A 57671-nucleotide genomic window follows, 5' to 3' on the forward strand; every position below is an offset into this window, starting at 1 on the left:
AAAAGCAACTTCATATTCCGTCTTGGACAACTGCATCGTGAGTACAACTGCAGCCAAAATCAGGAACAGGAAGGTGGATATAAATAATACTTTTTGCTTTTTGCTAAAACTATTCCAATACTGGGATGCCTTATCCCTGTACTGGGCGATTCTCTCATTCACTCTGTCACCCCATCCGAAACTTTGCTTAGTCTGTCCTTACTCAACCCTAGCCGTTTCATAGGTTGACGATCAGGAGCAGCATCGCAGCTGCTTTGTTGTAATGATCAGCGCTATTATCGAAGCGCAAGTAGGTTATTTTATAACTGCGTTCGCATAACTTCCTGGTATGCTTCGACCACTTTGTTTCGGACTTGAGTTGTGAGTTGTAGGCTTAACAAGGCCTGTTCTGAAGCAATCATCACCTGATCCACATTTGCTTTGCCGACCAAAAATTGATTCGACATTTCATGCGATTGAGCCTCCTGTGCTGCAACGGACCCTAATGCATTCTGTAAGTATGTACCGAAGCTCTGAATGGTTTCGGCTGGTGTAGAAGGCTTACTTTCGGTTGCACTCTTCATCTGTAGCGGTTGTATCCCCTGTGTGCTAAACATGTTGTTCTGAATCATTAATGTCCCTCCCCTTCATCCCTGGTTTGTAATTTTCTTATTTTCATTTCAAAGCAGATTATCTTCCAATCTCCAAAGCTTTGGAGATCATCGCTTTGGTTGAATTCAGTGCTGTTACGTTTGCTTCATAGGAACGCGAGGCAGAAATCATGTCGACCATTTCTTTCGCAATATCCACATTAGGCATAAATACATATCCTTCTGCATTGGCATCCGGATGAGAAGGGTCATACACAGGTTTCAAAGGTGACTGATCCTCGCGAATCTCCGTTACTCTTACGCCATCTCCTGAACCGCTACCTCTCATCTGATTTTGCAGCATCGTACCAAATGACGTTTTATTCGGCTCAAGCACAACCATTTTACGTTTGTAAGGGACCGCTTCACCATTGGATACGCTCGCGCGCGTCGTCTCTGCGTTGGCAATGTTGGAAGATATAACGTCCATCCGCAACCGTTGGGCTGTCAGAGCTGAGCTACTGATACTAAAACTATTACTAATGTTCAATTTAGGTTATCTCCCTTCCACACCAACACGCATAATTTTAATTTGTTCGTTCACTTGCTGAATATAAGCGTTATAACGCAACTGATTCTCCGCCAGAAGACTCATTTCTCTGTCTATATCGACATTGTTTTCGTTGTTATTCATGGAGGTTGACTGGTCCATATTAACTACTGGCGTTGGTACGGAAGAGGAAGGACCTATGACAAAATGCCTTGCATCAGTTACTTTCCCCTTAAGAACAGGCATATCTCCATTCATTTGCCCTTGCAACATTTCTTCAAAAGAAACGTTCGAGCGCTTGAAATACGGGGTATCGGCGTTCGCGATGTTGTCAGCAATTGTTCGTTGTCTGATATTGGACGCATCGAGTGCACCTTGCAATCTTTTAAAGCTGATATCGTTTAAAAGATTCACAATCCCCCTCCTCTCTTTAGAAGTTATGGAAAAAGATTGTATCTTTTTCCTTGAAAATTCTTATGTTTTTTTCGACAAAAACATTCGTCTTTACACGGTTTTCTAGGACTTAAGTAGAATTAACTCTGATGTTGTCGTATAACATAAGTTTCTTCGAGTTTGGGATTTATTACAATAAGAAAAAAGCCCTATCTTTTCTGAAAGACGGGGCTTTTTGTGTATTTTCTGCAAATTATGAATTTTTTCGTAAATGTTCGGGCCCAAAACAAAAGTATGTTAATACTCTCCCTTATTGTTCTTAAACATTCTTAAAATAAAAAAAAAATTTCGAGTCTCAACATGAGCTTATAACGCCCGTAATTATGTATATTTCCGAATACTTCATAGTTGATAATGTTAGAATTTTTTGCCGTTATACTAAGGGTTTATGGACAATATGATAGGTATACATACAAAGCTGTATATTAATCAATTGACAAGTTATCTTTCAAGAATGAAGAAAAATCGTCCTTCCCACACAACACTTTCTTAACAATTAAGTGGGGTCTATATATTTTAATTTTAAGAAAACAATTAGTGACTTCACACTTTTCTATAATTCATCATTTTGCGCATTTACGCAACATTTACCAATCCATCGACTAAACCGATGCCCAGACTTGGAATAAGGAAAATTCTTTTAATGGGAATCATTGGGTATGAAAAGGAAAAATAACTACCACTCCGATAGGTTTTAACTCCGTATACATGCGGCACAAGTCCTAGGTTTTGTCGATCCGTATAACAACCCCACATCTTTTATCGGTTGTAACATCAAAATCCTTTAGATAGAAACAAAAATAAACGATATGCTTCAAGAAAGAGAACCCTTGTGATTCACTAAAGGATTGCTACCCTTTGTCGATCTCGCAAATGTTCTCTACTCTCGTGCATACCGTTCATTTATAACATCATTTTAACAACTACATTGCTAACTCCATGTTACAGGATATACTGACTCAAATCACGATCAAGCGCAATATCATTTAATTTCTCCCGGACATACTCCGGAGTGATAACCATACGTTCCAGTGTAAGCTCAGGTGCCTCAAAGGATAAATCCTCCAAAAGCTTTTCAAGAATCGTATGCAATCGACGTGCACCTATATTTTCTGTATTTTGATTGACGGATTCAGCCAATTTGGCAATCTCGCGAATAGCCTCATCCGAGAACTCAATCTCAATATTCTCTGTCCGCAACAGATCAACGTACTGCTTGGTCAGTGCATTTTGAGGTTCAGTCAGAATGGATACAAACTCCTCCAGTGTTAGACTGCTTAGTTCCACACGAATTGGGAAGCGTCCCTGAAGCTCGGGAATCAGATCAGAGGGTTTGGCGACGTGGAATGCACCAGCTGCCATAAACAGAATATAATCCGTTTTGACAGGGCCATATTTAGTCATCACCGTAGAACCTTCCACAATAGGGAGAATGTCCCGTTGAACCCCCTCCCGAGATACATCGGGTCCACTACCGCGTCCTTGACTGGCAACCTTGTCGATTTCATCTATGAAAATGATACCTGTCTGCTCCGCCCGGCGAATGGACTCCTGGGTAACATCATCCATGTCGATCAATTTGCCTGCTTCTTCCTGGATCAACACTTTACGCGCTTCTTTAATAGCGAGCTTGCGCTTTTTCGTACGACGAGGTAAGAGGCTACCAAACATCTCCTGCATGTTCATGCCCATCTGATCATTGCCTTGTCCAGCAAACATGTCCATCATGTTAGGCGCAGTGTCCTCCACATCAATCTCAATAATGTCATCCTCCAACTTGCCAGATAACAGATCAAACTTGATCTTACGGCGGCGTTCGGCAACCCCAGTATCCGGTTCTGGCTCATCCTGTTCCTGAACGTTGTTGCCATTATTACCAAAGATCATCTCAAAGGGATTACGCTGATTCTTGGACTTAGACTGTGAAGGAGCCAAAATATGTACAATTCGCTCATTGGCAGCTTCTTCAGCTTTGTCCTTCACTTTTTCAGTCCGCTCCAGCTTCACCATCCGCAGTGATGTCTCAATCAGATCTCGCACCATCGATTCAACGTCACGGCCAACGTAACCTACTTCAGTGAACTTGGTAGCTTCCACTTTCACAAATGGCGCACCTACCAGTTTAGCGAGGCGACGGGCGATCTCCGTTTTACCCACACCGGTAGGTCCAATCATCAAGATATTTTTAGGCACAATGTCGTCCTGAGTGTGCTCAGGCAAAAGGCTACGCCGATAACGATTACGAAGGGCTACGGCTACCGATTTTTTAGCTTTCTTTTGACCTACAATATACTTGTCAAGCTCTGCAACAATCTGTCTCGGTGTTAACGCTTGAGTATTCATATTGCTTCCCTCCTACCAGTATGTTGAATTTATTTTTCCTAACAAGGACAAAGAATCCCCTAGACGTCCTGGAGCAGATTACAGAATCATGCTCCACTACGGGAGATTTCTTTGGCTTATAACTCTTCTACAATAATATTACTGTTGGTATATACACATAGCTCCGAGGCAATCTGAAGCGATTCACGCGCAATATCTTTCGCTTCCAGGTTTACTGCATGACGTTTCAACGCACGCGCAGCAGATAAGGCAAAGTTTCCACCTGATCCGATAGCAATAACGTCATCATCTGGTTCAATAATTTCGCCGCCACCTGAGATGAGCAACATGCCTGTTTTGTCCATCACAATCAACAATGCCTCAAGCTTGCGCAAGATCCGATCCTGACGCCAATCCTTGGCAAGCTCTACAGCAGCACGCTGTAGGTTACCATGGTGCTCCTCCAGCTTGCCCTCGAATTTCTCAAACAGGGTGATCGCATCCGCCACAGAACCAGCAAAACCAGCAACAACCTGTCCGCGGTACAATCTTCTTACCTTCTTGGCTGTATTCTTCATCACGACGCTCTGGCCCATGGTCACCTGACCATCTCCAGCAATTGCAGCCTTACCATTATGACGAACAGCACAGATCGTTGTAGCATGAAATGACATATCCATGATATCAGCATCCTCCCACGAATAATTTATACGCGTTCCGGAACAGTTAGACCTTCTGCCGCAGCAAAACTAGTAATGCCATCCAGTGCACGCTGTGCAAGAGCTTCATTTTTTTCCTTTTTGTTACGGATTTTCGTTTCAAGCTTCGGCAACAAACCAAAGTTTGCGTTCATTGGTTGGAAGTGCTTGAAGTCAGCAGTTGTAATATATTGAGCCATACTGCCAAGTGTTGTTTCTACCGGCAATACCACCAGTTCCTGCCCAAGTGCTGCTTTGGCTGCGTTCATGCCGGCAATCAGCCCTGATGCAGCAGATTCCACATATCCTTCTACACCCGTCATCTGACCTGCAAAGAACAGGTTTGGACGCTCTTTAAACTGATACGTTGGAAGAAGCAGTTTAGGCGAGTTAATAAATGTATTACGGTGCATTACGCCATAACGAACGAATTCTGCATTTTCAAGTCCAGGAATAAGGGAAAAGACACGTTTCTGTTCTCCCCATTTCAGATGCGTCTGGAAGCCCACCAAGTTATACAGGGTCCCAGCTGCATTGTCCTGTCTAAGCTGAACAACCGCATGTGGCAACTCTCCTGTATGAGGGTTAACCAGACCTACCGGTTTCATTGGACCAAACAGAGCCGTCTGTTTTCCGCGTTTCATCATCACTTCGATTGGCATACAGCCTTCAAAGTAGATTTCTTTCTCAAACTCTTTTAATTGAGCGACTTCAGCAGTAATGAGAGCTTCATAGAAGACATCAAACTCTTCTTCTGTCATCGGACAGTTCAGATATGCCGCTTCACCCTTATCATAACGGGAAGCCAGATACACTTTATTCATATCAATTGAATCTTTTTCGATGATCGGTGCAGCTGCATCATAGAAGTAGAAATACTCTTCCCCCATTAGTGCCTTGATTTGCTCAGACAATGCAGGTGAGGTCAGCGGCCCCGTTGCAACAACAACGATGCCATCTTCCGGCAGAGAAGTTAATTCCTCATTCACCACTTCGATGAGCGGATGCTGGTGCAACGTGGATGTAATCTCACCTGAAAATCCATCCCGGTCCACAGCAAGCGCCCCACCTGCGGGAACTGCATGTTTGTCTGCTGCTGACAATACGAGAGAATTGAGCATTCTCATTTCTTCTTTTAACACACCCACTGCATTGGTCAATCCATTCGCACGCAGCGAGTTGCTACATACCAGTTCTGCAAATTTATCCGTATGATGGGCTGGCGTTTTCACAACAGGTCTCATCTCGTATAATTTTACGCGTACGCCGCGACTTGCAATCTGCCAGGCAGCTTCTGTCCCTGCCAGCCCGGCACCAATAACGGTTACTTGTTGTTCATTAGTCAAAATCATTTACCCCCATAAAACAATTTCATAATTCACTAAAATTGATTCGCATATATACTAATCCGCTGATTCGTCATCCGGTTCATCCACCGGCTCCTGATGATCACATGAAGTACACTGCAATCGTGCTCCCTTTTTGTTTCGCTTTTCAATCATTAGCGATCCGCAACTTGGACATGGCTTGGCTGAAGGTCTGTCCCATGAGACAAAATCACATTCAGGATATTTGTCACAACCGTAGAAAATACGTCCTTTTTTGCTACGACGCTCAACAACATGACCTTCCTTACACTTCGGACAAGTCACGCCGATATCCTTGATAATCGGTTTGGTATTCCGGCAATCAGGGAAGCCAGAGCACGCAAGAAACTTGCCAAAACGTCCGAGTTTATAAACCAGCGGTTTGCCGCACTTCTCACAGATCTCATCCGATACTTCGTCTTCAATCTCGATTTCTTTCATTTCTTCTTCCGCAAACTCAAGGCGTTTCTCAAAAGATTCATAGAATTCTGCGAGTACTTTGACCCAATCCTCGGAACCTTCCTCCACATGGTCAAGATCACCTTCCATGTTTGCGGTAAACTCTACATTCAGGATTTCCGGGAAAAACTCTTCCATCTGTTCGATGACCAGTTCACCAAGCTCCGTTGGCATGAATTTCTTTTCTTCTATCGCAACATATCCGCGCTTCTGAATGGTCTCCAGTGTTGGCGCATATGTACTCGGACGCCCTATACCCAATTCCTCAAGCGTCTTAACCAACCTTGCCTCTGTATATCGGGGTGGCGGTTGTGTAAAATGCTGTTTTGGCTCAATCTCCTGCTTCTCAAGCACATCTCCACTTTTCAACGGAGGCAGCAGACGATCTTCATCGGTTGTACCATCGTCGTTTCCTTCAACATATACCTTCATGAAACCTTGGAACCGTACCTTCGAACCTGCTGCACGGAAAATGGTGTCCCCCGCAGCAATATCTACAGAGAGTGTATCCAGGATAGCCGAAGACATCTGGCTCGCTACAAAACGTTCCCATACCAGTTTATACAACCGGAACTGATCGCGACTCATGAATGACTTGATTGAGTCAGGGTCACGCAAAATTGAAGTTGGACGAATCGCTTCATGCGCATCCTGAGCATTAGCTGCTTTTTTGGAATAGTTTCGTGGAGTCTCAGGTGCAAATGGCTCACCATACTTACCAACGATATATTCTTTGGCTTCTTCTTGTGCAGATGCCGCAATTCGTGTGGAGTCCGTACGCATATACGTGATGAGACCTACTGTGCCTTCTTTTCCAAGGTCTACACCTTCATATAGTTGTTGGGCGACCGACATCGTCTTGGAAGCTCTGAAATTCAATTTACGCGCCGCTTCCTGTTGCAGAGAACTCGTCGTAAACGGGGCGGAGGGGTTACGGCTCCGTTCTTTCTCTTTAACTTCCTTGATCGTAAAGTCTGCACCTTCGATCTGTTTCAGGATCGCTTGCACTTCCGCTTCACTGCCCAGCTCTGTTTTGGCCCCGTTCAGTTTATGAAACTTGGCTTCAAACGGATTGCCGTCTGCTGTCAGTTTGGCGGTAATGCTCCAGTATTCTTCTGGCTCAAAATCATCAATTTCATTTTCACGATCTAAAATGATTTTAACAGCCACGGACTGAACCCGGCCTGCAGACAAACCTTTTTTCACTTTCTTCCATAATAACGGACTAATTTTATATCCAACGAGCCGATCCAGAATACGTCTTGCCTGCTGCGCGTTAACCAAATCCATATTGATTTTCCGCGGTGTTTTGAACGCATCTTTGACCGCCTGTTTTGTAATTTCATTAAATACTACCCGGCAATCTGCCGTATCGTCCAGTTCAAGGGCATGGGCCAAATGCCATGCGATAGCCTCACCTTCGCGATCCGGGTCAGCTGCGAGATACACTTTTTTCACTTTCTTCCGTGCATCCTTCAGTTCTTTCAAGATTGAACCTTTGCCGCGGATCGTAATATATTTCGGATTAAAATCATTCTCTACCTCAACGCCGATCTGACTCTTTGGCAAATCGCGAACATGCCCCATCGAAGCTTTTACGATGAACTTGCTGCCTAAATATTTGCCTATCGTCTTCGCCTTTGAGGGCGACTCCACGATTACGAGTGCATCCGCCATAGGTTCATCCTCCTCTCATTCATGAAACTGTCATGAAACTGTTTCTGTAAGCTTATGCATAGTTAATAACTTCTGCTAATTATATATTTCCACGCACCACGTAGGTTGTAGCTTCGTCATACCCTCGCGTATTTAGTGCCTGGTATTTGGCTAATCTGCTTTTTTATGATTAAAGATAACAGAACTGAATGCAAATGTCCAAAATCCCAACCAAGCAGCTCAACCAGTTGATCCAATGATTGTTCTCCCTGTTCCAACAGATAAATTACGCGTTGTTCATCTGGAGAGAGCTTAACTTCAGCGAATATCCCTCGCCCGGAAGGCTCGGTTGTTTCGGTCGAACGTCCTCTATTGTAAGGAAGTTGTTCTGCATTTGGCAAGCCCAATCGATACTCTTCCAATACATCTGCTGCACAAGTGACCAATTTGGCCCCTTGACGGATAAGATTGTGTGCTCCCCGACTTTTCGGCGATGTAATAGGTCCAGGGACTGCAAATACATCCCTGCCTGCTTCAAGCGCAGCATCTGCTGTAATGAGTGAACCACTGCGAATGTCAGCCTCAACAACCAATGTTCCCAGTGTCAGACCGGCAATGATTCGATTCCGTTCCGGAAATAATCCCTGGCGCGCTCTTGTACCTGGTGGATATTCCGACAACAGCAGCCCCGTCTCCGCGATTCGTTCAGCGAGGCTTGTATTTTCGGGTGGGTATATATTATCAATCCCTGTTCCGAATACTGCAATGGTTTTTCCTTTAGCACGTAGTACTGCCTCATGACATACGCTATCAATACCACGGGCAAGCCCGCTTACAATCGTCAGTCCTGCATTGCATAGTTGCTCTGCCAGCTTTTCTCCAACTTTGCGCCCATACACGGTTGGCATACGAGTTCCCACCATGGCAATAGACGAATTGTGTAGCAAACTAACATCCCCTCGAGCATACATTACCCAGGGAGGCTGAACGGTTTCCTTCATTAATATGGGATAATTCTGATCCAGATAAGTAATAACCTCTATTCCCTGATTGTAAACGTGTTCTCTTTTACTCTCAATCCAGTCGATATTAAATTGGCTAGTCAAACGTGCAGCCTGATCTTTGCGCAAGCCTGCTGCGACCCAGTCGCTTTCCCCATAATTCAATAGATCGGTTAATGCATGTTGTCCCAGAATCAGTTTCGAGATTGTTTTTTTACCAATACCCTCCATCTCATGCAACCCAAACAAGATCCATCTTTCTTCCATACCATAAACCTCCCAAAGCGGGAAGAGATCTTCCCTCATATTGTGTGTTAAGTGACCACGGAATGCAAGCGTTTACGCAGATGAGGGACAATTCCTCCTCCTTTTCCCGTAAAAAAACGCAAAAAAGCAACCCTTCGCCCTGTTCAAGGACAAAAGGTTGCTTACCTTTTCCGTAACCATAATAGTCGGTCTACCAGAAATAGATCATTTCCGAGCCGTTTCTTCTATATATAACGAAAAAAAAATTAATGTGTCGTGCACAAATTCAAAATACCGCGTTCCTCAAGTACACTCACCAAAGTCGAACCCATCTCAGCAGGAGTTGGTGCTACTTTGATTCCACATGATTCCAGCTTCGCAATTTTCTCTTTGGCTGTACCTTTACCGCCAGAGATAATAGCGCCAGCATGGCCCATCCGTTTGCCTGGAGGCGCTGTTACGCCACCGATAAAGCCAACAACCGGTTTGGTCATGTTTTCACGTACCCAATCTGCAGCATCCTCTTCAGCTGTACCACCAATCTCACCAATCATGATGACCGCATGAGTCTGTGGATCTTCATTGAACCGTTTGAGGATATCAATGAACTCGGAGCCTTTTACAGGGTCTCCCCCGATTCCTACAGCAGAAGATTGTCCAATGCCACGTGTCGTCAGTTGATGAACGGCTTCATAGGTAAGTGTTCCACTACGGGAAACAACGCCTACGTGTCCTGCCATATGGATATAACCAGGCATGATACCGATTTTACATTCGCCTGGTGTAATGACACCTGGACAGTTTGGTCCGATCAGGACGGTATTTTTACCTTCCATGAAGCGGTCAACCTTGATCATGTCAAGAACCGGAATACCTTCTGTAATACAGATTACGAGGTCCAGCTCAGCATCAACAGCTTCCATAATGGAATCTGCTGCAAATGCAGGAGGAACGTAAATGACGCTCGCTGTTGCGCCTGTAGCTTCCTTCGCTTCCTGCACAGTGTTGAACACCGGCAGACTAGCTACTGTACCATCTTCCAACGTGATATCCACATTAGTTCCGCCTTTACCCGGTGTAACTCCGCCTACCATCTGGGTTCCGTAGTCCAATGCGCCCTTCGTGTGGAACATTCCCGTTGAACCCGTAATGCCTTGCGTAATGACTTTTGTATTTTTATCGATCAAAATACTCACGTTGCTTCACATCCTTACGGTTATTTTTCAATTCCCGGACAGCTCCGGTACTAAGGAATGAACTTATTTTACGAGGGCAACAATTTTCTGTGCACCATCGGCCATGGAATCAGCAGGAACGATATTCAGGCCAGATTCACCCAGAATACGTTTGCCAAGCTCCACGTTAGTTCCTTCAAGACGAACAACCAGCGGTTTGGTCAGGCCAAGCTGCTTCGCGGCTTCAACAACACCATTGGCAATAACATCACAGCGCATGATGCCACCGAAAATGTTAACAAAGATCCCAGCTACTTTGGCATCGGATAAGATGATCTTAAATGCTTCAGTCACCTTCTCCGTTGTCGCACCGCCCCCAACGTCAAGGAAGTTGGCCGGGTCTCCACCGTAGTATTTGATAATGTCCATCGTTGCCATCGCAAGTCCCGCACCATTGACCATACAGCCGATGTTGCCATCAAGTGCTATGTAGCTGAGGTCGTATTTGGAAGCTTCGATTTCTTTTTCATCCTCTTCATCCAGGTCACGCAGTTCCAAAATGTCTTTGTGACGGAACAGGGCGTTGGAGTCAAAGTTCAATTTTGCATCTAGCGCGATAACGTTTCCATCTCCGGTAACAACGAGAGGATTGATCTCGGCAATAGAGCAATCTTTTTCGACAAATGCAGTGTACAGCGCGAGCATGAACTTAACGGCTTTGTTCACCAGTTCATTCGGAATCTGAATGCTGTAAGCCAGTTTACGCGCCTGGAACACTTGCAATCCAATAGCAGGGTCAATAATTTCTTTGAAAATTTTCTCAGGTGTAGCTTCAGCTACTTCTTCAATCTCAGTACCGCCCTCTTCGGAAGCCATCATAACTACACGGCCTGTGGCACGGTCCACAACAACACCCACATAATACTCTTTGCGGATATCGCATCCTTCTTCAATCAGAAGACGTTTCACTTCTTTGCCTTCTGGTCCAGTCTGGTGTGTTACCAATACTTTGCCCAGAATTTCGGAAGCATAGGCACGAACCTCATCCGTACTCTTCGCCACTTTTACGCCGCCGGCTTTACCCCGGCCACCTGCGTGAATTTGCGCTTTAACAACAGTCACCGGACTGCCCAGTGCCTCTGCGGCCGCAACCGCTTCATCGACTGTATAAGCAACCTTTCCGTTTGGAACGGTAACTCCATACTGTTTCAGTACTTCTTTTCCTTGATATTCATGGATATTCATTCTCGAATCCTCCTATCAACATGACTGCAACAAGGCGGGTTGGTAGACTAACAAAAGACAAATGTTGACTATTTTCACTTAAACCCAATTCATTGTAACACGTTTTTAAAACGCTTTCCTTAAAAAATTAATGGTTAATAGACAGTATTTTGATATGAGTATGATCCCATATTGTGAATGCTTGGGTATATATGGAAAAAACCTCAGCTAAAAGCTAAGGTTTCCTTGATGTAAAACTACATTTTATTTTTTGGCTGCGTTAGTGTTGGTTTGGTGAACTTTCTCCAGCAACCCTTTGAACTGACCCAGCAAAGCTTCAAACTCTGTACTGTTCAAACACGCATCTCCCTGAATGGATTCAGGGATGGACAATGCCTTGTTCCGCAGCTCACGGCCGGAGTCGGTTAATGTAATTAATACTTTTCGTTCATCCTGAGCAGAGCGTTCGCGATTAATAAGTCCTGCTGACTGCAACCGTTTGAGAAGTGGTGTCAACGTTCCCGAATCGAGATAGAGTGCCTCCCCGATCTCCTTAACCGTACATTCTTCACGTTCCCACAATACCATCAGAACCAGATACTGTGAATACGTTACGCCGAGCACCTCCAGATAAGGCTGGTACATCTTCGTAATCTCACGTGAACAAGCATATATGGCAAAGCATAATTGGTTATCCAGCTTCAAACTGTCAGTCTGCATATGTCTTTCTCACCTGCCTATTGTGCATTCTATTCCTTATAAAAAAGGAACTATAAATCTATCTTATCACAAATTAGAAAAAAAACAGAATAATTGAGCACAAATGATTTTACCATTCAATTTAATTATGATAAATTAGATTGTGTAAAACATAATATTTTCACCAAAGCTATTTAATGATTTCCTTCCAGAAATAAAATTCAGGGATCAGGAAAGATGACTACAGCAATGATAATGACAGGTTGACTCCATGATTCCTTTTATATAAAATGCTTAATAGAAGCTGAGGAAGCACCTTAATTCGTAGACTGGCCCGTATTATGCGGAGTCAAGAATCGAGTGAGGTGTTTCTTTGTTATGTACGGAAAATTACACAGTGCGTGTTTGTACGGAATCGATGGCGTTCTGATCGAGGTGGAAACCGATTTATCCAATGGTCTGCCACAGACATCAATCATCGGTTTACCGGATTCAGCCATTCGTGAGGCCGTTGAACGTGTCCGTGCAGCGATTAAAAACTGCGGATATCAGTATCCTTTACAGCGGATCACAATCAATCTGGCCCCCGCTGATCTGCGAAAGGAAGGATCTTCGTTTGATCTAGCCATTGCTATTGGTTTACTTATGACAAGCGGCCAGCTTGTACTGCCTCCCCAGGAACGGACACTAGTGGTTGGCGAACTGGCGTTGGACGGTTCGATCAGGTCCGTGCCGGGCATTTTATCCATGGTGGATCTGGCCAAACGACAAGGCTTTACGTCCGTGCTCCTGCCTTTGGATAACGTGGAGGAAGCGTCACTGATTCGAGGTATCCAAGTGTTTGGCATTCGTCATTTACAAGATATTGCTCCGAAAAACCCAGATCAACCCGCTAGTTCAACGGGAATACCAAATAATTCGAATGCAGGACCAGTCGTGTTGAAAAATTATGCACACCTCGCTGCTCCTATAACTGATAAGACTCATAAGATGGCGGATAGGAAGCCGAGACAAACACCATTATTTGCAGACGACTATAGCGATGTTCTGGGGCAGCATCATGTAAAACGCGCGCTTATGATTGCTGCAGCCGGCATGCATAATATACTGCTCGTTGGACCGCCAGGCACGGGCAAAACGATGTTAATCAAACGTCTGCCCTCCATCCTTCCTCCTTTGTCAGAAGATGAAGCGTTGGAAGTCACCAAAGTATTAAGTGCCGCAGGCAAATTGAAAGAAGCGCCTCAAGGCCTGATTGCAGACAGACCTTTTCGCTCCCCTCACCACACAATATCCACCTCTGGTCTGATTGGAGGCGGTGGTATCCCAAAACCTGGTGAAGTGAGCCTTGCCCACCGTGGCATATTGTTTCTGGATGAATTACCTGAATTCCAGCGTCAAGTGCTGGAGGTATTAAGGCAGCCGTTAGAGGATCGCACAGTGACAATTAGTCGGGCACGGGCTGCATTCACCTTTCCGGCCCAGTTCATGCTTGCATGTTCCATGAATCCCTGTCCCTGCGGATATTTGTCCGCTCATTCGGAGGAGCAACGCTGCATATGTAGTCCAGCCCGTGTTGCCGCATACCGAGCTAAGATTTCAGGACCACTGCTGGACCGCATTGATCTTCAGGTTGAGGTTCCTCCACCAGGCGAGTGGCGCAAGTCTGCTGCTTCCCCTTCCTCTGAAGAAATGCAGGCAAAAGTGATCCACGCTCATCAAATTCAGGCTACACGTTATGCCAAAAGTTCGGTTCGTTGGAATAGCCAGCTTTCGGGCACACTTTTGCGACGAACGATCCATCTACCCCAAGAGGCAGAGCAACTTTTAGAGCAAACCTTGCAAACGTTGAACCTGAGCATGCGTGCACATGATCGGATTATCAAGATGGCACAGACAATTGCCGATCTGGACCATGAAGGTGAAATTGTGACAGCTCATGTGGCTGAAGCCATCCAGTATCGTCAATTGGATCTTAATTTATTTTGAGAAACTTATGGAGGAAGAACGGGGTGGCCTACCAAAAGGCAGTGAAATGGATACCAACCTGTAGACCTCAGAGGAAGATCGAGAAGGATTTCTTATGCAGATTCTACAATGCGGATACACCAACATGACAAAAAACGTACAAGCCCTTCTCTTCTGTGAAGAAAGGTACTTGTACGTAGATTTCCCTGTAAACGTAAGGGGATCGTATATAGCTAAGGTCTACAACAATTTATTATTCAAAAAGAGTGAGTTTGTCCTTAGCTGGTGTGCGTTCTTTGGCAGAAGGAATAACATCAGGATATCCCATATAAATCATGCCTACAATTTTCTCTCCCGCCTCTATTCCAAGCGGTTTGCGGAATTTGGGAGCGTACAAGAATGGCTTGGTCACCCAGAACGTTCCAATGTCTTCACTCCAGGCTGCAAGCATAAAGTTCTGAACCAATGCACTGACCGCAGCAAAGTCTTCGTCCCAGATATTCTGTCTTGGATCTTCTTCCAGCACGACAAGCATAACGGATGGAACTTGCATAATATTGGGTGAGAATTTGTTGTCTTCTCCCATTTCTGCATCAATAGCCTCCGCCAGTTTCTTCCGTCCATTTCCGGTAAACAACAAAAATCTCCAAGGTTCACGCAGTTTATGGTTAGGAGCCCAGACTGCGGTGTCCAGCAATTCTATAATCTGCTGTGTAGGAACAGCTTCTTTTTTAAATTTTTTCACCGTACGACGGTTTTGAATCGCATTTCTGACTTCATTTATTGTTTTCGTAGCTTTACTCATCGGCCGTACCTCCTGTTTATAATTATGATCTGTACCCGTAAAGATGGCTTACGGTCTGGAACAATTCGTTTATGACAAATCAAAAGATTAAAACGCCAGATTACATTCTTGATTATACACCCTTCTGTTCACGAGATTCAAAGGAAAGACGTCGACTACTAGGGCTACAGGCATTAAAAACGGTAAAGACGGCTCCGAATCCTGATCTACCGAGGGCGATCATCATGTCGGAGCCGTCTAATTAGATTAACATATTATACCAATTAAACTATCATATCAATGATGAATCAATATGAACCTGCGCCTTCAAATGTGCCATTAATAAAATCCATTTTGTTGTACTTCTCCTGGTTACCTGCAACATCTGTGCTGTAGTACTCTACCACCTTGACATCGGGAGCATAAAACTTGACGGGTCCTTCATACGTATTCCATGCTCCCCCATTGATTCGATATTGCGTTGTTTTTACGCCCGAACCTTTGACTTCATCCGTTGCCTGAAGTCTGAATGTAAATCCTTTGATGTATACCTTCCCGTTCACAGTATCTGTAATAGGAACTAATCTGTACTTGGTTACTGGAGGTGTAATATCTGCATCTTTCTTAAGTACGATATTAAACGTATTATGGTCTCCTTGTACGAGGGCAACGTTCTGAGTCGATTTTAAGTACCCTGCTGCTTCCCCCGTTATTGTTCTGGTGCCTGTTGGCACGCGCTTTATGAAATAATTTCCTTGAGCATCCGTTGTTGTTGTTGCCGAGCCTCCGGCATTAACTTTAGCTCCACTTACTGGATTGCCCGCCTCATCTACGACTTTCCCCCGCACATGTGCAGCTTCTGTCAAAACAACATCTACGATTAAGGTTTTTCCAGCCTGAACATTCAAACGATCCTGTTCATAAAGCATATAATCCGCAGAATCTACCCAGATCGCAATGTTTGGATTGTAGTCAAAATCAAGCCCAGTAACGGCATACCGACCTTGCTGATCTGTTTTAACCGGGCGATCCAAGGCTCCTGTTACTTTGACCAGGGCATCTGGAATCGGATTGCCTGTTTGATCGGTTACAGACCCTACAATCGTAGAAGGTTCATATAGCTCGAAATTAACCAGAATCTGTTCCCCTTCTGACAAATAGTAGGTATTACGGTGCCTGTCTGTCACATAGCCCTCTGCTTCAATTATAAAACTAATTTCCGTATAATCCTGGACAGACTCAAGTATAGAATAACTTCCAGTACCATCTGTCTTTACGCTTTTTTCAGTTTCTTCCCCTTGATATCTAAGGGAATACTTGATGGTTGCATCCTGGATAGGAAACCCTTCAAGATCAGTAACTTTACCTGATATTTTTGCCTGTGTAGACGGATCGGCTGCATAAGAAACTCCGGAATACATGATTCCAAACAAAATGAAACATAAAGATAGTGTACTTAGTCGAATTACCCATTTGATACTTGTCTGCATCTTCTCACTACACCTCACCATTTATTTTTATGGATCAAACCATTCCTCTTTAGCCTCTTTAATTAACTGACCATAAGTTCAAGCTTCCAGAATTCTCCGTCCCAAACATATTGCCAAATCCCCTGGCCACCGTTCATGGTCTCGCTGATATCCAGCACTTCCATCCGAGGGCACTCCCATACTTGTTTTACTGTGTTGTTCGAAGCATTATGAAGCTCTTTCATACATCCCACCAACCTCTCTTTAAATTTTTCAACGTTCTTATTTTATTACAAATGATACGATTTGTATCCAAAAATTCTGAAATACAATGATTTTATTATCAATGCTCTATCCTCTGTTTTGTGATTTCATAGTTAAATCAAAAAAAGCCGCAGTCCCTGTATGAAGAGGAACTACGGCTTTAGTATATTAACTAATTTTAAAACTAAAACGAATGCAAAGATAAGACATAATTAAACTTGTACTTCGAAATAACTGACCGACTCACATTAAAAAGATACATTACGTATCACTTAATACAGCAATAACTTTGAGTGTAATTCTTAAAAAGCATTAACAATATGATTCACAGAGACAGTTTTTCCTGATTGATCAAGCATTACGGCAATTACATCAAAACGGATCTGAAGTTCCGTCTCTCCCGTCATTTGCAAATACACGGATGCGGTTGAACGCACCTGCTGCATTTAACGCATATCAACCGATTCCTGAGGTGTACCGTACTGAGCGGCTCCACTTCTGCTTCTTACTTCCACAAAGACAATCAGGCCCTCGCAGGAAGCAATGATGTCAATCTCACCGCTACGGCAACGCCAGTTCTGTCTAATGATCCGATAATCGTGCTCTCGCAACCATTGACAGGCAGCTTCTTCACCTAATCGGCCCTTCTGCTGTCGTGTAAGCTTCAGTCCCGGACCCTTGCCTGATCTATGTTCTACCATGACTCATCTTCCTTACGCCCCGAAGCCAGTCGATCTGCACGATAGACATACGTTAGAACCTCTGCGACCAGTTGATACAGTTCTGCTGGAATCTGTTCATCCAGATCCAACTTGGAGAGCACCTCCACAAGTGCTGCATCCTCCTGAACAGCCACGCCATTTTCTCTGGCTTTATCCAAAATGGCTTCTGCCACTTTGCCACGCCCCTTGGCTACAACAACAGGTGCTTCACTCTCTCCAGGGACATATTTTAGGGCAACTGCCTTTTTGGAGAGCAGATCGGGTTGTGACGACTCGTCTTTCATACCTTCAAGTCCACCCCTTTGTATCGTTCAGGACTATAGTCCGAGGCCCGCGTTTTTCGTTCCGCGCCCGGTTCCTGCCCCACAGGCCATGGTTCCGCCTTGAAGGTCAGCAGTTGATAGCCCAGCTTGTCCAATGCCTGATGGATTACCTCTCGTCCGCTCTCCAGAAGCGCTCCCATTCCTTCGCGATCATTTAATACACGCAGACTGACAATGTTATTAACCACATGGACATCTACCAGAGTAGGCCCAAGACTTTTCATATCCAGATCAAACCATAGACGGCAGTTGGACGCATCCAGCTCACCACGAGGTCCACGACGTGATTGAATCTGAACAGACGCCGTTTCTTCCCCATCTGGTCCAGTGATCGGAATAAACCAGTGCATCTGTGCAAAAGTAGCACTGCGATCTGTCGTCAGCAATAACTGCTGACCTGTCAGATATTGCACGGCCTGTCCGGCGGCATCCTTAAGCGCCGCCGGTGCACCTTCGCTGCTGGCAAGCTGCAGCAGCAAGCCCTTCAGCGAGTCCGCATTCGCCGGACTCGCCGCATCCCCCACGCGCGGCTGCGCTGCCGCGCCGTGAACGGCCTGCTGCTCGTGCTCCGCACCGAGCAGCTTCAGCACGCGCCCCACCCACGGGTCCCCCTCGTGGGTGACAGGCGCGGGCACTGCCGCAGCTCCCGCAGGTGCCGCGGCACTACCGCCAGCCGGCGGCGCATCAGCGCCGGCTGGCAACGGCTGTGGCACGCCTCCGGCAGCCGCAGCCGCCTGGCCGCCCTGCGATGAAGGGGCGGCCTGTGCGGCCGCACCAGGCTGTGTCGGTGCGGCAGTGGACGCGCTGCGCAGGGCGTCCAGCAGCGCCAGCAGCTTGGGCGCCAACTGCGCTGCCGTAGGCGCTGCTGACGCCGCCTGGCCTGCTGCGGACGGAGTCCCCGCAGCAGCAGGCGTTTCAGCGCGGCCGTCAGTTCGCCCGGCCGCGCCTGCTTCAGGCTGGCCTGCACTTGCACGGCCAGCCACAGATTCAGCTGCCGCCCCTGGTGTTCCCGGGCGGCTCCCGGCTTGCCCCGCATCAGCCCCGCGCGGGCCCTCGCCGGGTATTCCGGTTCCAGACGGAATACCCGCACCTCCTTTGCCAGCTGTTTCAACATTGCTGGAAACTGCTTTGGCCCCGGCTTCAGCATTTCCTGTACCTCCACCGGTCTGCATGTTTCCTTTCACCGCAGTACCTGCATCCTCTGCCCCACCATCCGTCGTGGAGATCCCTCCTGCCAACGCCGCTTGTCCTTGCTGCGTCGACAAAGCTGGTGCTCCAGTTCCGGTTCCAGTCACCTGACGACCATTGCCTGATGCAGCCAATCCTTCTTCCGCCTGTGCTCCATTTAGTACGACAGGCACACCAGCCATAACAGATGGCTTCAACGTTGCAGATTGTTCTCCAGTCAGTACCGGTTTACCTGTTGTTTGTGTCAACATCGTTTCCAACTGATCAGCCAACCCGCTTAACAACTGGTGCAGAGGGGGGCCAAACACCGTCTGGTGTAATCCTTTTACTGTTTCCGCCGTAACCGGAAGACCACGCTGAAAAGCAATCCCTGTCGCCTGCACCCATTCTTCCACAGGGACCTGTGCAGGTTTGGCAGTCATCATATTCTGGACCATAGCCACATTATCCTTTGTGAGCGGCACTCCGCTACGCTGCATGGCAAGTAACAGTTCCCGGTTCCCTTTTGTATCCGGCAGTCCTACATCCTTGAGCAGGTTGTTCAGCGAAGCTTGTGGCAGCTCAGCAAGTGTTCCCGACATAGGTTTCATTACCGTTATGCCATTTTCACCTGGAGGCTGCACTTGAAGCAACGTGGTCTCACCCGGACGGAGTGGAGTCTCCAACTTGGCGCGCACCTGCACACCTTGAATCTGCAGAACTGCTTCTCCCCCATCATCGGATACACTAACGACGGAGCCACGAACCACCTGACCTTCCTTTAATTCAAGCGGTTTGGCATTGCCGGGCTTACTATCTCCCATTAACCCCTTTATCATGGAACCGATATTCAAATCTCTCCCCCTCCTTTCTTCAAACCTGTGTTAAAACAACGATTGCTGCTCTCCAAGCAGGTTGCCCAGAAAACTGCGTCGATGCATCGGGGTTGCCCCCAATGCCATAATTTGCTCCCGATGAACTTTTGTTGCATATCCTTTATGTATCGACAAACCATATTCCGGATATAATGTATCCCATTCTTCCTTACATAGTCGATCTCGCGTTACCTTGGCAATAATAGATGCCGCTGCGATCGATTGACTATTAGCGTCACCTTTAATGATGGACAGTTGAGGTACATTCACATCCACCTTCTCGGCATCCACCAGCATATAATCAGGAGTTTCTCCCAATGCTTCAACAGCTCGTTTCATCGCAAGTCTCGCAGCCTGCTTGATGTTAAGCCTATCAATTGTCTCTGCATCCGCGTACCCGATACCTACCGCCAGCGCTTTTTCCATAATGACGTCATATAATGCATCACGTTTTTTCTCCGTTAATTTCTTGGAGTCATTCACACCTTCCAGGATGAGATCCTTCGGTAAAATAACCGCCGCTGCGACAACATCCCCAAACAAACAGCCCCGTCCTACCTCATCAATACCAGCAATACGTTCAAATCCACTGTCCCAATACTCCCGCTCGTAGAGCAACAGGTCTCGAGGTTCACTGGCTTCTTTTTTCTTCTTTGGTCCAATCGGGGTATCCAGTAGATTCAACCCAATCTCTTCATTATTTTCAACCATAACGCTCATCTCCTCTACCCACGCTTTTTCAGCATGCGTATCACTTACAACTTTTTTATAATATAGACGTAGATCCTCTGTCTTTTGTTCTGTACAACCTGTCTCTCTCAGTAAAACTTTTCCTTGAGATTTACAATATAAAGATACTGATGTCTTCATTTATCGGTATTTGATGGTTTAAATTGAATATATCAGACCTCGACTAATCTAAATTGCACCACCATTTATCATAGCACGATTCTGACGCACCTGATATATAGACCAGCCAATTCCATAAAGCGTACTGTTCTTCAATCCTCTTCCATTTTATCGTTTTCGACGTATGTTCCAGCTCTACTTCCGCGTTTGTATACACAAAAAAACGACCGCTCCCGGTAATCCGGTAACGGCCGCTTCTTTCGGCACTTGTATATATGAAATGAACAGATAAAGATAATGATCTTCATCGTGTAGAGTCCATTTTTTTAATAGGGAGCTTCCATAGAAAAACGTCCCATTTTACCCGCGCGCAGTTCACGCAGAAATGCTCGTGATGCCTTTTCCAGATCAATGCGTCCACCGCTTACAACACAACCACGGATACGGCCGACTTGTTCCATAATCGCAATAACACTGTCTGAATCATCTGCATCCTTGGAGAACTCCTGAAGTCCGTATCTCTCTTCCAAAGCGTCCCAGTAATAACGCATCAGGTAACTGATTCCAAAAAAGGCGATATCCTCTGCATTCAGAATTTCCTCTTTGATCGCACCAGTTACGGCAAGACGATAACCTACATTTTGATCTTCGAACTTAGGCCACAGAATACCTGGAGTATCCAATAACTCCATTTCTTTGCCTACCTTGATCCACTGTTGCCCCTTCGTCACACCAGGACGATCTCCTGTTAACGCAATACTCCGTCCAGCCAGTCGATTAATCAGTGTTGATTTACCTACATTGGGAATCCCTACGATCAACCCGCGAACCGCACGAGGATTAATCCCTTTAGCAATTTGACGGTCAATTTTTTCTTTAAGAAGAAGCTTGGCCTGCACGGGAATATCTTTAACATTGGTTCCCGTCGAAGCATCCACAGGAAAAGCGGTAATTCCTTCTTTTTTGAAATATTCAATCCATTCTTGCGTCACTTTAGCATCTGCCAAATCTGATTTGTTCAACAAAATCATCCGGGGTTTATCCAGCAATATTTCGTCAATCATCGGATTACGGCTGGAGACAGGCAGACGGGCATCCAATAGTTCGATGACCACGTCGATGAGCTTTAACTTATCCTGAATCTGGCGTCTGGCTCGAGTCATATGACCTGGAAACCATTGTATCGTCAACTTGTCTTCACCTCATTATTTACTTCAATTTCAGTGGTTGATCCACTTAATCTCACCGATCGGCCAGAAAATCACATCTGCACGACCAATAATATCTTTTAACGAAACATAACCGATCATACGGCTGTCTGTACTATTTGGACGGTTGTCTCCCATGACAAACACATGACCTGCAGGCACTTTGCCATCAGGGAACTGTTCATTCGGGAAATCCTTCACGTTATAGGTTCCACCATTTGCTTCAGCTGCATCAATGGCTCCTTGAATATACGTTTCATCAACCTTTTTACCGTTAACCATCACGGTATCGTCCTGAACCTCAACTGTATCACCTTCTACAGCAATAACACGTTTAATGAAATCTCGACCTTCGGATGGTACGTGGAAGACGATAACTTCACCGCGCTTCGGTTCTCTGATATCATATAAGATCTCGTTGACAATCACACGTTCACCCGTTTCAAAGTTCGGCTGCATGGACGGACCGTCCACAACAAACGGCTTGAAGAGCAACCACCGAATCAGAATGACGAGAACTAATGCGATAACAATGGCTTTAAGCCATTCAACAATTTCATTTTTGGCTTTTTTGGATCGACTGTTTTTCTCTTCGGCAGGATTGCCCCGGTCATGTTGAACTTCTTGTTCCATTCAAGATCTTCCTCTCTTCATAGTACATGTTTATAGCAGTACACACATCCAGCATTCTGTATCGTTCCAATAACTCAATGGATGGATACAAAACATTCACATCAGTTATGTAATCTTTCACCAAGCATTACAGTACATTTAATCCACAATTCAAATGCCTTCAAGAGGTTGTTCAAAAAGTCGGTACTGAAACCGGTCTTTTGAACACGCACTTCAATAACTGATTTTACAAGCCTCCCGGACTATTCACCGCATGTGTTGCCATACCATTTTACTCGGAAGTGTACCTCCGGTTCAACTTTTCCCGGACAAAAACGAAAAGGGCTTGTCTCCAAGCCCTTCCCGGTATCCGTTATATTAACGAATTTCTTTAATTCTCGCTGCTTTACCGCGTAGTTCACGAAGATAATAAAGCTTCGCACGACGAACTTTACCACGGCGAGCCACTTCGATTCTATCGATTTTAGGGGAATGAAGCGGGAAAGCTCTTTCCACACCTACACCGTAAGAAATTTTACGAACTGTAAAAGTCTCACTGATTCCACCACCACGGCGTTTAATCACAACACCTTCGAACAATTGGATACGCTCACGAGTTCCCTCGATTACCTTAACGTGCACTTTCAAAGTGTCACCAGGACGAAAACTCGGAATATCCTTACGAAGTTGTTCTTGTGTAATCGCTTGAACGATATTCATCTATGACTCCCTCCTTCCGTACAGGCGTTCATACTTCTTCCAGAGATCACCTTGTCTCCTTCATTATCCATAGAGGACCGCCGTATTCCACATAACAGACTTATTGTATCACGCAGCATATCAAAACACAAGAGAAATTAAACAAATGCCTATTGATCAATCAGCAATGCTGATACTCATCCATCTCATGTTGACTTCATTCTAAAATACATTCTCTCATATGGACCGTGAATCAACGCTCTCATCTGCGAGTCAACCTGATACAGGAAAAAATACTGTAACTTCCATTGTAGAAATATCGTCTATGATATAACTTATTGACCACTTTAAAAGGAGAATCCCAAGACTCATGAAATATTGGAAAAAGATCACACTTGCCCTACTCGCCATGCTCACATGCTTCATTACACTATATTCATATGCCGTAACTCATCCAACGAATGCACTGTCACACAAAGCCTGCACTTCCTGGGACATAGTCAAACGCAAAGCATTCGAGCTGTCACACACTGACTTCTCTAACCAATCTGCGCTGGATCGTTCTACCTTCCAGATTGAACAAGGTACCGCTACAGAAGTTCCTGTGCTGATGTATCATTACATAGAGCCCAAATTGAATAATCACGAGACAGATAATAAATCCATCATTAATCTGGAGGATTTTGAGCAAAATATGAAATACCTGCATGATGAAGGCTACCGGACAATTTCACTGGATCAGCTTGAACAATATGTTAATGGAAAGTTATCCTTACCACAGAAGTCCATTGTAATTACCTTTGATGACGGATACCAGAACAATTATACTCTAGCTTACCCTGTGCTTCAGAAATATAATTTTCATGCCTCGCTGTTTGTCATAGGCAGTAAAATTCAGGATCAGCCTTCGGTATTTGAGCCCGCCATCAACAGTTTCATCTCCAAGCCAGAGATGCAGGCGGCAACTGACGTATTTGAATTTAACAGCCATACCTATAACCTGCATCATAAGGGATTTATGCGCTGTGGGAACAGCGTACCTGTCGGTCTGGACACCAGTCTTCTGGATGATGATATCCAGCATATGAAGGAAACCGGAATAGACACACCTTATTTAGCCTATCCTTTTGGTTATACCAGCACACAGATGATCTACAAGTTACAGCAACATGGATATCGCATGGCTTTTACCGTAAAGTCTGGATTTGTGCATCCAGGAGATCATCCCATGAAGCTGCCTCGCTTGACGGTCACGACAGGTACTGATTTGGCGACCTTGCTTCAACCCGAATCCAGTCCGCAGAACGAATTACCTGCATCGGAGAATGATAAGTAAAACCTAGATTTTAACTTCACCGCCCGGATACAGAGTCGAGCTATACAGCCTTTTTAGCTGTGGCTTGGCTCTTTTTGCATCGGTAAGTGATAATGTCATCGGAGAGCTGGAATACATCACTGCTTTCTCTGCGTCATAGATGATGATCTGTTCTTTCCCCGTCTGAACCAGGTCTGCATGTACCGCATATCCCTCTTTCGGGAATTCAGTAACCGTTTTCATATCTCCATCTACCAAAGAAGGCAACACATCTCCACCTCTGCGATACGCCAAAATATAATCGAGTCCACCTTCATCCCAGTTACATACAGGCTCTATAATGGTTAACCAGCCACGAGTCGTGCGGTTTTCTTTCCATATTTCTTTCCCAGCGCTATCCAGCATGAACATTCCATCCTTACCATGCTCATCCCCCCGGACAATCCGGTCCAGACCTGCAATCTGTAAACCTTCCATTCCAGTACAAAAATGGCCTAACGCAATATGCTGTGATTCAATCGAGTCTTCATAACGCCACTTCTCATTACCGTAGCGGTCCATCATGACCGTAACACTGCCACCGATAACAACCTCAACTTCCCCATCACCGTCAACGTCTCCAAACCATATACAGTCAGCATGATCATCGAGATTATGACAAGTCCATAATAACGTCCCATCATGATCCAGCATGTCATATCCGGCCATCACTTCATCTTTCCCATCTCCATCGATGTCATATACCCATGGAAAATGTCCCGGATTCCCTTCATGCTTCCATAACAAATTAAAATCATGATCGAGTGCCCATAACGTCTTATAGCGGTCTTTCAGTATAATGTCCATTCTCTGCTGGTTACCCGTCAGGTTGGCGAGAATAATGCAGTCATGTGCTTCATCCCCTGGCAGACCACGTGTTTCTTTGATCTCTCCGGTCCGGCCATCCAACACGAGAAATTGTTTGTCCATGACACACAACACTTCATTATTTCCATCTCCATCCCAATCTGCGATCTGAGCGGGATAGTCTGAACCCGGACCACCTGCATCGGGATCAGGAGTTCCAACCTGCCATAGTAATGTTCCTTCCAGATCAAACGCAGTCAAACAACATACCTGATGCGGGACATACCGATCGTCTATACCCCCATCTGCCTGTACCAGCAACATTTCAAGTCTGCCATCCCCATTCAAATCTCCCAAAAGCATTTTGCAGCGTTCTCCAGCTTCGCTAATATCTACTCTGGCGATTTCATAAGGCTGATTGCTCATCATCTTCCTCCTCAGCTTATCGTTGTTATTCAAATCCAGCTGAGTTCACCATAAAGAAAACCCCTTATTTTTACAACCATATTTTGTGGTCATGCAAAAATGTTCAAAGCTGCAAAAAAGTGTCTGCCTTCAAAACACACAATTTAAACGCATGATTTACTGCCACTCTAAGAACTCAAGACGATTACCAAAAGGATCATTTATATAGAAACGTCTTACACCTTCATCTATCCTTGCTTCGTCATCGACAATATGAATTTGGTTATGAATGAGATGATCACGTAACTGATCCAAATGTTGTACATGAAATGCCGGATGAGCTTTTGTGGCGGGAATAAAATCTTTTTGTACCCCTATATGCACTTGGTGTCAGCCACACTCGAACCATACACCACCCCGTTTTCTCAGAATTTCAGGTTTGGGAATCTCCGTCCAGCCCAGTACTTTATTGAAAAAATGACGCGCCTCCGCTTCACAACCTTCTGGTGCTGCGAGCTGAATATGATCAAGACCAATAATATTGTACATTCATACACCGCCTTTTGTTTCACTTAATGAAACTAAGTTTCATTAATTATATTTTCATTTTATAGAATATACCAATAAAAATCCAGTATTCTTTTCAATGTACACAAAAAAAGCCAACCTGTGGGTATCAAGGTTGGCCTTTTGCAACTCTGGAAATTTAATATTTACGTGTTTATACGATTATACTTACTCTGTGCCATTTTCACGGTTTGAGCGTATCTTTTTCAGCCAAACTCGCTCTTTATCCGTCAAATCAGCCATTTCCAACATCTCCGGTCTGCGCTCCAGCGTACGAAGCAACGACTGTTCTCTGCGCCATGCCTCAATGTTCAGGTGATGTCCCGACAACAGCATATCCGGTACTTTCATGCCCCTAAACTCGGGTGGACGTGTGTAGTGTGGATATTCGAGGAGTCCAGTACTGAATGAATCCGTCACAGCACTTGTCTCATTGCCAAGCACACCGGGTATAAGACGTACGATGCTGTCGATCGCAACCATAGCAGGTAACTCCCCACCCGTGAGTACGTAATCACCTATAGATAGTTCATCCGTCACGAGAAATTCGCGGATGCGCTCATCGTAACCTTCATAATGTCCGCATATAAAAATCAGATGATCTTCTTGAACAAGTTCTTCTGCTTTTTTCTGTGTAAACGTCTCACCTTGCGGACACATTAGAATGATACGTGGAGGTTTCATCGATGCCGCAGCTTCTCCGCGTTGCTCCAGAACATCTTCTACAGCAGCAAAGATCGGATCTGGTTTTAGCACCATACCTCCGCCTCCGCCGTATGGAGCATCATCTACTGTATTATGTTTATTGGTCGCATAATTACGGAAGTTGGTTGCACCGAGGGACACCAGCCCCTTCGTTTGGGCTTTACCCAGAATGCTTGCTCCGAACACACCGTCAAACATCTCCGGGAATAGCGTTAATACATCCACTTTCATGTTACAGCAGCCCTTCCATCAGGTGAATCTTCACTTGCTTCTGTTCGATGTCCACATCAAGTACTACATCATCAATAACGGGAATCAGCACTTCCTTACCTGCTGGCGTTTTGACAACCCATACATCATTGGCACCCGGAGTCAAAATTTCAGAGATGGTTCCGAGCGTTTCACCCTCTTCGGTGATGACCGAACACCCAACGATTTGATGGAAGTAGTATTCACCTTCGTCCAGCTCAGCCAGGTTCTCTTTTAACACTTTGGCCATGCCACCTTTAAACTTTTCTACTTCATTAATATTGCCGTACTCTTTCAGACGAAGAATATACATATTTTTATGCAAACGTGAAGATTCCACGTTAACCATGACTGGATGATTATCTGGTGTAAAGAAAAACAACTCTGCATTTTTCGCGAAACGCACTTCCGGGAAATCGGTTAAAGGCATGATTCTCACCTCACCACGAATTCCATGCGTATTAACGATTTTACCTACATTCATAAACTCTGCCATATTTCCTCCTACGAAATTAAATCAAACTAAACAGCTACTTCGACTCTCGTACGGTCGTTCCGGCGACGGTTCGTTCTTTCGATCGCTGTTACCCCCTCATTTTTCGAACTTACTTTAAAAGGTGAAAATGAGGTGATAAAGGCGAACGCTAACGCTTCTCCAGAATCGATCCCGTCCCCTGCACTGCTCCGAAGTCACTCATACCCAAAAATATTTTAATTCAATATCTAATCCAACCTATTAAGTTCAGCATGCACGAAAAGGGGCTAGGACATGCATCCTAACCCCCTTTCGTATATCTTTAAGATATGATATCAACGGTAACCCGTTTATCCATCTTAACTGCTGCTGATGTGACGACCGTACGAAGTGATTTCGCGATTCGTCCCTGTTTACCAATTACCTTCCCGACATCGTCAGGATGAACGGTTAACTCATAAACGACAAGCCGGTCTTTCTCAACCGTCCGAACCGCCACATCTTCCGGATGATCGACTAAAGCCTTAGCAATTATGCTTACTAATTCTTCCATAGATGACCCTCCGAATCAGCACTTTATTTAGATAATTTAGACTCGTGGAACTTCTTCATCACGCCCGCTTTGCTAAGCAAGTTGCGGACAGTGTCAGATGCTTGTGCACCGTTTTGAAGCCATGCCAATGCTTTATCTTCATCGATCTTAACAACAGCCGGTTGTTCAACCGGGTTGTAGTAACCGATCTCCTCGATAAAACGACCGTCACGTGGGGAACGGGAATCCGATACCACTACGCGGTAGAAAGGAGCTTTGTGAGCACCCATACGTTTCAGACGAATACGAACTGCCATTTGAAAATTCACCTCCTTCAATGAAATCTGTATATGATCCAGCTTCGCTTAAATCAACGGAAAGGAAACTTCATTCCTTTACCCATACCTTTAAGCTGCTTCATCGCTTTATTTTTGCCGCCTTTAGGTCCCATCATATCCGAGAACTGTTTCATCATGCGGCGCATCTCATCAAATTGCTTGATCAGACGATTTACTTCAGCCAGAGATGTTCCGCTTCCGGTAGCAATACGCTTCCGACGGCTATGGTTGATCATGTCCGGGTTGCGTTTCTCCTCGGTCGTCATTGAGTAAACGATCGCTTCGATCCGGCCCATCTGTTTATCATCAACCTTCAGATCCTTGGCTTGTTTCATCTTGCCCATGCCGGGAATCATATCCATGATCTGGTCGATTGGTCCCAGCTTTTTCACCTGATCCATCTGCTCCAGGAAATCTTCAAACGTGAATTCTGCATTACGCATCTTCCGTTCCATTTCCTTGGCTTTATCGGTATCAATGTTTAATTGTGCTTTCTCAATCAGAGATAACATATCACCCATACCGAGGATCCGTGAAGCCATACGTTCCGGGTGGAACGGCTCCAAAGCGTCAAGTTTCTCTCCAAGGGAAGCAAACTTGATTGGACAACCCGTAACGGCTTTGACGGAAAGCGCAGCACCACCACGAGTATCTCCATCCAGCTTTGTCAGGACAACCCCGGTCAGATTAAGCTGCTGGTTAAAGTGTTCTGCTACGTTAACCGCATCCTGACCTGTCATGCTGTCTACGACAAGCAGTACTTCATCTGGATTCACTACGCTGTGAATCTGGCGAAGTTCTTCCATCAATTCTTCATCAACATGCAGACGTCCAGCTGTATCGATAATAACATAGTCCATTACCGTTATCTTTGGCATGTTGAAGACCTTGACGTGCGATCTCAACAGGGCTTGTCTGATCTCCCAGTGTGAAGACCGGCGCTTTGATCTGCTCGCCAAGTACTTGCAATTGTTTGATCGCTGCCGGACGATAAATATCTCCTGCAACAAGCAATGGTCTGCTGTTTTGCTTTTGCAGCATTTTAGCCAGTTTACCCGATGTGGTTGTCTTACCAGCACCCTGCAAACCAACCATCATCAGCACCGTAGGCGGTTTGTTCGCTTTAGCCAGTTTCGCTTGGCTTCCACCCATCAAATCCGTTAGTTCCTTGTTAACGATGTCGATGATGACCATTCCTGGCGTGAAGCTCTCCATCACTTCTTTGCCAACAGCCTTCTCTTTCACCTTGGCGATGAATTCCTTGACCACTTTGAAGTTTACATCCGCTTCGAGCAATGCCAGACGTACCTCGCGCATAGCCTCGGCTACATCTTCATCAGACACCTTGCCTTTGCCGCGCAGCTTGCTGAACACATTCTGTAATCGGGTCGTTAATCCTTCAAATGCCATGATCCCACCTCCTTAAGCTTTAATACTGTTTTCAAGACCGATACGTTCCGCTCAGCCAATTTTCATTCACTAAGCTGAGCAACGATATCGTGTATTTGTTTGTTGTTATCAATGGAGACGCCTGCGCGTTCCAATGCATTTTGCAAATCTTCAAGATTGCGATTACGCCGTTCATGCTTTTCCAGCAAGCCCAGCTTGCTTTCGTAATTTTCCAGCACTTGTTCGGCACGCTTGATATGCTCGTATACCGCCTGGCGGCTGATCTCAAACTCGGCTGCAATTTCACCAAGTGAGAAATCGTCATGAAAGTAATACTTTAGAAAAGTCTGCTGTTTCTCGGTAAGTAACAATTCATAAAAAGCAAACAGCAAGTTAATCCGGTTTGTCTTCTCAAGCCGATTTTCTTGACTCACATCGGGGCACTCCCTTCGTCAAGGAAAAACACTTTACACTCTTGCAACGTTCCTAATAATACCTAAAACAAATCAGGTTGTCAAGCAAAAATACTTGTCACAATAAAAACAGCACTGATGATATGTTATTTCGATGTTTAACGGGTGGTTTATACCCTTTTTACAACAAGCAAATCCTGTCTGTATCTTTGTGACCCACCTCTATGTAGAAGAAAAAACGAATGCGTCTCAGTCCGTGGAGATGCATCCGTTTATGGTGTTCTAACGAAGTGGTGTCAGGTACAGCAGTACCATAAAGAAATGAAGAATACTGCCTGCTAACACAAAGAGATGCCAAATCGCATGGTGGTACGGAAATCCACGCCATACATAAAAGAGCGTACCCAGTGTATACATCAGGCCTCCAGCAACCAGCAGCACAATGCCGCCTGTAGGAATGGCAGCCATAAGTGGTTGCCAGGCAATAACGATGAGCCAGCCCATCGCAATATAGAAAATCGTGGACATGAATAGAAACTTTTTCGTAAAAAACGCCTTAAAGATCACGCCGAATAATGCGATACCCCAGATTATACCAAACAGGGTCCATCCAAGTGTACCGCGAACAGCAATAAATAAAAGCGGAGTGTACGATCCCGCGATAAACAAATAAATGGAAGAATGGTCGAAAATCTCAAATAAATCTTTCACCTTTCCATCTTTCCATGCATGAACGAGTGTAGAGCTTGTATAGAGCAGCAGCATGGTTATCCCGTAGATCGTGAAACTGACCACATGCCAAGCCGTGCCTTTCATACTCGAAAATACAATCAATATCACCAGTGCAGCTACACTGAGTGCAGCGCCGATTCCATGTGTCACCGCATTGGCGACTTCTTCACGGCGAGAATAGGTATACGTATTGGCCATTTTCAACCGTCCTTTCTAACCCTTTAACATTGCCTTCTTTATACCTCCATTATACACGTATTGCCAGTGACATTACACGTGACACTTATCACGTATATCACTGGCAATACGGTTAACATTATTAATTCAACCTATTATTAATGATTCTAGGAATTAGCTTCCTCTTCTTCAGCACTTTCCGCTGGCTGTTCCTGAATCAATCCGGCGAACAAAGCATGCACAAATTGCTCCGAATCAAACGGCTGCAGATCATCAATTTTCTCACCCAGTCCTACGAGCTTCACAGGCAAGTCCAGCTCCTGACGGATCGCAACAACGATCCCCCCTTTGGCTGTTCCATCCAGTTTCGTCAGTACGAGACCAGTTACACCGCTTTTCTCACCGAAAAGTTTAGCCTGATTTAAGGCATTTTGACCTGTTGTTGCATCCAGTACCATCAGTACTTCATGCGGAGCATCCGGAATTTCACGCTGAATGACACGATAGATCTTGTTAAGCTCGTCCATCAGGTTCGATTTGTTTTGCAGACGACCTGCTGTATCACACAGGAGAACATCCGCACCCCGTTGTTTCGCTGCCTGCACCGCATCATACATAACCGCTGCTGGATCAGAACCAGATTGCTGTTTGATCACATCGACACCGGCACGTTGTCCCCATACTTCCAGCTGTTCAATGGCTCCGGCACGGAACGTATCTCCAGCTGCCATGATGACTTTTTTACCTTGCTGTTTAAATCGATGCGCCAGCTTGCCAATCGTTGTTGTTTTACCAACACCGTTAACACCAACGAACAAAATAACGGTAATGCCATCCGGGTTCATTTTCAATTCGTTATTCTGTTCACCGCGAAGAAGATCCGTCAGTTTCTCGGACAATACAGGCTGCAACTCAGCCGCGTCCTCAATTTTGCGTTTTTTCACCTCAACGCGCAGGTCTTCGATCAGATTCATGACTGTATTCACGCCAACGTCTGCTCCGATCAAAATCTCTTCCAGTTCTTCATAGAACTCTTCATCGATTTTTTTGCGGCGGATTACGAGATCCGACACTTTTTCCACTAACCCTTTACGTGTCTTTTCCAATCCATCCTTGAACTGTTTGGTGACCGACTCCGTTTTGCTTGCAATGCTGTCTCTCAGCTTTTTAAAAAAACTCATAAAGCCCCTCCATCGTGTCCATAATCTAAGCGCTTTTGCAAAAATGCTCAATCTGAATGATTTTCAATGATTACAATGAGTTCATTTGTCTCTCAGGTTTGGATCAGAATTAGGCAATTACTGCTTCCTCATCTTCCAGTTTAACCGAAACAAGCTTGGATACTCCGCCCTCTTCCATCGTAACACCGTACAGCACATCAGCCTCTTCCATCGTACCTTTACGATGGGTAACAACGATAAACTGTGTCTGTTCGGAGAATTCACGCAAGTACTGGGCAAAACGTACCACGTTAGCTTCGTCCAGTGCTGCCTCTACTTCATCCAGCACACAGAATGGTACAGGTTTGACATGCAGAATAGCAAATAACAAAGCCATCGCGGTCAAAGCCCGCTCCCCACCAGATAACAGTTGCAGGTTTTGCAGTTTTTTGCCTGGTGGCTGAGCCACGATATCTATTCCCGTTTCAAGCAAGCGCTCCGGGTCCATTAGAACAAGGTCAGCACGTCCTCCGCCAAACAGCTTGGTAAACACGGTACCGAACTCACGGCGGATGGCATCAAACGTGATCTTGAATCGCTTCGCCATCTCGTCTTCCATTTCCCGAATAACCTGATACAACGTTGTTTTAGCTTCCACCAGGTCATTCTTCTGTTCACTCAGGAACTCGTATCGCTCATTGACTCGCTGGAACTCCTCAATCGCTCCCAGGTTAACATCACCCAGAGCGGATATACTGCGCTTCAGCTTCTGTACCTCTGCCTGTGTATGCTCCACATCTTCCGGCACAGGATAACGCTCTTTGGCCAGTTCATAGCCCAGTTCGTATTCATCCGTCAGCTTTCGCAGTATATTTTCCAGCTCAACATCCAGCCGGTTCACAGAAATTTCCGTCTGTCGCATCTGCTCTTCCACAGCTTTTAACTGTGTGCGCTGTTCCTTCGTTTCGCTCTCGGCAAGCTCAAGCTTTTTCGACAACTCACTTCGTGCAGCACGTTTGAAGTCCAGCTCCTGGGAAGCTTCCGCTTTTTTCAGCTTGTACTGGTTCAGATCTTCAATCTGCTTGACACTCTCGGTCTGTGTTTTCTTGAGATCTGCTTCCATCGAAGCCAGCAACGTGCGATTCTGACGAAGATCTTTCACCAGCGACTCCACCTCTCGCTCCAGACGTCGCAATTGTTCTCCATTGGAGAATCGCTCCTGATCGAGCTTGCCTTCGCGCACTTTCAATTCGGTGAGTTGGCTCTGCAATTCTTCCTTCGCGGATTCATTGGCTTTCCGAGCAAACTCAGCTGCATGAATGGCACGATGAGTCGCTTTTTCTTCCTCTTCAAGCTGCTCCAACTTCTTCACAGCGACGATGCGAGCCGTATCCAGCTCTTTGATCTCTTCAGTAAAGCCGCTCTTCTCCTGCCCGGCAACGGCAACCTGTTCAAGCACATGGCGAAGCTCATGCTCTACCTGTTTCATTTCCATCGAAGCCTGCTGTTCTGCATTTCGGGTATCGTCACCGGACTGACGAAGTTCATCCAGTTTGTCCTGACACTGCTCCAGTTGAACTTTTACATCATCCACACTGCGATGCAGTTTCACGATCTGATTTTCGGTATCCAAAATATCCTGGTCTAGCTGGTCCAGCTGCCGTTTCCGGCTGAGGAGACTCACATTTTTCTTGTGCTGGCTACCACCCGTCATGGAACCACCCGCATTGACCACGTCACCTTCAAGGGTCACGACCCGGAAACGATACTGGCAGCGAGCCGCAATTTTATTGGCAACCTCCAGCGTTTCGGCAATAATAACATTACCGAGCAAGCTGCCAATGATCGAAGCATATTTGGATTCGAATTGTACGAGATCAGCACCGATCCCCACAAAGCCCTCCATACCTTCGATCATGGAACGTTCAGCCGCTCCAATGGCACGAGGACGAATGACATCCAGAGGCAGGAACGTTGCACGCCCCAACTGGCGTTGCTTCAGGAAAGCGATTGCCTGTCTGGAAACTGATTCATTTTCCATGACCACATGTTGCAAGGATGCCCCCATTGCTGTCTCTACTGCAAGTTCGATCTTTTCTGGAACTTTGACGAGTTCAGCTACAGCGCCATGAACACCGTTAAGTGTGCCTTTGCGTGAAGCCTTGAGAACCTCCTTGACACCGAGCATGAATCCGTCAAAATCATCCTGCATCTCTTTCATCGTATCGCGGCGGGAAACTTGAGCTTCACGCTTCTGTTCCCATTTACGAACAGTACCCCGACTTTCTTCGAGCAGCTTCTGCAGCGACTGGAGTCGTTCACTTTCCGTAATGTAACCACCACGTAGATCACTGATTTCTTTGCCCAAACGAACAACTTTTTTCTCAATGTCCGCTTTCCGACTTTCCAGTGTCTCTTTCTGATCTTCCCATTTGCCTGATTCTTCAGCCGCGCGATTCATTCTGCGCTCCAGCGTTTCTTTCTGCTGATCCACATAACGAATTTCATTTCGTGTCTGAGCCATCTGATTCATCAGTTCCAGCAAGTTGCCTTTGAGGCTTTCCTCTTGCTGCTGACTAATGCCACCTGTGACACCGATGAGTTTGGCTTCTTCCTGAGACAGCTGATTTCTCACATCACTCAGTTCATGCTCAAGTTTGCCAAACTTCTCACGCAGTGCAAGCAACTCGGTTTCCCGTTCGCGATGTCTCTCTTCACTGGCGGCAAGCGTTACTTTGAGCTGCTCCTGATTCGTTTGCAGATGGTGTGAGCGCTCCTTGAGCAACTCCCCAAGCCCTTCGCTTTTCTCCGTCGCTTCACTAAATTGCAATAAAGCGGCTTGCAGTTGCTCTGTCTCTGTTTCCAGGATACGCAGTGCATTCCGATCATTTTCCAGCTTGGCATCATGCGTAGAGACAATTGCTGCGAGTCCAACCTCTTCCTGTTTTAACGATTGCAGTCGCTCATTCGCTTTACTCCAGGAAGCGTGAATCTGTTCGATCTGGTACACATACATGGAAATTTCCTGCGATTTGAGCTGAGAACGAAGTTCCTTATAGTGGATCGCTTTCTCTGATTGTTCCTTTAGCGGTCCAATCTGATCTTCCAGTTCAGTCACCAGATCATGAATCCGCAGCAAATTCTGCTCTGTCTCATCCAGTTTGCGCGTCGCATCCCGCTTGCGGGATTTATATTTAACGATACCTGAAGCTTCTTCAAAGATACCTCTGCGATCTTCTGAACGGGTACTCAGAATCTCTTCGATTCGCCCCTGTCCAATAATCGAGTAGGCTTCCTTACCGATGCCGGTATCCATAAACAACTCCGTGATATCCTTTAAACGACAAGATTGCTTGTTAATAAAATATTCACTATCTCCGCTGCGATGTACACGACGAGTCACCGTCACCTCACCGAAATCCAATGCAAGTGCATGATCCTCGTTATCGAGCGTTAGCGACACCTCACCGAAATTAACGGCTTTCCGTGCGTCACTGCCTGCAAAGATGATATCTTCCATCTTGCCACCACGCAGCGACTTAGCACTTTGTTCCCCCAGAACCCAGCGAATTCCGTCCGATATATTACTCTTTCCACTTCCGTTCGGACCTACAACAGCCGTAATGCCACGAACGAACTCCATCTCCGTTTTGTCGGCGAATGACTTGAATCCACCCAATTCAATCCGTTTTAAAAACATAGGGTTTCTCGTCACCTCCTCTTGCAAATTTCAAGTATTGCATTCAAGCGCCTAAATAAATTGAACAATTGTCATTACACATGATCACTCCAATTGCAGTACCATCCTCCGATCGCTCTTACCCCCAGATTTTTTCATTCCCTTACCAAGGGGAAAATCCGGTGATAACGGAGCGTATGCTTCCGATGTAGCTTACTTTCAGAAAGCTTTTAGCGTTGCTTCTCCGAATTGGTTCTGCACTCTTCGTTTTGTATAAATTAAGATTCAACTTATTTAGTTAACGATCAGGTAACCTTCTCCTGAACCTCTTTACAAAAAAAAGAGCAAAAAGCAGTCCGGCCGATTACTTCCGCCGGGGCGGACCCGCGGGCTGCTCTTTGCTCTTCGTTTGTCTATGCGCTATCGGTTAAGCTCCGGCTTCCGGAAGCTTCAGTCGATCAAGTGCTGCAGATGCAGCCTGTTGTTCCGCTTCCTTTTTGGAACGTCCTGTACCTCTGCCAAGCCGTTCTTGACCCATATGGACCTCCGAGACAAACTCACGTTCATGGGCAGGTCCCCGTTCCTCAACGATACGGTATTCCAAAGCTCCCATATTGTGATGCTGAGTAAGTTCCTGCAGTTCCGTTTTGTAATCACTCATTTGCAGCTTGCTGCCCAATACGATTAATGGGAAGACATGCTGGTCGAGAAATGTCCGGACAGGCGCAAGCCCCTGATCCAGATACAATGCACCAATGAAAGATTCAAACACATCTGCCAGCAGAGCCGGCCGTGTCCGTCCTCCAGTTAGTTCCTCACCTTTACCAAGAAGTACATACTGCCCAAAACCCAACGCTTCAGCAAATTTGACGAGGGAAGGCTCACAGACAATGGATGCCCGCAGCTTAGTTAATTCACCTTCCGGACGGTTAGGATACAAATGATACAAGTATTCCGATACAGTCAGTTCCAGCACGGCATCGCCCAGAAACTCCAGGCGCTCGTTGTCCTGATGCTGACTGAACCGGTGTTCGTTTACATAAGAAGCATGGGTAAACGCTTGTTTTAAAAGCTGCCTGTTGTCAAATTTGATTTGAAGTTTATGTTGTAACTGCTTCAGATCTTCACTCAAACGAACTAGCCCCTTATGCTTCAAATTTTTTGAGAATAATGGTGGCATTGTGACCGCCGAATCCAAATGAATTGGACATGGCAATATTAACTTTGGTTTGACGTGGAACATTTGGTACATAATCCAGATCACATTCCGGGTCCTGATTTTCCAGGTTAATCGTTGGAGCCAGTGTCTGATGTGTCAGTGACAATCCGCAGATGACCGCTTCTACACCACCAGCAGCGCCAAGCATGTGGCCCGTCATGGATTTAGTGGAACTCACGGCGAGCTTGTACGCATGATCACCAAACGCCTTTTTGATCGCAAGCGTTTCGGATCTGTCGCCTACAGGAGTCGAAGTTCCGTGTGCATTAATGTAGTCCACTTCTTCAGGCTCAATACCCGCATTACGAAGTGCCATCTTCATGCAACGTGCTGCTCCGTCCGGATCTGGTTCTGTCATGTGATGTGCATCACCTGTCAGACCGTAACCGATCACTTCACCATAAATGCGTGCACCACGTTTTTGAGCATGCTCCAGAGATTCCAGAATCAGAACACCAGCGCCTTCGCCCATAACAAAACCATCACGTTCTGTATCAAAAGGACGGCTTGACTTCGCAGGATCATCATTACGTGTAGACATTGCGCGCATCGCACAGAACCCTGCAAGACCCGTTGGTCTGATTGTTGCTTCCGCACCACCACAGATCATGGCATCTGCATCACCATTGGCAATCAGCTTGAAGGAATCTCCGATGGAGTGTGTACCTGTTGCACAAGCGGTAACAACGTTAATGTTAGGACCTTTGGCACCAAGAGAAATGGACATTTGGCCTGAAGCCATGTTGGAGATCATCATGGGAATAAAGAATGGGCTTACCCGTTTTGGACCTTTTTGCAACAATGCATTATGTTGGTCCTCCCACGTACCCAATCCACCAATACCTGATCCGATGGATACACCGAAACGCTCCGCATCAATATTCTCGTTAATTTTCAGACCACTGTCTTCAACGGCTTTGAAGCCGGCTGCCACAGCGAACTGTACAAAACGGTCCATTTTGCGAGCATCCTTGCGATCCATATATTCTTCCGGGTTGAAATCCTTGATCTCGGCTGCAATCTGTGTCGTGTATTCACTAACATCAAACGCCTCAATCTGAGAAATTCCGGACTTTCCTGCCATTAAACTGCCCCAGAACGTTTCCAAATCTTTTCCGAGCGATGTCATTACGCCCATTCCGGTAATTACTACTCTTTGTTTCAAACCGAGTCACCTCTATATCGACTGCATTACGCAAGTATTTTGTGGGAATATCCACAAACAGACATCTACTCAACCAAGATAGGCCTGTTTGAGTAGAGCTGCTTGCGGAATGAGAAAAACCAATGAATGATGAGAAGTCCCGCCTGTTCGAAAACATGTGCGGGACTAAAAATGACTTTAGGTATGAGATTGTATGTAGTTTACAACTTCACCTACGGTCGTGATTTTTTCTGCATCTTCATCAGAGATTTCCAAATCAAATTCATCTTCCAATTCCATGACCAATTCCACTACATCCAAAGAATCAGCACCCAAATCTTCTTTGAAAGATGCTTCAAGTGTAACTTCAGCTTCGTCTGCGCCCAAGCGGTCGACGACGATGCGTTTTACACGCTCCAATACATCGGACATCCGGTTCACCTCCTTCTTTGGTATTATACGAGAATCGCAGGCAAAATGCCATAGAAGACATATGCGGCTCCCGGCCGGGGAACCCGGCCTTTTTCCGGCATTTCGGATCGTCCAGCGCCTGTTCCCCGACTATTGTTCAAGTCCGGGAAGAATTACATGTACATGCCACCATCAACATGCAGCGTCTGCCCTGTCATATAAGATGAAGCCTGTGAAGCCAGGAAAGTGACTACACCGGCGATTTCATCCGGCTGACCCAAACGGGACAACGGAATACCACTTAGCATACCGTCCACCAGCTCCTGGGACAACTCTTTTGTCATATCTGTCTCAATGAAACCTGGTGCAACACAGTTAACTGTGATCCCACGAGAAGCCAGTTCACGAGCAGATGCCTTTGTCAGGCCAATGACTCCTGCTTTGGCAGCAACATAGTTCGCTTGTCCAGCATTACCAAGCACACCTACAACCGAGGAGATATTGATAATTCTTCCCGACCGTTGTTTCATCATTGGACGTGTAACCGCCTTAAGGCAGTTAAACACACCTTTGAGATTGGTTTCAATAACCTGATCGAATTCTTCCTCTTTCATACGCATGATCAGATTATCACGGGTAATACCAGCATTGTTCACCAGAATATCAACGTTGCCCCATGCTTCGAGTGTAGCTTTGACCATTTGTTCAGCTTCATCCATCAGGCCAACATTGGCTTGAAGTGTAGTCGCCTTGACTCCTTTGGCACGAATCGCTTCCGCCACTTCCTCAGCTGCCGCTTGGCTACCCGCATAATTCACGGCTACGTTCGCTCCAGCTTCTGCAAGTGCCAGTGCAATACTGCGACCAATGCCCCGGGATGCCCCGGTAACGAGTGCATTTTTACCTTCTAATGGTTTAGACATAATCATTCCTCCTTTCCCCAAATCTATATCAGTTCAACCAAAGAATGTTTACACTTGCCACTCCGATGACAGAATAAACTTCCGATCGCTGTTATCCCCAGATTTTTTTGATTCCCTTTTCTAAAGGGAAAATCCGGTGATAAAGGCGAACGCTCCGCTTCTTCAGTTTTTTTCTGTCCTCTCCGTTCTCGTGTAAAAAGTTTAGTTTAACTCATATAACTCCTTCTAATTCACTTGCCGTTGCTTCGAGTGTCTCAAGACTGTTCACATTATACAGTTTTACGGTTTTATCTGTTTTTTTAATCAAACCAGTCAGTACACTGCCAGATCCAATCTCGATGAACGTATCCACGCCTTGCTCAATAAGCCATGTCACACTGTCTTCCCATAATACAGGAGAATAGACCTGAGCTGTCAACAAATCCTGAACCTGTCCATCCTCTGCAGGTCTTGCAGTCACATTAGCGACTACAGGGACCGCTGCCAGTGAGAACGTAACGGTTTTCAGTTTCTCTGCCAGCTTCTCAGCTGCACCCTTCATCAATGAAGAGTGGAACGGACCGCTTACTTCCAATGCAATGGCGCGTTTACCGCCTGCTTCTTTCACTCGTTCCGCGACAGCAGCTACGCCTTCCTTCACACCAGAAATGACGATTTGACCCGGACAATTAATGTTGGCAAGTTCAACCGCATGACCACTTTCAGATACGTCACGGCAAAGCACCCCCAGCGCTTCCCGATCCGCACCCAATACAGCAGCCATCGCTCCTTTTCCACCCGGTACTGCCTGTTCCATATACTGACCACGCGCCCGCACAGTGCTCACTGCGTCAGCAAACGAAAGAACGCCCGCTGCCACCAGTGCACTGTATTCTCCCAGACTGTGTCCAGCCGTATAGTCAGGCTGAATTCCTTTTTCTTTGAAAGCTTCAAGCAAGGCAATACTTGCTGTCAACAGAGCCGGTTGTGTATTTGATGTCTGTTTCAACTCGGTCTCCGGTCCTTCAAATACAAGGTTGCTCAGCGAGAAACCCAATGTTTCATCTGCTGTGCGAAAAATCTCGGTTGCCGCAGGCACGGACTCATACGCGTCCTTGGCCATGCCTACAGCCTGTGATCCCTGTCCGGGAAATACAAATGCTATTTTACCCATCTCATTCATCTCCCAGATGTCTATTTTACCAAACGAGTACCGATGCTCCCCATGTCAAACCGCCACCGAATCCAACCATCAGAACGGTATCTCCGGCTTTCATACGACCTTCCTCCGCAGCTTCTACCAGAGCAAGCGGGATGGAAGCTGCCGATGTGTTTGCATACTTATCCACGTTGACTACAACCTTTTCTTCAGGAAGTTCAAGTCGTTGCATCGCAGATTGGATAATCCGAATATTCGCTTGGTGAGGAACAAACAGATCCACATCCGTACGCTCCATACCAGCCTTGCGTAATACCTCAATGGTAGCCGTCCCCATGACACGTACCGCAAACTTGAACACTTCACGACCGTTCATGTAGATGTAATGCTTTTTATTTTCAACGGTCTCTGCGGAAGCTGGCAGACGGGAACCGCCGCCTTCCATCTGAAGAAGACTACCACCAGCACCTTCGGCACCGAGATCGAATGCTTTGAATCCGCGACCTTCCGGAACTTCACCAACGACTACCGCGCCTGCTCCATCACCAAAGAGGACACATGTGTTACGGTCTGTATAATCCGTAATGCGAGACAAGCAGTCCGCACCAATCACAAGAGCATTGTTGTACATACCGCTTTGGATGAAGCTGGTAGCACTAGCCAAACCGTATACAAATCCGGAACAAGCAGCCGACAGATCAAATGCCGCGGCACCTTTTGCACCCAATTTGTCCTGCAAGATGCAGGCTGTCGATGGGAACGAAGAATCCGGAGTAATCGTTGCAACAATGATCAGATCAAGATCACTGCCTGTCATACCTGCAGATTCAAGGGCTTTAATAGCCGCTTCGTATGCCAGATCAGAAGTTGCCTGATCCGGTGCAGCAATGTGACGCTCTTTGATTCCTGTACGACTGACGATCCACTCGTCATTGGTATCGACCATTTTCTCCAGATCGCTATTTGTCAAAATTTTCTCAGGCACATATTTCCCTGTACCAATAACCCCCACTGGGCGCAAATTATTCATATCGTCACTCACTTCCCGCTAATTTCCTTAGATATGCTCTCTACCAGCTGATTCTGCACTGCAATCCGAGCCTGGCGCACAGCATTTTTGATGGCATTGCCATCAGCAGATCCATGACTTTTCACAACCAGTCTGCTCAAACCGAGGAGTGGCGCTCCACCATGCTCCGTATAATCCAGCTTTCGTTTCAACCCACGCAGCTCAGGCATTAGTACAGCTGCAGCCAGTTTACTTTTGAGAGAAGATGAGAATTGTTCCTTAAGCAAGGCGAAAATGGCACCTGCTGTGCCCTCTAGCGATTTCAGCAGGATATTCCCTGCAAAACCGTCACATACAAGCACATCACAAGCACCAGTCAGCACATCACGTGCCTCAACATTACCGACAAACCGAATTGGGAGTTGTTCCAGTAAAGGATATGCATGTTTGGTTAACTCATTTCCCTTACCTGGCTCTGTTCCTACATTGAGCAAGCCCACTCGTGGGGACTCAATGCCCTGTACTTTTTGCCGATACAAACTGCCCATCAGACCATATTGTGCAAGGTGCTCAGGTTTGGCATCCATATTCGCTCCAAGATCCAGCGCAAGCACACCTACATCATCAATCGTTGGAATCATAGGCGCAAGCGCCGGACGTTCAATGCCTTCCATGCGACCTACAACAAGCAAACCCGCTGTCATCAACGCTCCAGTATTGCCCGCCGAGATCATCGCGTCCGCTTCGCCCTCTTTCAGCATGCGCCCTGCGACCACCATGGAGGCATCCTTCTTGCGGCGCACTGCTTTGACGGGTTCATCATCCGAACCAATAACTTCGGAAGCATGCCGGACCGTAAGATTGGCAGGTCTCACACCTGACTGACTCAAAAGAGGCTCCAGCTTGGCTTCATCGCCGATCAGGACGATCTGTGTATCCGCCCATTCCGTGGCTGCGGCAATCGCACCTTCTACCGTTGATGCAGGTGCATTGTCGCCTCCCATGGCATCAATGACGATTTTCATTCCAAATGACCTCCTTCTCCGCTGTCTTCTCCACCTGAATGGTAGATTACAAAGTTGCCTTGAAACACCATTTCTTCACCTACATAAGTGAATACTTCCACTTTGGCTTTGCCCTTTTGACCCGGAATCGATCTCACATAAGCCTTTGCAATACATTTCTCTCCCAAATGAACCGAACGGACAAAGCGAATGTCTGCTGATGCAGTCAACGCGATCTCGTCATTAATAATCGCTACAGCCAAGGAGTTAGCCTGTGCAAAGACATAGTGTCCACGTGCAATGCCTGTTCTGGAAAACACGTGTTCTTCCTTAATCTCAAACAGGGAAATCCCGCTTTTATCCAGTTGCAGATCCACAATATCACCGATAATCTCATGCAAGGGCAACGAGCGTACCTGATCATACGAGAGCTCTGCCATCAGTTTCATCCGCTCCCGAAGTTCGGGTATTCCAAGTTCCAGCCTGTCAAGACGAATCGTCTGAATACTCACCTTCAATTGGCGTGTAAGTTCCTGATCCGTCACAAACGGGTTCTCTTCTATCATTTTGGTTAACTGCTGTTGCCTCTGTCTCTTCGGTACACGTTCGATGCCTGACACCCCCCGCTGTATCGTTTACGGAACCGTCCCATCCGGCCAGTTCAACCATTCTTTCGTGTTGCTTCTATAGTTGCATCCCTGGTCACCAGGGTCGTTCTCAAACGGATTATGGTTCATCTATATGTAACGTCAAATCTTAGAACCTGGTACTAAACTATAGTATATCTCATCCCGTGTCAAAAAGAAAGACTGGCCTAACAAAAACAATTCACCCTTCTGGTGCAAGGATTTCATGCTTGTTAGCTCACTCTACCTACACTCTCTAATCCAAAAAAAGTAGCACCTCATCGAAATGAAGTGCTACTTAATGTCCAACTATTATTGAGAGATGATCTCTCTTGCTTTGTACGTTCCGCACACTTTGCACACGTGGTGACTAAGTTTAAGTTCGCCACATTGTTCACATTTCACCATGCCCGGTACAGCCAATTTAAAGTGAGTGCGACGTTTGTCGCGACGCGTCTTGGACGTTCTCCGTTGAGGTACTGCCATTATTCCCACCTCCTTATCAAAATCAACCTTTGCAGGTAGTCTTAAAATGTTCGATTTTCAATCATGCTCATTTAAAAAAATCCTTGAGCCCTGCAAGCCGCGGATCAATAACCTGGTTATCACAACCGCAGTCACCTTCGTTCAGCTCATGGCCACACTTGGGGCATAACCCTTTGCATGTATCGCTACATAGCGGTATAAACGGAAGATCCAGCAGAAAAGCTTCCTCGGCATAACCCTTCAGATCAACGCTATCTCCATCCACATAGAGCGTATCATCGTCCTCGTGTAAGTCCTCTGGCTGTTTTCCCTGCTTGAATTGCTCATGAAAATCAATATGAAAATGTTCATTGATTGGCTTGAGACAACGGGAGCACAACATGTCCACTCCTACGGTCAGCTTGCCATGAACATCCACAACGTCACCTTCTCTGAATTCTGCAGATAAGTCCGCAGTCAGCGGGGTAACGGCTGTGATATCTTGTCGGTTAGAAACCAGTTCCTTGATATCCCACTGTTCGTTAAACTTCAGGGGGCCATCACTGGTAGCCACTTTGCGAAATGGCATTAACATTTCCATCACTCCAAACGAAACCAATTTCATAATTCGTATCAAACGTATCACGACAGTTATACAGGTCAAGCCTGCTTTTGTAAAGCAGTAAATCCTGACTGTATGTATTCTGACGATTTATCGTTAAAAGTATTATGAAATTGACTTAACAAACAAAAATCATTATACCGATTTTTCAAGACGTTTGTCAACACTTTTAACTTTACACCCTTTTTAAAACCAATGGCTCAGAACCGTTTACTCCATCTGGTCTATTATAGACTCACTTCAAGATAAACTACAAGTCGTCATTTTAATTGTAGTTCCTTGCAAATAGCAGTCACATTTCGTTAACGTTTAGTGTGATCTATATCACACAGACCCGCTTGTCCCCTATCTATACTTGCTATAAACCGAAGCACGATCAGCTCCATGACCGATTTATTATCCAACTATTTCATATTATATCGGGAGGGAAAATGTATGTTAAGCGAGCACACAATTAGAGTGATTAAATCTACAGTACCCGTACTTGAAGTCCACGGCGAAGCGATCACACGCCATTTCTATGAAACGATGTTCACAGCTCATCCGGAACTGCTAAATATTTTTAATCACGCAAATCAGAAACAGGGACGACAGCAAGCCGCTCTCGCCAATATGGTATACACCGCTGCCCTGCATATCGATAATCTGTCCTCCATCCTGCCTGCCGTCCGGCAAGTTGCACATAAACATCGCAGCCTGGGTATCGTTCCCGAGCAATATGTGATTGTTGGCACCTATCTGCTTCAAGCCATCAAAGATGTACTCGGAGACACGGCAACGGATGAAATTATCACGGCGTGGGGCGAAGCCTATAATGTCATTGCAGACGCCTTTATCGGGATCGAACAGGACATGTACACAGAAGCGGAAAACCAGACGGGTGGCTGGGAAGGATTTCGTACCTTCAAGGTTGCCAAGAAAGTGCAGGAAAGTGAAGTCATCACGTCCTTTTACCTCGTTCCAGACGATGGTCAGCCCATTGCCAGTTATGAACCGGGACAATACATCAGTATCAAAATCAAACCAGAGGCACAGTCATTTACCCAGATTCGTCAGTATAGCCTTTCAGATACCCCGGGTAAACCCTACTATCGCATTTCCGTTAAGCGTGAGCGAGGTGTATTAGAGCGTCCTGACGGAGTTATCTCTACGTATCTCCACGATCACATTAAAGAAGGCAGTCTGGTGGAACTATCCGCTCCTGCTGGCGACTTCGCGCTGAATGCAGACGATAAACGGCCTGTTGTTCTCCTGAGTGGTGGTGTGGGTCTAACGCCCATGATCAGCATGTTAAATACGCTGGCTAACTTGAATGAAAATCGCACCATTACATTTTTGCATGCAAGTCCCAATGGTCAATCGCACGCGTTCCGTGATCATGTGAACAGTCTAGTCGAACTTAATCAGGGCGTTAAAGCTTATTATTGTTATACACAACCTGAGGATGCTGATCGTACGAACAGTCATTTTCATAAGGAAGGTTATATGGATGCGGTCTGGCTTCGTCAAGTGATCGATGAACTGGATTCCACTTATTATCTGTGCGGACCCGTTTCGTTCATGCGGGCAGTGTATACGGAGCTTCTGGCGCTTGGTGTTGCAGCGGACAACATTCATTATGAATTTTTTGGGCCGAAAGCAAGTCTATCTCCCGCTCCGGAAAGTGTCTAAGCGTTCTGATTTATTAAGTTGAAGAGATCGTTCTCCGATTATCGAAAATCTGTAATATACAATAGATTTGCAGGCATAGTCTGACATCCGTTGATGTCGGATTTGTGCCTTTTTCTTGTCTGAATTGGTGCATGATTTGATCTAATACATGACATCCCCTATGATGGAATGGATGTTATACATACTCGGTTATCCAATCGAAAGGAGTACGTCTAATCATGAAAGCCGTAGGCGTCATTGTTGAATATAACCCCTTGCACAATGGGCATGTCTATCATTTGCAAGAAGCTCGGCGGCTAAGTGGCGCAGACGCCGTTGTTGCGGTCATGAGCGGCCCTTTTCTCCAGCGTGGCGAACCCGCCATCGTGGGTAAAAGGGCGCGCACTGAGATGGCGCTGCACGCAGGCGCCGATCTCGTGCTTGAACTGCCGGTTGCGTACGCGGTCCAACCGGCAGAGTGGTTTGCCTTCGGTGCGGTATCGCTGCTGCACCGCACCGGCATTGTGGACTCGCTCTGCTTTGGCAGCGAGTCCGGCGACCTGGACAGCCTGCAGCGCATTGCGCGCGTGCTGGCTGTGGAGCCCGCAGGGATGCGCGAGGACATCGTGCGCCGCCTGCGGGAAGGCGCCAGCTACCCCGCCGCGTACGCAGGCGCGGCGGCGGCGCTGGCGCCTGGCGGCGTCGATGCTCACGACGCCGCTGCACTGCTGGAGCAGCCCAACAATTCGCTTGGGCTGCACTACCTGATCGCGCTGCAACGACTTGGCAGCGCGATCCAGCCCTTTACGGCGGCGCGTACCGGTGCCGCGTATCATGAGACGACGCCCGGGCCGGGGGCGATCGCCAGTGCAACAGCTGTCCGCCGCCTGCTGATGGCGGACGGACCCGATGCCGCCGCGCCATACGTGCCGGCGGCAACCCTTGCCATTCTGCATCGCGAATGGCAGGAAGGGCGCGCTCCCATACACTGGGAGCGCTTTGCACAGCCTCTGTTGCACCTCGCGGCCACCCGACGTGCCTCCGAGCTGGAACGCATCGCCGAAGTCACGGAAGGCCTGGAACACCGGCTGAGCCGTGTACTCGCTCAGCTCCCGGAGCCTTCAGTCGAAGCACTCCTGAATGCACTAAAGACCAAACGATACACACGCACCAAACTCCAGCGTATGCTCGCCCACCTGCTCCTGAATCACACCAAAGCCGAGTGTTCACCAGAGCAATTGGCTGGCGGACCCGGATATCTCCGAGTCCTCGGATTTAATGCTCAAGGGCAGAGCCTGCTTAAACAAATGAAGAAGACCGCGTCACTGCCTGTTGTGCTGAAACCGTCGACGTTCACACACAATCAGTTGGAACTGGATATACAAGCTCAGGTTGCGTATGGGCTCGCTTGCGAGCATAGGGACACACGCAAGATGTTCAGTGACTACTATGAGTCGCCTGTGAGACTGTAATCCGCTTTTGACCATAAGGCTTCATCTCTATGGAGCTTTTTATTCCATCATCAAACAGATCATTGATATCCACTGTTCCACACTCAACTAAACAAATAAAAATCCCCTTATTGCGCGCCATTCAGGCACATCGCAACAAGGGGATTTCCTTATTAACTTCTGTTGATCTTCTCAAATCTCTTGATCACACTTCATTCCGGTGCAATAAATTATTCCGATTTCATCCGTTCTTTATCCATCCGGTTCAACGTTGGCTCGATCTCTTCCCCCCCGATTATAACCTATGATTTCACGGACAAGGTTTTCAAATAAGCCAGCGCATCATCCACCGTGCTCACAGGCACAAGTTTCATTTTGGTGCCAATCTGTTCAGCCTTGGCTGCTGCTTCCTTATAGTTATCCTTCGGCACAAAGAATATCTCCGCTTCTTTCCGATCAGCGGCTACAATCTTGTGCACTACACCACCAATGGCACCCACCACACCGTCCTTGGTAATGGTACCTGTACCCGCAATTCGATGCCCCTTGGTCAGATCTCCAGGTGTTAACTGGTTATAGATCTCCAACGTAAACATCAAGCCGGCAGACGGACCACCAACCTGAGTATCTGTAAAGGATATCTGTTTGTTTGGATCTTCAGCTTTCACCTTCTGAACCGCACCGATCATTACTCCGAGTCCCGGGCGGGTTTCACCCGTTTTACTGTCTTTTACCTGAATCAGTTTCACGTCCCGGCTAATGGTCTCTCCACCACGTTCCAGTTGCATTTCAACCGTATCTCCGACCTTTTTATCTTTTAACTGGGCAGAAAGCACCGTATTATCCGGCGTAGCTGTTCCGTTCACTCCCAGAATGATATCTCCCGGAGCAATGTCTCCTTCCGGTTTTGGATCTTCAGACAGTCCAAATACAAAGATATGTTCAGGTACAATAGAGTAAGTCACATCAGCCTGCTCATATGCAGCCTCCATTGCGGAGGATTGTGAGTCACTCATGAACCACACCTGTTCGGCAGAGTATTCCGCTTCGCTTTTGCCGCGCAGTCGGTCTTCCTTTTTATCCACTTGAGCATTTTTATTGAACAGAGAGGTTCCTAGCAAAAACACATTGGCATATGTTGCCGACACGGTCGTCATCATAAACACACCGCGTTCTTCCTGGTCTCCACCCTTAACGGTTACCATTGGTTTTACTTCATCTGCACTGCCAGGCATATATATGATATACGGCGTTGGCATGTACACGGCAACATAAACGACCAGAGCCACCACGATCACAAAGATCGAAGCTCTGAATCCGCCAGATTTCCGAATCCGATTCATCGCATGAGCCTCCGTTCTTTGTATCTCTATATAAGCTGAACTCTACACTAATCAGCGATCGTAATTCCATCTTGTTTTATCATTTTTTTCAAGTCTAACACTCTGGTCCTTGTGCATACAATGGTACAGGCCGGATAGGCCGCTGTATACAATAGCCTGTCCGGTCAAGGCCGAACCGCCCTTCGGGCGTCATTCGGCCGTCCATAACGATTCAGATGCCGAATCGGCGTTATCTGATATGAGGTGAAACGATGACATTACAGAGCGAGGTTAGAGATTCTGGCCCGTTACGAACGATAATCCTAAGTACCGGCGCTTTAATGTTGGTCATTGCAGTAGTTGCTTCCCCCAAAGAAGCGTTTGACGCCTCTATTCAAGGTCTGGATATATGGTGGAAAATCATCTTCCCTGCCATGCTCCCGTTCCTCATGTTATCCCAAATGCTCACTGCGTTTGGCTTCACCCACGCGGTCGGCGCCTTGCTCGGACCGTTGATGCAACGATGGTTCAGACTCCCAGGCAACGCAGGTCTGGCGATTGCCGTTGGCATGTGCGGCGGATTCCCCGCAGGAGCAGATGCGGTGTCCCGTTTATTTCAGGATAGACAAATTACCGCCAAGCAGGCGGTTGTCCTTGCGGCGGCATCTCATTTTGCCAATCCAATGATGATCATACTAGTCGTTGGCGCTGCTTTTCTTCACCAGCCAGCGGCCGGATATTTTCTACTCGTGGTCCACTGGATCAGCGGCTGGATTGCTGCCGTTCTTGCCACACGTCTCCTGCCAGCACCAGGTAACCAGACAAACAGGGTTGGCTCCACAGCCGCGCAAACAGATAACAACTCTCTTGATTCTCAGCCTGCAAGTCACGCAAGTTCCACAAGTCGCTCATCTGCACCCCACCACTCTACGTTCAAACGACGCGGTGTATGGTCCGATATGATGATTGCAGCGAGGGAAGCTCAACGTCGTGATGGAAGGGGATTTGGCAAACTGTTAGGTGACACCGTGTCTCAAGCTGTGCAGACCTTGATGATGACTGGAGGATACATGATCGGTTTTGCCGTGTTTATCCGGTTGGTCTCCCTTTATCTGACGCCCGGTTCCTCTGCTGCGCTGTGGCCAGCCTTCTTTGAGCTTCATCTGGGCACTTATCATTTGAGCCAAACTTCACTTACACCCATGCTGCTCATGTCTCTACTTGCAGCCGTTCTGGGATGGGGTGGTTTATGTTCCCATCTGCAAGTTTCTGCTGTCCTGAAAACAACTAGTCCGGGCACCAAATCGATGTTGTACTTTGCTGGAGTTCGCCTGACTCATGGATTAATCGCCTTTTTCATCAGTCTGTTCCTATGGATGCCGTTCAGTCGTTATAGCACAGAAGTCTGGACCACATTACAGACGAATGCAGAGGAGGAACTCACGACACCATTCGGTTGGCTATTCATACATAGTCCAGGTAACACATACACGATCAACACCATTTGGAGCGTCTTCCCTGTCGCATGCATGGGTCTTGCATTACTTCTTATAGTCATGGTTAGTCTATCCGGTCTTACCTTCTGGTTTAACCGCCGGTTTTCTCGCTGATTTTCTGACGGAGCGCAGCTTCCACTTCAGGTGAGACAAGATCTGTAACATCTCCATGATAATGAGCGATTTCTTTGACGATGCTGGAACTTAAATAGGAATACTTGGGATTTGTCATCATAAATATCGTTTCCGCATCCGGGTTCAACTTGCTATTGGTCGATGCCAATTGCAACTCGTATTCAAAATCAGTTACCGAGCGTATACCACGAACGATGACCTGAGCTTCCTTTTGCCGGACGTAATTGGCTGTCAGATCGCGGAAACTGTCAACCTCCACATTTGGCAGATGGCGGGTTACTTCCGTAATCAGTTCTTTGCGTTCCTCCACCGTAAACAGCGGATTTTTGCTCATATTGTTCAACACAGCCACAATGACGCGATCAAATTGCTTTGACGCTCTGGCGATAATATCCAGATGCCCCATCGTTACGGGATCAAAACTTCCAGGATATACGGCGATCCGTTCCTGTCGGTGTATCATTTCAGTCATGAGGAGTCTCCCCTTCCGGTGTAATGGATTCTCCATCTTCAACTGCTTCTGGCGCATAATAATAGATGGATACTGCTGTCTCCCCATACAAAGCCTTGCGCGTTTGTTCAAACGGGCCGAATTGCTCAGGGTAATCATGTTTGGATTCATATTCAAGCACGATGGTTGCTTCGGGTTCCAGAAGTTCCAGTTCGTGCATGGTTAACATCAACTCGTGCCCGTTCTTCATGCGATATGGCGGGTCCAGAAACACCAGATCAAACGTTGTGCCTCGTTTGGCGAGTGCCTTCAATGCCCGACCTGCATCATTACGATATACGGCCGCCTGGTCTTCAAGCTTGGTCGCCTTCAGATTCATGCGGATAACTTCAATACTTTTCGATTCCAAATCAACAAAAACAGCCTTGTCCATGCCGCGGCTCAGCGCCTCAATACCGAGACCTCCACTGCCTGCAAACAGATCCAATGCTGTGCCGCCCTCAAAATAAGGACCAACCATGCTAAATAACGCTTCCTTCACCTTGTCGGTGGTCGGCCGCGTACCCGTGCCAGGAACAGCCTTTAGCGGCCTGCCTTTTGCACTCCCAGATACCACTCTCACTTGACGAGTCACCTTTTCTCTATGTAAGTTTATTGATACGACTATCGTACCACACTCGGGTTCGGTTTGAAAAATGTGCGGTCTTCATTTCCCTTGGAAAATTGTTGACGAATTGTTAACGCATATGTATAAAAAGGAAACAATCGGGCGATTCTATAATTATCGACATCACAAGTGTCGTAGACAACCGCGGAGAAGACTTACGTTTCCCCATAAGCTCTTCGTCCGGTTTCTCCTCTCCCATGAAAAAGAAGCTCTCGAAAGAGGGCTTCTTTTTGTTGTATATGTTTTAATTATTTTATTAGTTATACTTTTCTTCAAATTCACTTATGTCGGCTTGCTCGTCGGTCTGCAACCATCCAATCTCCCTCAGCCACATGCCCATATCTTCGATAAACTCATTTGTGTTTAGATGTTCAATCTTGTATTTCTGGATCTTTTCACTCAAAAAAGCATAAAACTCATGGCTTAACGCATACCGTTGTTTGCTTTTGCTTAATGTCTTATACCGATCCTCGCTGACCACCAGATCAAAATAGATGACATTCTCCTTCTTCACATGCCTGACCGTGGACCTTCTCTCATATTCTTCAGGAAGACACCTGAAAACAAAGAAGAGTTCAATATCAACTACTTGATATTTGCTTTCTGCTTTATCAAATACAGGCTGCAACTCATCCGTTAGATTGGCAACCTGCGTTAAACCTGAAATGTCCGATGTTTTGCCCAGGATCATCACTAAACTCCTCCTTGTTTATCTTCACTAGGGTGTCATTCCAAATTCCAAACCAGCGCTTCGTCAAGACTGGCAAATTACGCTTACTTCTCTTCAACAACAATCGTTGCATTATAGATCACAACACGTTTCCCATTGAGATCAAATAATACTTTATTCCCGTATTCCGTATCTTCCACGTCAATTTTGCCATCATAGGTCTGAATCAATTCACCATTGTTGCTGTACACTTTAACAACCCTCTCCAGGCCACCCGAGTTATTGGACCTCATCGTTTTGAGTGCACGTTCACCTGAAGCGGTATTGAAATACCATATGAAACATCCAACAATGATACCTAAGAAGACTAACACCGTCACCCATATACCTGTCTTTGCTTTTTTACTCATCTTGAACCCCCCTCTTATGTTTCCTGTCTCGTACATTACGAGGTTAGAGAGAGAACGGTTTCATACAATGCTCTCAAGCTGTTCGTTGACATAACAAAACAGAGGCCTCCGATGAGCGAAGACCTCTGTTCTTTATAGAATACATTCTTTATTCTGTACGATTCTTTTACTTACAGTGCACGAATGACAAATTCAAATGTCAGTTCGCCGTCCGAAGGGATCAAGTATTCCGGATGAACTGGAGCACCCCAGCTGTCGTCACCGCCAACACCCATTTGTTTACCCGCTACAGTCACGACCGTATAGTGCACAGGAGGTAATTCGTACGCATGCTGTGCGTTCTCCAGCTCAAATGCTGTATATGGTGAGACATTCAGCTCGACTGGAGTTCCAGAAGCTTCAATTTTAAAGCCACGTCCCGCGTTGTCAGTCAATTTCGCCCAACGCACCCCAGTGCGGTTACCTGATTCCTGTGGTACCAGATATGGAGCTACAGTATCAGCTACCTTGCTGCCGTGGATACCGAGACGTGCGCCAAATGCGCGGTCTGCATAGTTTTCTTCTGGTCCCATCGCGAGCCATTCCACGTTTTCGAAGTCAGGTGATGTTCTGAAGGACAATGCATGGATTGGCAGGTTCGGCAATCCGGCTGTACCTTTGTACGTATTATGCACACGTACGCTTCCATCTGCATGAACGGTATATACCACTTTCACTTGTACATCCTCCGAAATGTTGAGTTTGTAAGTGAACTCAATCCGGTATTGATCCGGTTTCTGTTCCGCTTTCCACTCTACAGAACGTGGCATCAGGCTCGCTGCATACCAGGCGCCCAGTTCGAAGCCCATCGCCATACCTTTGTCATTATCCGTCATTGCACGCCAGAAGAGCGGTGCAGGTGGTACAGCAATCGTCTCACGACCGGACAATTTCAGGGAAACCAGTGTCCCGAACTGTTTGGAGAACAGCGCATGTGTCTTGCCAGCACGAACACCGATGTTAACGTCACCTTCAATAACCTGTACATCACTTACAAGGTTCAGGTCCGTCTCGGCTGCATCATTTACCTGATCCTGTGTGAAAATAAACTGTCCAAATGCCACTTCTTCGCCTTTGTCAGCCCACAGTGTAGCTTCTTTTAACACAAATGCAGTGTTCACAGCGTACTCGCCGCCCACCAGAGCTTCTGCACCAAGCGGAAGTTTCACTACCGTCTCGCTTTGTGCATCCACGTTCACTTCCAATGTTCCACGCAGCACTTCATGTCCCTCGCGCTCCAGGCTGTATACCAGTTCCAGCGCAGATGTATCTGCGAACAGATTACCGTTCACGATTTTGACACCTTCACGATCCGGGAACAGCTTGATGTTCTGGTAAAGGAATTTAACCTCCTGCATTTTCGCAGTTACTTTACGGTCAGCATGGACGATACCATTACCACAGAACGAATAGTCTGATGGACGATCACCAAAATCTCCGCCATAAGCGAGGAACTCTTTGCCGTAACGATCTTTTTTATAAATGGATTGGTCGATGTAATCCCAGATGAATCCACCTTGATACATCGGATATTTGTCTTCCAACTCCGTATATTTGTGCATACCGCCAATGGAGTTACCCATGGCATGCATGTACTCACAGCTGATATACGGCTTGGTCGGGTTTGCATTCAGGAATTCCTCAATGTCTGCCGGTTTGGCATACATGCGAGACTCCATATCACTGGTCTCATCGAAACGGCGATCATGGAATACACCTTCGTAATGTACCAGACGTGTTGGATCAGCTGATTTGAAGTATTGGGATACTTTGTAGATGACTTCACCACCGTGTGATTCATTACCACAAGACCAGATCAGAATGGACGGATGGTTTTTGTCACGCTCCACCATGGATACAGCGCGATCCATAACGATATCATGCCATTCCGGTTTGTCACCTGGAATAACCCATGAAGGCTCAACGGCGCCAAGCTTCTGCCAAGATCCGTGTGTCTCCAGGTTCATCTCGTCAATAACATAAAGTCCGTATTCATCACACAACTCATACCAAAGACTTTGGTTTGGATAGTGTGACGTACGTACGGCATTCATGTTGTTCTGTTTGATCGTACGAACATCCCACAGCATGTCTTCCTTCGTAACCGCACGTCCACGACGCGGGTTGAACTCATGGCGATTCACACCTTTGAATACAATACGTTTACCGTTGATGTGCATCACTTTATCAATCATTTCAAATGTACGGAAACCAACGGCTTGAGGAACTACCTCAACCAGTGTACCCGCAGCATCATATACACGAATATAGAGACGGTACAAGTATGGAATCTCTGCGCTCCACAGGTTTACTGTGCCGATATCTTCACGAAGACTTACTTGTCCATCGTTAACTTTGGACTCAAACGTTTTAACAGTATTGCCTTCACGATCACGAAGTTCAGCCTCAACTCGCGCTCCAGCAACCGCTTTTCCTTCCAGTTTCAAATCTAGTTGCAATGTACCGTTGGTATAGGACTTGTCCAGATCTGTGCGAACATGAACATCACGTACGTGTGCAGCTGGGACGGTATACAGATATACATCTCTGAAAATGCCGGAGAAACGCCAGAAATCCTGATCTTCCAGCCAGCTGCCTGTGCTGCGTTGATACACCTCAACTGCGAGTTTGTTCTCTCCATCCTGAAGGAATGGCGTCAGGTCAAAATCAGATGGCGTGAAGCTGTCTTCCCCGTATCCTACGAATTGTCCGTTAAGCCATACATAAAATGCAGACTCTACACCTTGGAAAGAAATATATACCGAATTCGACTCCCAACCTGTCGGCAGGTGGAATGTGCGAATGTAACTTCCAACCGGATTTTTATCCTGTGGTAATGCTGGCGGACGAATTTCGTTCAGGCCATCCCAAGGATATTGTGTATTTACATATTGAATCTGTCCGTATCCTTGAAGTTGGATATGCCCCGGAACTTCAATATCATCCCAGCCTTCACTGGAAAAATCGGATGTATAGAAAAACTCAGAACGGCTGTCTGGACGAATTGCATAGTTAAATTTCCACGTACCATTCAGATCATAACGCATGGACATCGCGCCTGAACCTACTGCCTCTTCCATTGTTTGGTAATAACGGTGATCGGAATAAGCATGCAGACGGTTCACCTCAAATACACTTACGTCCCCCAACCAGTTGATATCTGCCTTTGTTGCTTTCATCGGCTCTCTCTCCCTTTAAAACGTTATAGTTTGACTTATTCAAGGTTTACTCTGGATTTCCTTTTGCTTTACATAAACAAAAAAGACAGAGGTACGCCATAACAGCGCCCTCTCTTCTTTCCTGCACCCGTCATTTGCACGGATTATGCTGTTTCCATTACTTCACGGAACCTACCATACCTGCAACAAAATGTTTCTGCATGATGAAGAAAACGATTGCTGTAGGCAGTGTTGCAATAACGATTGCGGTCATGATTACTCCGTAATCCGGAGAATAACCAGCACCCAGATTTGAGATCAACAGTGGAATCGTTTGTTGGTCAGGTGTTTGCAATACAATGAGTGGCCACAGATAGTTGTTCCAGCTACTCATGAATGTAATGATTGCTGCCGCTGCATATGTTGTTTTCATGGTTGGCATATAGATCTTCAAGAAGATGCCGAGTTCACTCAAACCATCAATACGTCCAGCTTCCAGCAAATCTTTCGGAAACATTTTGGTGTTCTGACGGAAGAAAAAGATCAGGAACGCTGTTGCGATGGTTGGCAAGATAACTGCTGACATCGTGTTAATACCGATAACCGGTGCAACTCCCGAGATTGTTGCAAACATACGATACAGTGGTACCATAATCGCTGCAAACGGGATCATCATGGATAACAACAGGATATTAAACACAATGTCACGAGACTTCGTGCGATATACCTCGAAGCCATAACCTGCCATGGAACCAATAAACAGTGCCAAGAGAGTGGAGACCACAGAGATAATCGCCGAGTTTCCGAGAGCCTGTACCAGATTTGTCGAATCAATCAGTTTGTTGAAGTTATCAATAAAAGCTGAACCGGGCAGCAGTCTACCCTTGGTTACATCGACAGATGCATTTGTTGAACTGACCAGCATCCAGAAGAAAGGGAAAATGGATACAAAGGCGACGATGGATAGGAACACATACGTGAAAATCCGTTTTGCTTTAGCTTTAGCCATTTTTATTATCACCTGCCACTTTAAACTGGATGATGGACAATACAATAATCAAGATTACGATGGAATATGACACTGTTGCTGCATAACCGAAGTCCGGTGAATATTTGAACGAAAGGTTGTAGATGTATTGTGAAATCGACATGGTCGCATTACCTGGACCACCTTTGGTAATATTCATGATCTCATCGAAGATTTGCAATGTACCAATCGTTGATGTGATGGACGTGAAGAGGATAATCGGTTTAAGCAAAGGTACAGTGATTTTGAAGAATTGTGTAAAAGCATTCGCTCCGTCAATTCTTGCAGCTTCA

The 57671-nt window shown here is 46.3% G+C and carries 54 protein-coding genes and 2 pseudogenes (2 of these 56 running past the window's edge); 5 read left to right on the top strand and 51 right to left on the bottom strand.

What is annotated here, in order from left to right; all coding sequences use genetic code 11:
• The 12 genes from fliF to QF041_RS09365 form a co-directional block, all read right to left on the bottom strand.
• Window positions 1–162, bottom strand: the 5' end (the start) of a protein-coding gene (gene fliF / locus QF041_RS09310) for a flagellar basal-body MS-ring/collar protein FliF (protein ID WP_036609370.1). The gene continues 1422 nt to the left of window position 1, outside the view; the window shows 162 of its 1584 coding nt (coding positions 1–162); its start codon is at window positions 160–162; its stop codon lies off the left edge, out of view.
• 137 nt (window positions 163–299) lie between these two features.
• Entirely contained in the window at window positions 300–611 is a 312-nt protein-coding gene (gene fliE, locus QF041_RS09315) for a flagellar hook-basal body complex protein FliE (RefSeq protein ID WP_017689190.1), read from the bottom strand.
• Window positions 612–669: 58 nt separating this feature from the next.
• Window positions 670–1119: a flagellar basal body rod protein FlgC gene (flgC, locus tag QF041_RS09320; protein ID WP_017689191.1), complete on the bottom strand. Its 450-nt coding sequence runs from the start codon at window positions 1117–1119 to the stop codon at window positions 670–672.
• A 6-nt stretch (window positions 1120–1125) separates the two neighbouring features.
• Window positions 1126–1533 carry a flagellar basal body rod protein FlgB gene (gene flgB / locus QF041_RS09325; protein ID WP_076208905.1) on the bottom strand — a complete coding sequence of 136 codons (408 nt, stop codon included), beginning with the start codon at window positions 1531–1533 and terminating at the stop codon, window positions 1126–1128.
• A 981-nt stretch (window positions 1534–2514) separates the two neighbouring features.
• Window positions 2515–3915 (bottom strand): ATP-dependent protease ATPase subunit HslU, encoded by a 1401-nt coding sequence (gene hslU, locus QF041_RS09330; protein WP_076208906.1) that lies wholly within the window; start codon window positions 3913–3915, stop codon window positions 2515–2517.
• 116 nt (window positions 3916–4031) lie between these two features.
• On the bottom strand, window positions 4032–4574 hold the full coding sequence (gene hslV, locus QF041_RS09335; protein WP_062833786.1) for an ATP-dependent protease subunit HslV: 543 nt from the start codon (window positions 4572–4574) through the stop codon (window positions 4032–4034).
• A 26-nt stretch (window positions 4575–4600) separates the two neighbouring features.
• A complete protein-coding gene (gene trmFO / locus QF041_RS09340; RefSeq protein WP_370511405.1) occupies window positions 4601–5944 on the bottom strand; it encodes an FADH(2)-oxidizing methylenetetrahydrofolate--tRNA-(uracil(54)-C(5))-methyltransferase TrmFO in 1344 nt (447 codons plus the stop codon).
• Window positions 5945–5995: 51 nt separating this feature from the next.
• Complete coding sequence (topA, locus tag QF041_RS09345) at window positions 5996–8095, bottom strand: type I DNA topoisomerase (protein WP_124114065.1); 2100 nt, start codon at window positions 8093–8095, stop codon at window positions 5996–5998.
• Between the two features lie 116 nt (window positions 8096–8211).
• Window positions 8212–9342, bottom strand: coding sequence for a DNA-processing protein DprA (dprA, locus tag QF041_RS09350; RefSeq protein ID WP_307413702.1), 1131 nt, complete (start codon window positions 9340–9342; stop codon window positions 8212–8214).
• Window positions 9343–9587: 245 nt separating this feature from the next.
• Window positions 9588–10517 carry a succinate--CoA ligase subunit alpha gene (sucD, locus tag QF041_RS09355; RefSeq protein WP_036609382.1) on the bottom strand — a complete coding sequence of 310 codons (930 nt, stop codon included), beginning with the start codon at window positions 10515–10517 and terminating at the stop codon, window positions 9588–9590.
• 63 nt (window positions 10518–10580) lie between these two features.
• Window positions 10581–11741 carry an ADP-forming succinate--CoA ligase subunit beta gene (gene sucC, locus QF041_RS09360; protein ID WP_062833782.1) on the bottom strand — a complete coding sequence of 387 codons (1161 nt, stop codon included), beginning with the start codon at window positions 11739–11741 and terminating at the stop codon, window positions 10581–10583.
• Window positions 11742–11984: 243 nt separating this feature from the next.
• Window positions 11985–12440 (bottom strand): MarR family winged helix-turn-helix transcriptional regulator, encoded by a 456-nt coding sequence (locus QF041_RS09365; RefSeq protein ID WP_076208912.1) that lies wholly within the window; start codon window positions 12438–12440, stop codon window positions 11985–11987.
• Window positions 12441–12797: 357 nt separating this feature from the next.
• Between QF041_RS09365 and QF041_RS09370 the strand changes: the two genes are divergently transcribed.
• Complete coding sequence (locus QF041_RS09370; protein WP_307413705.1) at window positions 12798–14408, top strand: YifB family Mg chelatase-like AAA ATPase; 1611 nt, start codon at window positions 12798–12800, stop codon at window positions 14406–14408.
• A 232-nt stretch (window positions 14409–14640) separates the two neighbouring features.
• On the opposite strand, the gene QF041_RS09375 is transcribed toward QF041_RS09370, so the two are convergent.
• The 10 genes from QF041_RS09375 to rplS form a co-directional block, all read right to left on the bottom strand.
• Window positions 14641–15192, bottom strand: a complete 552-nt coding sequence (locus QF041_RS09375; RefSeq protein ID WP_124114062.1) for a nitroreductase family protein — start codon at window positions 15190–15192, stop codon at window positions 14641–14643.
• Between the two features lie 287 nt (window positions 15193–15479).
• The gene (locus tag QF041_RS09380) at window positions 15480–16661 is read right to left on the bottom strand and encodes a carboxypeptidase-like regulatory domain-containing protein (RefSeq protein ID WP_307413707.1); all 1182 of its coding nucleotides are present in this window, start codon (window positions 16659–16661) and stop codon (window positions 15480–15482) included.
• A 62-nt stretch (window positions 16662–16723) separates the two neighbouring features.
• On the bottom strand, window positions 16724–16885 hold the full coding sequence (locus tag QF041_RS09385; RefSeq protein WP_307413709.1) for a paeninodin family lasso peptide: 162 nt from the start codon (window positions 16883–16885) through the stop codon (window positions 16724–16726).
• A gap of 465 nt (window positions 16886–17350) precedes the next feature.
• Window positions 17351–17605, bottom strand: coding sequence for a YraN family protein (locus QF041_RS09390; RefSeq protein WP_307413711.1), 255 nt, complete (start codon window positions 17603–17605; stop codon window positions 17351–17353).
• Window positions 17599–17910, bottom strand: a complete 312-nt coding sequence (locus QF041_RS09395) for an EscU/YscU/HrcU family type III secretion system export apparatus switch protein (RefSeq protein ID WP_145318964.1) — start codon at window positions 17908–17910, stop codon at window positions 17599–17601. The genes QF041_RS09390 and QF041_RS09395 overlap by 7 nt, the downstream gene beginning before the upstream one ends.
• Window positions 17907–19970 (bottom strand): DNA ligase, encoded by a 2064-nt coding sequence (locus tag QF041_RS09400; RefSeq protein ID WP_307413714.1) that lies wholly within the window; start codon window positions 19968–19970, stop codon window positions 17907–17909. Before QF041_RS09400 ends, QF041_RS09395 begins: the two co-directional genes overlap by 4 nt.
• Window positions 19971–20000: 30 nt before the next feature.
• The gene (locus QF041_RS09405) at window positions 20001–20702 is read right to left on the bottom strand and encodes a ribonuclease HII (protein WP_143760254.1); all 702 of its coding nucleotides are present in this window, start codon (window positions 20700–20702) and stop codon (window positions 20001–20003) included.
• Between the two features lie 464 nt (window positions 20703–21166).
• Entirely contained in the window at window positions 21167–22030 is an 864-nt protein-coding gene (gene ylqF, locus QF041_RS09410; RefSeq protein WP_036670353.1) for a ribosome biogenesis GTPase YlqF, read from the bottom strand.
• A 30-nt stretch (window positions 22031–22060) separates the two neighbouring features.
• Window positions 22061–22681: a signal peptidase I gene (lepB, locus tag QF041_RS09415; RefSeq protein WP_017689211.1), complete on the bottom strand. Its 621-nt coding sequence runs from the start codon at window positions 22679–22681 to the stop codon at window positions 22061–22063.
• A gap of 357 nt (window positions 22682–23038) precedes the next feature.
• A complete protein-coding gene (gene rplS / locus QF041_RS09420; protein ID WP_024630190.1) occupies window positions 23039–23380 on the bottom strand; it encodes a 50S ribosomal protein L19 in 342 nt (113 codons plus the stop codon).
• A 349-nt stretch (window positions 23381–23729) separates the two neighbouring features.
• On the opposite strand from rplS, the gene QF041_RS09425 reads away from it, so the two are divergent.
• Window positions 23730–24695, top strand: coding sequence for a polysaccharide deacetylase family protein (locus QF041_RS09425; RefSeq protein ID WP_307413718.1), 966 nt, complete (start codon window positions 23730–23732; stop codon window positions 24693–24695).
• Window positions 24696–24698: 3 nt separating this feature from the next.
• Here QF041_RS09425 and QF041_RS09430 read toward each other — a convergent pair whose 3' ends face one another.
• From QF041_RS09430 to QF041_RS09530, 21 genes and pseudogenes are all read right to left on the bottom strand, one after another.
• Complete coding sequence (locus QF041_RS09430) at window positions 24699–25946, bottom strand: hypothetical protein (protein ID WP_307416935.1); 1248 nt, start codon at window positions 25944–25946, stop codon at window positions 24699–24701.
• 156 nt (window positions 25947–26102) lie between these two features.
• Window positions 26103–26474: pseudogene (locus QF041_RS09435) on the bottom strand (VOC family protein).
• A 186-nt stretch (window positions 26475–26660) separates the two neighbouring features.
• A complete protein-coding gene (trmD, locus tag QF041_RS09440) occupies window positions 26661–27428 on the bottom strand; it encodes a tRNA (guanosine(37)-N1)-methyltransferase TrmD (protein WP_307413720.1) in 768 nt (255 codons plus the stop codon).
• Window position 27429: 1 nt separating this feature from the next.
• The gene (rimM, locus tag QF041_RS09445; RefSeq protein WP_091031941.1) at window positions 27430–27942 is read right to left on the bottom strand and encodes a ribosome maturation factor RimM; all 513 of its coding nucleotides are present in this window, start codon (window positions 27940–27942) and stop codon (window positions 27430–27432) included.
• A 301-nt stretch (window positions 27943–28243) separates the two neighbouring features.
• Window positions 28244–28474: a KH domain-containing protein gene (locus tag QF041_RS09450; RefSeq protein ID WP_024630185.1), complete on the bottom strand. Its 231-nt coding sequence runs from the start codon at window positions 28472–28474 to the stop codon at window positions 28244–28246.
• Between the two features lie 23 nt (window positions 28475–28497).
• Window positions 28498–28770 (bottom strand): 30S ribosomal protein S16, encoded by a 273-nt coding sequence (gene rpsP, locus QF041_RS09455; RefSeq protein WP_017689219.1) that lies wholly within the window; start codon window positions 28768–28770, stop codon window positions 28498–28500.
• Window positions 28771–28823: 53 nt separating this feature from the next.
• Window positions 28824–30201, bottom strand: a pseudogene (gene ffh / locus QF041_RS09460) (signal recognition particle protein).
• A gap of 62 nt (window positions 30202–30263) precedes the next feature.
• On the bottom strand, window positions 30264–30614 hold the full coding sequence (ylxM, locus tag QF041_RS09465; protein WP_017689221.1) for a YlxM family DNA-binding protein: 351 nt from the start codon (window positions 30612–30614) through the stop codon (window positions 30264–30266).
• A gap of 261 nt (window positions 30615–30875) precedes the next feature.
• Window positions 30876–31523: a PAQR family membrane homeostasis protein TrhA gene (gene trhA / locus QF041_RS09470; protein WP_017689222.1), complete on the bottom strand. Its 648-nt coding sequence runs from the start codon at window positions 31521–31523 to the stop codon at window positions 30876–30878.
• A gap of 146 nt (window positions 31524–31669) precedes the next feature.
• On the bottom strand, window positions 31670–32683 hold the full coding sequence (ftsY, locus tag QF041_RS09475) for a signal recognition particle-docking protein FtsY (protein ID WP_091031943.1): 1014 nt from the start codon (window positions 32681–32683) through the stop codon (window positions 31670–31672).
• A gap of 109 nt (window positions 32684–32792) precedes the next feature.
• Window positions 32793–36362, bottom strand: a complete 3570-nt coding sequence (gene smc / locus QF041_RS09480) for a chromosome segregation protein SMC (RefSeq protein ID WP_307413724.1) — start codon at window positions 36360–36362, stop codon at window positions 32793–32795.
• A 406-nt stretch (window positions 36363–36768) separates the two neighbouring features.
• On the bottom strand, window positions 36769–37473 hold the full coding sequence (gene rnc / locus QF041_RS09485; RefSeq protein ID WP_036670338.1) for a ribonuclease III: 705 nt from the start codon (window positions 37471–37473) through the stop codon (window positions 36769–36771).
• Between the two features lie 13 nt (window positions 37474–37486).
• Entirely contained in the window at window positions 37487–38725 is a 1239-nt protein-coding gene (gene fabF, locus QF041_RS09490; protein ID WP_062833763.1) for a beta-ketoacyl-ACP synthase II, read from the bottom strand.
• Between the two features lie 177 nt (window positions 38726–38902).
• On the bottom strand, window positions 38903–39136 hold the full coding sequence (gene acpP / locus QF041_RS09495; RefSeq protein ID WP_024630176.1) for an acyl carrier protein: 234 nt from the start codon (window positions 39134–39136) through the stop codon (window positions 38903–38905).
• A 152-nt stretch (window positions 39137–39288) separates the two neighbouring features.
• On the bottom strand, window positions 39289–40038 hold the full coding sequence (gene fabG, locus QF041_RS09500) for a 3-oxoacyl-[acyl-carrier-protein] reductase (protein ID WP_307413728.1): 750 nt from the start codon (window positions 40036–40038) through the stop codon (window positions 39289–39291).
• Window positions 40039–40249: 211 nt separating this feature from the next.
• On the bottom strand, window positions 40250–41191 hold the full coding sequence (fabD, locus tag QF041_RS09505) for an ACP S-malonyltransferase (RefSeq protein ID WP_307413730.1): 942 nt from the start codon (window positions 41189–41191) through the stop codon (window positions 40250–40252).
• A gap of 25 nt (window positions 41192–41216) precedes the next feature.
• Window positions 41217–42206: a beta-ketoacyl-ACP synthase III gene (locus tag QF041_RS09510; RefSeq protein ID WP_091034990.1), complete on the bottom strand. Its 990-nt coding sequence runs from the start codon at window positions 42204–42206 to the stop codon at window positions 41217–41219.
• An 8-nt stretch (window positions 42207–42214) separates the two neighbouring features.
• Window positions 42215–43210, bottom strand: a complete 996-nt coding sequence (gene plsX, locus QF041_RS09515) for a phosphate acyltransferase PlsX (RefSeq protein ID WP_017689231.1) — start codon at window positions 43208–43210, stop codon at window positions 42215–42217.
• Window positions 43207–43755 carry a transcription factor FapR gene (gene fapR / locus QF041_RS09520; RefSeq protein WP_047842457.1) on the bottom strand — a complete coding sequence of 183 codons (549 nt, stop codon included), beginning with the start codon at window positions 43753–43755 and terminating at the stop codon, window positions 43207–43209. Before fapR ends, plsX begins: the two co-directional genes overlap by 4 nt.
• A 372-nt stretch (window positions 43756–44127) precedes the next feature.
• Complete coding sequence (gene rpmF / locus QF041_RS09525; RefSeq protein ID WP_017689233.1) at window positions 44128–44301, bottom strand: 50S ribosomal protein L32; 174 nt, start codon at window positions 44299–44301, stop codon at window positions 44128–44130.
• Between the two features lie 67 nt (window positions 44302–44368).
• Complete coding sequence (locus QF041_RS09530) at window positions 44369–44875, bottom strand: YceD family protein (protein ID WP_145319011.1); 507 nt, start codon at window positions 44873–44875, stop codon at window positions 44369–44371.
• Window positions 44876–45337: 462 nt separating this feature from the next.
• Between QF041_RS09530 and hmpA the strand changes: the two genes are divergently transcribed.
• Together hmpA and QF041_RS09540 are read left to right on the top strand one after the other, a co-directional pair.
• Window positions 45338–46573 (top strand): NO-inducible flavohemoprotein, encoded by a 1236-nt coding sequence (gene hmpA / locus QF041_RS09535; RefSeq protein ID WP_307413733.1) that lies wholly within the window; start codon window positions 45338–45340, stop codon window positions 46571–46573.
• 218 nt (window positions 46574–46791) lie between these two features.
• Window positions 46792–48024 carry a nucleotidyltransferase gene (locus tag QF041_RS09540; RefSeq protein ID WP_307413735.1) on the top strand — a complete coding sequence of 411 codons (1233 nt, stop codon included), beginning with the start codon at window positions 46792–46794 and terminating at the stop codon, window positions 48022–48024.
• Window positions 48025–48305: 281 nt separating this feature from the next.
• Here the strand turns inward: QF041_RS09540 and QF041_RS09545 are convergent, their stop codons facing one another.
• Window positions 48306–49346, bottom strand: coding sequence for a SepM family pheromone-processing serine protease (locus tag QF041_RS09545; protein ID WP_307413736.1), 1041 nt, complete (start codon window positions 49344–49346; stop codon window positions 48306–48308).
• A 251-nt stretch (window positions 49347–49597) separates the two neighbouring features.
• Here QF041_RS09545 and QF041_RS09550 point away from each other — a divergent pair, with 251 nt between their 5' ends.
• Window positions 49598–50935: a nucleoside recognition domain-containing protein gene (locus QF041_RS09550; protein ID WP_307413737.1), complete on the top strand. Its 1338-nt coding sequence runs from the start codon at window positions 49598–49600 to the stop codon at window positions 50933–50935.
• Here the strand turns inward: QF041_RS09550 and coaD are convergent.
• From coaD to QF041_RS09585, 7 genes are all read right to left on the bottom strand, one after another.
• Window positions 50913–51419, bottom strand: coding sequence for a pantetheine-phosphate adenylyltransferase (gene coaD / locus QF041_RS09555; protein WP_085981453.1), 507 nt, complete (start codon window positions 51417–51419; stop codon window positions 50913–50915). The genes QF041_RS09550 and coaD overlap by 23 nt on opposite strands.
• A 1-nt stretch (window position 51420) precedes the next feature.
• A complete protein-coding gene (rsmD, locus tag QF041_RS09560; RefSeq protein WP_307413738.1) occupies window positions 51421–52029 on the bottom strand; it encodes a 16S rRNA (guanine(966)-N(2))-methyltransferase RsmD in 609 nt (202 codons plus the stop codon).
• Between the two features lie 301 nt (window positions 52030–52330).
• The gene (locus QF041_RS09565) at window positions 52331–52765 is read right to left on the bottom strand and encodes a hypothetical protein (protein ID WP_307413740.1); all 435 of its coding nucleotides are present in this window, start codon (window positions 52763–52765) and stop codon (window positions 52331–52333) included.
• Between the two features lie 83 nt (window positions 52766–52848).
• The gene (locus QF041_RS09570; protein WP_017689244.1) at window positions 52849–53154 is read right to left on the bottom strand and encodes a hypothetical protein; all 306 of its coding nucleotides are present in this window, start codon (window positions 53152–53154) and stop codon (window positions 52849–52851) included.
• Between the two features lie 170 nt (window positions 53155–53324).
• Window positions 53325–56372 carry a beta-galactosidase, LacZ type gene (lacZ, locus tag QF041_RS09575; protein ID WP_307413741.1) on the bottom strand — a complete coding sequence of 1016 codons (3048 nt, stop codon included), beginning with the start codon at window positions 56370–56372 and terminating at the stop codon, window positions 53325–53327.
• Window positions 56373–56529: 157 nt separating this feature from the next.
• Window positions 56530–57360: a carbohydrate ABC transporter permease gene (locus tag QF041_RS09580; RefSeq protein WP_307413743.1), complete on the bottom strand. Its 831-nt coding sequence runs from the start codon at window positions 57358–57360 to the stop codon at window positions 56530–56532.
• Window positions 57353–57671, bottom strand: partial view of a carbohydrate ABC transporter permease gene (locus QF041_RS09585; RefSeq protein WP_036610887.1) — the end only. 572 nt of this gene lie beyond the right edge of the window; 319 of the gene's 891 nt are visible here — the last part of the coding sequence; its start codon lies beyond the right edge, outside the window; the stop codon is at window positions 57353–57355. The genes QF041_RS09580 and QF041_RS09585 overlap by 8 nt, the downstream gene beginning before the upstream one ends.

The organism is Paenibacillus sp. W2I17, assembly GCF_030815985.1.
In the GTDB taxonomy this organism is placed as follows: Bacteria; Bacillota; Bacilli; order Paenibacillales; family Paenibacillaceae; genus Paenibacillus.

Coding starts and splice junctions, on each gene's coding strand:
- QF041_RS09540 (WP_307413735.1), top strand. CDS start 46,792: ATGAAAGCCGTAGGCGTCATTGTTGAATATAACCCCTTGCACAATGGG.
- QF041_RS09405 (WP_143760254.1), bottom strand. CDS start 20,702: ATGGTTGAAAATAATGAAGAGATTGGGTTGAATCTACTGGATACCCCG.
- QF041_RS09375 (WP_124114062.1), bottom strand. CDS start 15,192: ATGAGTAAAGCTACGAAAACAATAAATGAAGTCAGAAATGCGATTCAA.
- dprA (WP_307413702.1), bottom strand. CDS start 9,342: ATGGAAGAAAGATGGATCTTGTTTGGGTTGCATGAGATGGAGGGTATT.
- QF041_RS09510 (WP_091034990.1), bottom strand. CDS start 42,206: ATGAATAATTTGCGCCCAGTGGGGGTTATTGGTACAGGGAAATATGTG.
- QF041_RS09380 (WP_307413707.1), bottom strand. CDS start 16,661: ATGCAGACAAGTATCAAATGGGTAATTCGACTAAGTACACTATCTTTA.
- trmFO (WP_370511405.1), bottom strand. CDS start 5,944: ATGATTTTGACTAATGAACAACAAGTAACCGTTATTGGTGCCGGGCTG.
- rplS (WP_024630190.1), bottom strand. CDS start 23,380: ATGAATATCGTTCAAGCGATTACACAAGAACAACTTCGTAAGGATATT.
- QF041_RS09545 (WP_307413736.1), bottom strand. CDS start 49,346: ATGAATCGGATTCGGAAATCTGGCGGATTCAGAGCTTCGATCTTTGTG.
- sucC (WP_062833782.1), bottom strand. CDS start 11,741: ATGAATATCCATGAATATCAAGGAAAAGAAGTACTGAAACAGTATGGA.
- ftsY (WP_091031943.1), bottom strand. CDS start 32,683: ATGAGTTTTTTTAAAAAGCTGAGAGACAGCATTGCAAGCAAAACGGAG.
- QF041_RS09365 (WP_076208912.1), bottom strand. CDS start 12,440: ATGCAGACTGACAGTTTGAAGCTGGATAACCAATTATGCTTTGCCATA.
- trhA (WP_017689222.1), bottom strand. CDS start 31,523: ATGGCCAATACGTATACCTATTCTCGCCGTGAAGAAGTCGCCAATGCG.
- lepB (WP_017689211.1), bottom strand. CDS start 22,681: ATGGAACAAGAAGTTCAACATGACCGGGGCAATCCTGCCGAAGAGAAA.
- QF041_RS09390 (WP_307413711.1), bottom strand. CDS start 17,605: ATGGTAGAACATAGATCAGGCAAGGGTCCGGGACTGAAGCTTACACGA.
- lacZ (WP_307413741.1), bottom strand. CDS start 56,372: ATGAAAGCAACAAAGGCAGATATCAACTGGTTGGGGGACGTAAGTGTA.
- QF041_RS09430 (WP_307416935.1), bottom strand. CDS start 25,946: ATGAGCAATCAGCCTTATGAAATCGCCAGAGTAGATATTAGCGAAGCT.
- fabD (WP_307413730.1), bottom strand. CDS start 41,191: ATGGGTAAAATAGCATTTGTATTTCCCGGACAGGGATCACAGGCTGTA.
- QF041_RS09565 (WP_307413740.1), bottom strand. CDS start 52,765: ATGATCCTGGGCAAAACATCGGACATTTCAGGTTTAACGCAGGTTGCC.
- QF041_RS09370 (WP_307413705.1), top strand. CDS start 12,798: ATGTACGGAAAATTACACAGTGCGTGTTTGTACGGAATCGATGGCGTT.
- hmpA (WP_307413733.1), top strand. CDS start 45,338: ATGTTAAGCGAGCACACAATTAGAGTGATTAAATCTACAGTACCCGTA.
- fabG (WP_307413728.1), bottom strand. CDS start 40,038: ATGTCTAAACCATTAGAAGGTAAAAATGCACTCGTTACCGGGGCATCC.
- QF041_RS09385 (WP_307413709.1), bottom strand. CDS start 16,885: ATGAAAGAGCTTCATAATGCTTCGAACAACACAGTAAAACAAGTATGG.
- QF041_RS09580 (WP_307413743.1), bottom strand. CDS start 57,360: ATGGCTAAAGCTAAAGCAAAACGGATTTTCACGTATGTGTTCCTATCC.
- rpmF (WP_017689233.1), bottom strand. CDS start 44,301: ATGGCAGTACCTCAACGGAGAACGTCCAAGACGCGTCGCGACAAACGT.
- smc (WP_307413724.1), bottom strand. CDS start 36,362: ATGTTTTTAAAACGGATTGAATTGGGTGGATTCAAGTCATTCGCCGAC.
- hslU (WP_076208906.1), bottom strand. CDS start 3,915: ATGAATACTCAAGCGTTAACACCGAGACAGATTGTTGCAGAGCTTGAC.
- QF041_RS09395 (WP_145318964.1), bottom strand. CDS start 17,910: ATGAAAGACGAGTCGTCACAACCCGATCTGCTCTCCAAAAAGGCAGTT.
- QF041_RS09425 (WP_307413718.1), top strand. CDS start 23,730: ATGAAATATTGGAAAAAGATCACACTTGCCCTACTCGCCATGCTCACA.
- fliE (WP_017689190.1), bottom strand. CDS start 611: ATGATTCAGAACAACATGTTTAGCACACAGGGGATACAACCGCTACAG.
- QF041_RS09550 (WP_307413737.1), top strand. CDS start 49,598: ATGACATTACAGAGCGAGGTTAGAGATTCTGGCCCGTTACGAACGATA.
- coaD (WP_085981453.1), bottom strand. CDS start 51,419: ATGATACACCGACAGGAACGGATCGCCGTATATCCTGGAAGTTTTGAT.
- rpsP (WP_017689219.1), bottom strand. CDS start 28,770: ATGGCAGTTCGTATTCGTCTGAAACGTATGGGTGCTCACAAAGCTCCT.
- acpP (WP_024630176.1), bottom strand. CDS start 39,136: ATGTCCGATGTATTGGAGCGTGTAAAACGCATCGTCGTCGACCGCTTG.
- QF041_RS09530 (WP_145319011.1), bottom strand. CDS start 44,875: ATGTTAATGCCATTTCGCAAAGTGGCTACCAGTGATGGCCCCCTGAAG.
- hslV (WP_062833786.1), bottom strand. CDS start 4,574: ATGGATATGTCATTTCATGCTACAACGATCTGTGCTGTTCGTCATAAT.
- fapR (WP_047842457.1), bottom strand. CDS start 43,755: ATGATAGAAGAGAACCCGTTTGTGACGGATCAGGAACTTACACGCCAA.
- trmD (WP_307413720.1), bottom strand. CDS start 27,428: ATGAAAGTGGATGTATTAACGCTATTCCCGGAGATGTTTGACGGTGTG.
- QF041_RS09570 (WP_017689244.1), bottom strand. CDS start 53,154: ATGAGTAAAAAAGCAAAGACAGGTATATGGGTGACGGTGTTAGTCTTC.
- rimM (WP_091031941.1), bottom strand. CDS start 27,942: ATGGCAGAGTTTATGAATGTAGGTAAAATCGTTAATACGCATGGAATT.
- QF041_RS09450 (WP_024630185.1), bottom strand. CDS start 28,474: ATGGAAGAATTAGTAAGCATAATTGCTAAGGCTTTAGTCGATCATCCG.
- plsX (WP_017689231.1), bottom strand. CDS start 43,210: ATGAAAATCGTCATTGATGCCATGGGAGGCGACAATGCACCTGCATCA.
- topA (WP_124114065.1), bottom strand. CDS start 8,095: ATGGCGGATGCACTCGTAATCGTGGAGTCGCCCTCAAAGGCGAAGACG.